This window comes from Novosphingobium sp. 18050 (assembly GCF_902706195.1).
Classification (GTDB): Bacteria; Pseudomonadota; Alphaproteobacteria; order Sphingomonadales; family Sphingomonadaceae; genus Novosphingobium.
The window spans coordinates 274649-332319 of sequence record NZ_CACSJO010000002.1; the positions used below are offsets into that span (position 1 = coordinate 274649).

47 protein-coding genes (2 of these 47 running past the window's edge) are annotated in these 57671 nt (G+C 66.7%); 21 read left to right on the top strand and 26 right to left on the bottom strand.

Going from position 1 to position 57671, the window contains the following annotated elements; all coding sequences use genetic code 11:
• A protein-coding gene (locus tag GVL61_RS03830) for an ABC transporter substrate-binding protein (RefSeq protein ID WP_159977148.1) crosses the window boundary here: on the top strand, nucleotides 1-23 show its 3' end. Its footprint begins 913 nt before the window's first position; the window shows 23 of its 936 coding nt (coding positions 914-936); its start codon lies off the left edge, out of view; its stop codon occupies nucleotides 21-23.
• 123 nt (nucleotides 24-146) lie between these two features.
• Complete coding sequence (locus tag GVL61_RS03835) at nucleotides 147-2690, top strand: TonB-dependent siderophore receptor (RefSeq protein ID WP_159977150.1); 2544 nt, start codon at nucleotides 147-149, stop codon at nucleotides 2688-2690.
• A gap of 4 nt (nucleotides 2691-2694) precedes the next feature.
• Here the strand turns inward: GVL61_RS03835 and GVL61_RS03840 are convergent, their stop codons facing one another.
• Complete coding sequence (locus tag GVL61_RS03840) at nucleotides 2695-3591, bottom strand: nucleotidyltransferase family protein (RefSeq protein WP_159977152.1); 897 nt, start codon at nucleotides 3589-3591, stop codon at nucleotides 2695-2697.
• A gap of 164 nt (nucleotides 3592-3755) precedes the next feature.
• Here GVL61_RS03840 and GVL61_RS03845 point away from each other — a divergent pair, with 164 nt between their 5' ends.
• From GVL61_RS03845 to GVL61_RS03855, 3 genes are all read left to right on the top strand, one after another.
• A complete protein-coding gene (locus GVL61_RS03845; protein WP_159977154.1) occupies nucleotides 3756-5723 on the top strand; it encodes an OPT family oligopeptide transporter in 1968 nt (655 codons plus the stop codon).
• Nucleotides 5724-5786: 63 nt separating this feature from the next.
• Entirely contained in the window at nucleotides 5787-7421 is a 1635-nt protein-coding gene (locus GVL61_RS03850) for an NAD(P)/FAD-dependent oxidoreductase (protein ID WP_159977156.1), read from the top strand.
• A gap of 8 nt (nucleotides 7422-7429) precedes the next feature.
• The gene (locus GVL61_RS03855; RefSeq protein ID WP_159977329.1) at nucleotides 7430-8617 is read left to right on the top strand and encodes an NAD(P)/FAD-dependent oxidoreductase; all 1188 of its coding nucleotides are present in this window, start codon (nucleotides 7430-7432) and stop codon (nucleotides 8615-8617) included.
• A gap of 67 nt (nucleotides 8618-8684) precedes the next feature.
• Here the strand turns inward: GVL61_RS03855 and msrA are convergent, their stop codons facing one another.
• The 5 genes from msrA to GVL61_RS03880 all read right to left on the bottom strand — a co-directional run bounded on the left by msrA (nucleotide 8685) and on the right by GVL61_RS03880 (nucleotide 15484).
• Nucleotides 8685-9353: a peptide-methionine (S)-S-oxide reductase MsrA gene (msrA, locus tag GVL61_RS03860; protein ID WP_159977158.1), complete on the bottom strand. Its 669-nt coding sequence runs from the start codon at nucleotides 9351-9353 to the stop codon at nucleotides 8685-8687.
• 76 nt (nucleotides 9354-9429) lie between these two features.
• Complete coding sequence (locus GVL61_RS03865; protein ID WP_159977160.1) at nucleotides 9430-11190, bottom strand: hypothetical protein; 1761 nt, start codon at nucleotides 11188-11190, stop codon at nucleotides 9430-9432.
• 28 nt (nucleotides 11191-11218) lie between these two features.
• On the bottom strand, nucleotides 11219-12925 hold the full coding sequence (locus GVL61_RS03870) for an Hsp70 family protein (RefSeq protein ID WP_159977162.1): 1707 nt from the start codon (nucleotides 12923-12925) through the stop codon (nucleotides 11219-11221).
• Nucleotides 12926-13042: 117 nt separating this feature from the next.
• Nucleotides 13043-14110 carry a LacI family DNA-binding transcriptional regulator gene (locus GVL61_RS03875; protein WP_159977164.1) on the bottom strand — a complete coding sequence of 356 codons (1068 nt, stop codon included), beginning with the start codon at nucleotides 14108-14110 and terminating at the stop codon, nucleotides 13043-13045.
• Between the two features lie 45 nt (nucleotides 14111-14155).
• Nucleotides 14156-15484, bottom strand: coding sequence for an MFS transporter (locus GVL61_RS03880; protein WP_159977166.1), 1329 nt, complete (start codon nucleotides 15482-15484; stop codon nucleotides 14156-14158).
• A 230-nt stretch (nucleotides 15485-15714) separates the two neighbouring features.
• On the opposite strand from GVL61_RS03880, the gene GVL61_RS03885 reads away from it, so the two are divergent.
• From GVL61_RS03885 to GVL61_RS03895, 3 genes are all read left to right on the top strand, one after another.
• The gene (locus GVL61_RS03885) at nucleotides 15715-16872 is read left to right on the top strand and encodes a glycoside hydrolase family 68 protein (RefSeq protein WP_159977168.1); all 1158 of its coding nucleotides are present in this window, start codon (nucleotides 15715-15717) and stop codon (nucleotides 16870-16872) included.
• A gap of 19 nt (nucleotides 16873-16891) precedes the next feature.
• Nucleotides 16892-17812 carry an ROK family protein gene (locus GVL61_RS03890; RefSeq protein WP_159977170.1) on the top strand — a complete coding sequence of 307 codons (921 nt, stop codon included), beginning with the start codon at nucleotides 16892-16894 and terminating at the stop codon, nucleotides 17810-17812.
• Nucleotides 17813-18123: 311 nt separating this feature from the next.
• Nucleotides 18124-22929, top strand: coding sequence for an NAD-glutamate dehydrogenase domain-containing protein (locus tag GVL61_RS03895; RefSeq protein WP_159977172.1), 4806 nt, complete (start codon nucleotides 18124-18126; stop codon nucleotides 22927-22929).
• Nucleotides 22930-22977: 48 nt separating this feature from the next.
• On the opposite strand, the gene GVL61_RS03900 is transcribed toward GVL61_RS03895, so the two are convergent.
• Nucleotides 22978-23439, bottom strand: coding sequence for an Lrp/AsnC family transcriptional regulator (locus tag GVL61_RS03900; protein WP_159977174.1), 462 nt, complete (start codon nucleotides 23437-23439; stop codon nucleotides 22978-22980).
• Between the two features lie 107 nt (nucleotides 23440-23546).
• Between GVL61_RS03900 and phhA the strand changes: the two genes are divergently transcribed.
• The 4 genes from phhA to maiA all read left to right on the top strand — a co-directional run bounded on the left by phhA (nucleotide 23547) and on the right by maiA (nucleotide 26842).
• Complete coding sequence (phhA, locus tag GVL61_RS03905) at nucleotides 23547-24404, top strand: phenylalanine 4-monooxygenase (RefSeq protein WP_159977176.1); 858 nt, start codon at nucleotides 23547-23549, stop codon at nucleotides 24402-24404.
• Nucleotides 24401-25498, top strand: a complete 1098-nt coding sequence (gene hppD, locus GVL61_RS03910; protein WP_159977178.1) for a 4-hydroxyphenylpyruvate dioxygenase — start codon at nucleotides 24401-24403, stop codon at nucleotides 25496-25498. The genes phhA and hppD overlap by 4 nt, the downstream gene beginning before the upstream one ends.
• A 133-nt stretch (nucleotides 25499-25631) precedes the next feature.
• On the top strand, nucleotides 25632-26186 hold the full coding sequence (locus tag GVL61_RS03915; RefSeq protein ID WP_235037520.1) for a VOC family protein: 555 nt from the start codon (nucleotides 25632-25634) through the stop codon (nucleotides 26184-26186).
• Nucleotides 26187-26191: 5 nt separating this feature from the next.
• The gene (maiA, locus tag GVL61_RS03920; protein ID WP_159977182.1) at nucleotides 26192-26842 is read left to right on the top strand and encodes a maleylacetoacetate isomerase; all 651 of its coding nucleotides are present in this window, start codon (nucleotides 26192-26194) and stop codon (nucleotides 26840-26842) included.
• A gap of 9 nt (nucleotides 26843-26851) precedes the next feature.
• Here the strand turns inward: maiA and GVL61_RS03925 are convergent, their stop codons facing one another.
• The 6 genes from GVL61_RS03925 to GVL61_RS03950 form a co-directional block, all read right to left on the bottom strand.
• Nucleotides 26852-27553: an HAD family phosphatase gene (locus GVL61_RS03925; protein ID WP_159977184.1), complete on the bottom strand. Its 702-nt coding sequence runs from the start codon at nucleotides 27551-27553 to the stop codon at nucleotides 26852-26854.
• A gap of 104 nt (nucleotides 27554-27657) precedes the next feature.
• Entirely contained in the window at nucleotides 27658-28920 is a 1263-nt protein-coding gene (locus GVL61_RS03930) for an N-succinylarginine dihydrolase (protein WP_159977185.1), read from the bottom strand.
• Nucleotides 28921-28930: 10 nt separating this feature from the next.
• Nucleotides 28931-29944 (bottom strand): arginine N-succinyltransferase, encoded by a 1014-nt coding sequence (locus tag GVL61_RS03935; protein WP_159977186.1) that lies wholly within the window; start codon nucleotides 29942-29944, stop codon nucleotides 28931-28933.
• Complete coding sequence (locus GVL61_RS03940) at nucleotides 29941-31146, bottom strand: hydrolase (RefSeq protein WP_159977187.1); 1206 nt, start codon at nucleotides 31144-31146, stop codon at nucleotides 29941-29943. The genes GVL61_RS03935 and GVL61_RS03940 overlap by 4 nt, the downstream gene beginning before the upstream one ends.
• The gene (gene astD, locus GVL61_RS03945; RefSeq protein WP_159977189.1) at nucleotides 31143-32570 is read right to left on the bottom strand and encodes a succinylglutamate-semialdehyde dehydrogenase; all 1428 of its coding nucleotides are present in this window, start codon (nucleotides 32568-32570) and stop codon (nucleotides 31143-31145) included. The genes GVL61_RS03940 and astD overlap by 4 nt, the downstream gene beginning before the upstream one ends.
• 2 nt (nucleotides 32571-32572) lie before the next feature.
• The gene (locus tag GVL61_RS03950; RefSeq protein WP_159977191.1) at nucleotides 32573-33604 is read right to left on the bottom strand and encodes a DUF1338 family protein; all 1032 of its coding nucleotides are present in this window, start codon (nucleotides 33602-33604) and stop codon (nucleotides 32573-32575) included.
• 219 nt (nucleotides 33605-33823) lie between these two features.
• Here GVL61_RS03950 and GVL61_RS03955 point away from each other — a divergent pair, with 219 nt between their 5' ends.
• Both GVL61_RS03955 and GVL61_RS03960 read left to right on the top strand, forming a co-directional pair.
• Entirely contained in the window at nucleotides 33824-34633 is an 810-nt protein-coding gene (locus tag GVL61_RS03955) for an NAD(P)-dependent oxidoreductase (protein WP_159977193.1), read from the top strand.
• A gap of 65 nt (nucleotides 34634-34698) precedes the next feature.
• Nucleotides 34699-35748, top strand: a complete 1050-nt coding sequence (locus tag GVL61_RS03960) for a nitronate monooxygenase family protein (RefSeq protein ID WP_159977195.1) — start codon at nucleotides 34699-34701, stop codon at nucleotides 35746-35748.
• Between the two features lie 39 nt (nucleotides 35749-35787).
• Here GVL61_RS03960 and GVL61_RS03965 read toward each other — a convergent pair whose 3' ends face one another.
• The 5 genes from GVL61_RS03965 to zwf form a co-directional block, all read right to left on the bottom strand.
• The gene (locus tag GVL61_RS03965; protein ID WP_159977197.1) at nucleotides 35788-38595 is read right to left on the bottom strand and encodes a phosphoenolpyruvate carboxylase; all 2808 of its coding nucleotides are present in this window, start codon (nucleotides 38593-38595) and stop codon (nucleotides 35788-35790) included.
• Nucleotides 38595-39221, bottom strand: coding sequence for a bifunctional 4-hydroxy-2-oxoglutarate aldolase/2-dehydro-3-deoxy-phosphogluconate aldolase (eda, locus tag GVL61_RS03970; RefSeq protein WP_159977199.1), 627 nt, complete (start codon nucleotides 39219-39221; stop codon nucleotides 38595-38597). Before eda ends, GVL61_RS03965 begins: the two co-directional genes overlap by 1 nt.
• Nucleotides 39218-40192, bottom strand: coding sequence for a glucokinase (gene glk / locus GVL61_RS03975; RefSeq protein ID WP_159977201.1), 975 nt, complete (start codon nucleotides 40190-40192; stop codon nucleotides 39218-39220). The genes eda and glk overlap by 4 nt, the downstream gene beginning before the upstream one ends.
• Nucleotides 40193-40212: 20 nt before the next feature.
• On the bottom strand, nucleotides 40213-42039 hold the full coding sequence (edd, locus tag GVL61_RS03980; protein ID WP_159977203.1) for a phosphogluconate dehydratase: 1827 nt from the start codon (nucleotides 42037-42039) through the stop codon (nucleotides 40213-40215).
• Nucleotides 42040-42159: 120 nt separating this feature from the next.
• Complete coding sequence (gene zwf / locus GVL61_RS03985) at nucleotides 42160-43602, bottom strand: glucose-6-phosphate dehydrogenase (protein ID WP_159977205.1); 1443 nt, start codon at nucleotides 43600-43602, stop codon at nucleotides 42160-42162.
• Nucleotides 43603-43924: 322 nt separating this feature from the next.
• On the opposite strand from zwf, the gene GVL61_RS03990 reads away from it, so the two are divergent.
• Entirely contained in the window at nucleotides 43925-44914 is a 990-nt protein-coding gene (locus GVL61_RS03990; protein WP_159977207.1) for a cell wall metabolism sensor histidine kinase WalK, read from the top strand.
• 72 nt (nucleotides 44915-44986) lie between these two features.
• Here GVL61_RS03990 and GVL61_RS03995 read toward each other — a convergent pair whose 3' ends face one another.
• The 5 genes from GVL61_RS03995 to GVL61_RS04015 all read right to left on the bottom strand — a co-directional run bounded on the left by GVL61_RS03995 (nucleotide 44987) and on the right by GVL61_RS04015 (nucleotide 49506).
• The gene (locus GVL61_RS03995; protein ID WP_159977209.1) at nucleotides 44987-45625 is read right to left on the bottom strand and encodes a class I SAM-dependent methyltransferase; all 639 of its coding nucleotides are present in this window, start codon (nucleotides 45623-45625) and stop codon (nucleotides 44987-44989) included.
• A gap of 119 nt (nucleotides 45626-45744) precedes the next feature.
• Complete coding sequence (gene arsC, locus GVL61_RS04000) at nucleotides 45745-46089, bottom strand: arsenate reductase (glutaredoxin) (protein WP_159977211.1); 345 nt, start codon at nucleotides 46087-46089, stop codon at nucleotides 45745-45747.
• Nucleotides 46090-46100: 11 nt separating this feature from the next.
• On the bottom strand, nucleotides 46101-46634 hold the full coding sequence (locus tag GVL61_RS04005; RefSeq protein ID WP_159977213.1) for a (2Fe-2S)-binding protein: 534 nt from the start codon (nucleotides 46632-46634) through the stop codon (nucleotides 46101-46103).
• Nucleotides 46635-46680: 46 nt separating this feature from the next.
• Nucleotides 46681-48714: a TonB-dependent receptor gene (locus GVL61_RS04010; RefSeq protein ID WP_159977215.1), complete on the bottom strand. Its 2034-nt coding sequence runs from the start codon at nucleotides 48712-48714 to the stop codon at nucleotides 46681-46683.
• 84 nt (nucleotides 48715-48798) lie between these two features.
• Complete coding sequence (locus GVL61_RS04015) at nucleotides 48799-49506, bottom strand: fumarylacetoacetate hydrolase family protein (protein WP_159977217.1); 708 nt, start codon at nucleotides 49504-49506, stop codon at nucleotides 48799-48801.
• 98 nt (nucleotides 49507-49604) lie between these two features.
• On the opposite strand from GVL61_RS04015, the gene GVL61_RS04020 reads away from it, so the two are divergent.
• Nucleotides 49605-50174 carry a YqgE/AlgH family protein gene (locus GVL61_RS04020; protein ID WP_200844837.1) on the top strand — a complete coding sequence of 190 codons (570 nt, stop codon included), beginning with the start codon at nucleotides 49605-49607 and terminating at the stop codon, nucleotides 50172-50174.
• A gap of 57 nt (nucleotides 50175-50231) precedes the next feature.
• Here the strand turns inward: GVL61_RS04020 and GVL61_RS04025 are convergent, their stop codons facing one another.
• The 3 genes from GVL61_RS04025 to hemC are packed head-to-tail and all read right to left on the bottom strand — an operon-like array spanning nucleotide 50232 to nucleotide 52844.
• On the bottom strand, nucleotides 50232-51137 hold the full coding sequence (locus GVL61_RS04025; protein WP_159977221.1) for a hypothetical protein: 906 nt from the start codon (nucleotides 51135-51137) through the stop codon (nucleotides 50232-50234).
• Nucleotides 51138-51144: 7 nt separating this feature from the next.
• Nucleotides 51145-51855 carry a uroporphyrinogen-III synthase gene (locus GVL61_RS04030; protein ID WP_159977223.1) on the bottom strand — a complete coding sequence of 237 codons (711 nt, stop codon included), beginning with the start codon at nucleotides 51853-51855 and terminating at the stop codon, nucleotides 51145-51147.
• 23 nt (nucleotides 51856-51878) lie between these two features.
• Nucleotides 51879-52844: a hydroxymethylbilane synthase gene (gene hemC / locus GVL61_RS04035; protein WP_159977225.1), complete on the bottom strand. Its 966-nt coding sequence runs from the start codon at nucleotides 52842-52844 to the stop codon at nucleotides 51879-51881.
• A 44-nt stretch (nucleotides 52845-52888) separates the two neighbouring features.
• Between hemC and tsaD the strand changes: the two genes are divergently transcribed.
• The 5 genes from tsaD to GVL61_RS04060 form a co-directional block, all read left to right on the top strand.
• Entirely contained in the window at nucleotides 52889-53923 is a 1035-nt protein-coding gene (tsaD, locus tag GVL61_RS04040; RefSeq protein WP_159977227.1) for a tRNA (adenosine(37)-N6)-threonylcarbamoyltransferase complex transferase subunit TsaD, read from the top strand.
• Nucleotides 53920-54921 (top strand): NAD(P)H-dependent glycerol-3-phosphate dehydrogenase, encoded by a 1002-nt coding sequence (locus tag GVL61_RS04045; protein ID WP_159977229.1) that lies wholly within the window; start codon nucleotides 53920-53922, stop codon nucleotides 54919-54921. Before tsaD ends, GVL61_RS04045 begins: the two co-directional genes overlap by 4 nt.
• Before the next feature lie 26 nt (nucleotides 54922-54947).
• Nucleotides 54948-56456: a lipopolysaccharide biosynthesis protein gene (locus GVL61_RS04050; protein WP_159977331.1), complete on the top strand. Its 1509-nt coding sequence runs from the start codon at nucleotides 54948-54950 to the stop codon at nucleotides 56454-56456.
• 53 nt (nucleotides 56457-56509) lie between these two features.
• Entirely contained in the window at nucleotides 56510-57232 is a 723-nt protein-coding gene (locus GVL61_RS04055) for an OmpA family protein (protein ID WP_159977231.1), read from the top strand.
• Nucleotides 57233-57384: 152 nt separating this feature from the next.
• On the top strand, nucleotides 57385-57671 hold the beginning of the coding sequence (locus GVL61_RS04060) for a hypothetical protein (RefSeq protein WP_200844839.1). The gene runs 325 nt beyond the window's last position; the window shows 287 of its 612 coding nt (coding positions 1-287); the start codon lies at nucleotides 57385-57387; the stop codon falls past the right edge of the window.

The following is a 57671-nucleotide window of genomic DNA, read 5'->3' on the forward strand; positions in this document are numbered from 1 at the left end:
ATGCCTTCGCGCTAAGCGTCTAGACGCAGGTGACGGGAAGTTCTGGCTCAAGAAAAACTTGAGAGACGATAAGGGATATCAATTTCTACTAAATTGGTAGACATGTCATTGAGGCCGGATTCACTCCATAAAACCGGGGGCCTTTGGTGAAAGTTTTCAAGTTTTTCGCGCTGACCACGAGCGTTTCCCTGATCCCCTTCTGCACAGTCCATGCGGAGGAAGCGGGCAGGGCCGTACCGCTGCTCGCCGCCAATGCGGCGACGGAGGCGGCCGACGCGGACGGCGGCGCCATCATCGTCACCGGCGCGCGTGGACAGGCGCAGCGATCGGTGGCGGACAGCCCGGTCCCGGTCGACGTGATCGGCCCGGCAGAACTGAAATCGACAGGGCGCACCGGCCTCAAGGAAATCCTGGGCAACATCATTCCTTCGCTCACCATGCCCGCGCTGGGCGGCGGCGGCACGTCGGCAAGCGTGCGGCCCATCTCGATCCGGGGGCTTTCGGGTGACTACGTGCTGGTCCTCGTCAACGGCAAGCGACGGCATACGACTTCGCTGATCAACAACCTCTCTCGCATCTCCGGCGGCTCGACCCCGGTGGACATCGACCTCATCCCCACCAGCGGCGTGGGGCACATCGAAGTCCTGCGCGACGGTGCGGCCGCGCAATATGGCTCGGACGCGATCTCGGGCGTCATCAACATCATCCTCGACGATACCGCGCGTGGCGGCGACCTCTCGCTCACCGGAGGGCAGCAATATGCGGGCGGGGGCGAATTGGTGCAGCTTTCCGGCTCCTACGGCGCCCCCTTGGGCGACGGCGGCTTCCTGCGCCTTTCGCTGGAGGCCAAGTACCACGACCGCGCCAAGTCGGCGGCCGAGGCAATCCCTTATCTCTACCCGCTGGTGAACGGCCAGCCCGACCCGCGCGAGGCCGGCGCCGACCATGTGATCGCCGGGGGCTATGGCCGCTCCAATCGCGACAAGATCGTCAACACCGGCTACAATGCAAAGCTGCCGCTGGGCGAGAATACCACGCTCTATTCGTTCTCGACGGTAAGCTACCGCGATATCAAGGACGCGCGCGGCGCTTCGGTTGCCGCTGCCACCGGCTATGGCGGGCAGGCCAACACTCAGGGCGCTTCGGTGTTGCCGCAGATATACCCCGGCGGCTTCCAGGCCTATCGCCGCATTCGCGAGTGGGACTATCAGGCCGCCTTCGGCATCCGCTCGCAGCTGGCCGGATGGGATGTCGACCTGTCGACCAGTTATGGACAGGACAACGTCAGGCTGGGCGCGGAGAACACGCTCAACCCGTCGCTCGGGCCGAACAGCCCGACCAGCTTCTTCATGGGCCGCCAGAAGCAGGACCTGTGGGTCAACAACCTCGATGTCAGTCACGAATATGAGGTAGGGTTCGCCAAGCCGCTCAACCTGGCCTTCGGTGTCGAACATCGCTGGGAGCGCTTCCAGAACATCGCGGGCGAGCCGGACAGCTACCGCGACGGCGGCTATAGCATCCCGGCTGACGGCACGCCGTTCGGGCTGCTTTACGGAGGGCGTTCGCCTTCGCCGGGCCTCGTCTCCTTCACCGGCACCTCCCCGGCGGACGAAACCAGCCTTAGCCGCAACAATCTCGCCGCCTACGTCGATCTGTCGACGGACGTGACGCGCGGCTGGTTCGTCGGCCTCGCGGGCCGCTTCGAGCATTATTCCGACAGCGCCGGCAATACATTCAGCGCTAAGGCATCGACCCGCGTCGAACTGGCGCCGGGCCTTGCCCTGCGCGGCGGCGTCAACACGGGCTTTCGCGCGCCGTCTCTGGCGCAGACGGGGTTCTCCACCACACAGAACACCGTCACCGTCATCGGTGACGAACGCGTGCTGACGGTCTCGAAGTTCCTGCCGGTCAACAGCGCCGCGGCGCTGGCGCTGGGGGCAAAGCCCTTGAAGCCGGAGAAGTCGCTCAACTTCACCGCAGGCATTACCTATGAAAGCGGGCCACTGCGCCTGACCATCGACGCTTACCAGATCCGCATTGACGACCGTATCGTGAAAACCGAATTTCTCGGCACCGCGTCCAACGGCGGCGCGGCGATCAAGGCGATCCTGGAAGACAACGGCGTCGAGGACGTGGACAGCGCGCAGTTCTTCACCAACGCCATCGATACCCGCACGCGCGGCGTGGACGTAGTGGGCGAATATACGCTCGATACCGCGTCCGTCGGCACCTTCCGGCTGAGCGCGGCATACAGCTACAACAAGACGAAGATCCTCAGCGTCATCGACAACCCTTCTGAGCTGAGCAGCCTCAACGTTACCCTGTTCGGCCGCCAGGCACGGCGCGACCTTGTTGCCGCGACGCCGCGCAGCAAAGTGGTGCTGACCAGCAACTGGTCGTCCGGGCCGGTGAAGGTGCTGGCGCGCGCCACACGCTACGGAGGCTATACGGAGTCCAGCAACGTCGCCGCCTCCGACCGTTCGTTCGGGGCCAAGTGGATCGCCGATGCCGAGATCGGCTATCAGCTGACCTCGGCGCTGGACCTTGCGGTGGGCGCCAACAACCTGTTCGACAGCTATCCCGAGAAGAGCGGCGCCATCGCTTTCGACGGCTCTGGCCAATACGGCAGCTTCGCGCCCTTCGGGCTCAACGGCGGGTTCTATTATGCGCGGGTGGGGGTGAAGTTCTAAACGTTTAGCCCAGGGCCCGCCACGTCTCCGCAGGCTTGTTCGGGGCCGCGCCGGCCAGTCCGGCGCGCGCTTCCAGGAGCCGTTCGGCCAGCGCATGGGTGTTCACGTCGTCGACGTCGAGCGCCTGGGATCCGTCCTCCAGCACCACTGGCGTGATACGCAGGCCCAGCCGGGTGGAAACGCGGGCCATGGCATCGGCGAGTGTCACCGCCCGCAGTCGCAGCAGCACCAGATTGACGAAACCGAAGGCGCGCATCACCCGCCAGGCATTGCCCGCGAACTGCCCGCCGCCGCGAAACACCTGTGCGGCGGCCAGCGCCGCCGGTCCGGCCACGGCATAGAGGTTGCAGCTGGCATAGGCGTCGTCGGCGAATTCGTGGAACAGCAGCGCGTCGTCCGGGTTGGCGCTGCGCACGGTTTCGCGCGTGGCCATGGCGACGGCGACCTCTGCCCCGCCGGTAGCGCCAAGCGCTTCGATCATGGCGTCGATCGATCCGGCGGAAAGCAGGGCATGGTCGGCTGTGGTGATGAGCAGCGGGCCGTCCCAGCCTTGCGCTGCCGCCTGAACGCTGTCGACGATGTTCTCGCGCGCTTCCACCAGCTTGACGATGCCGCGGCCGGGAAGCTGCGAAAGCACGTCGAACAGGCCGTCGAACGCCTCGCGCTCTACCGATACGGCCAGGCTTTCGACTGCGGGATGGAGCGCGGCGATCTGCAATACGTGGGCCACCAGCGGGCGTCCGGCCAGTGGGATCAGGCAGCGGTGCGACATGCCGAAAGCCTGCGCGAGCGGGTCGGCGCCGGCTTTTCCGCCGGCGAGCACGATCACCCGCAGCGGCGCTGCGCCGCTTAATGCACCCGCCGGGTTCGACCCCGACACAGATCGCGTCGATTTGTCCATGGTCGGCCCTTATCCGGGCGGGATGTGACGGGGGCGTGAAACAGGCGAAACCTTTTTGCGGTGCAGGCAAAAAACGCGCTGTGCCGCTCGTGCGATTTGCGCTGTCGCGATCCTTGCCGCCATGCCAAGAACGCCGGCAAGTTTAGACAGGCAGGCAGGACACGATGGCAGGCGAAACGGTACAGGCACAGGCAGGGGCACGCTCCGCCAGGGAGCTGACTTTCCGCGCCGTCGTGCTGGGCGGATTGATTACGCTGCTGTTCACCGCCGCCAACGTCTATCTGGGCCTCAAGGTCGGGCTGACGTTCGCCACCTCGATCCCGGCTGCGGTGATCTCGATGGCGATCCTGCGCGGTTTCCGCGATTCGACGATCTGGGAGAACAATATCGTCCAGACCGTCGCCAGCGCGGCGGGCACTCTGGCGGCGATCATCTTCGTGCTGCCGGGGCTTGTCATGATCGGTTGGTGGCAGGGCTTCCCCTACTGGACCACCGCCGCGATCACCGGCACCGGCGGCATCCTGGGCGTGCTGTTCTCGGTGCCGCTGCGCCGGGCGCTGGTGGTCGATACACCGCTGCCCTATCCCGAAGGCCACGCCGCCGCCGAAGTGCTGCGGATCGGTTCCGGCTCACGTGAAGGGGCCGAGGAAAGCGCCAAGGGGCTGTCGGTGCTGATCTGGAATTCGCTGGCCTCGGTGGGCTTTGCGATCCTGACCCAGACCCGCCTTGTAGCGGGCGAGGCTGCCGTGTGGTTCCGCGCCGGTTCGGGCGCGACCGGCATTTCGGGCGGGCTTTCGTTCGCGCTGCTGGGCGTCGGGCATCTGGTCGGCCTCTCGGTGGGCATGGCGATGTTTCTTGGCCTTGCCATCGGCTGGTGGGTGCTGCTGCCGATCCTGACCGCGCAGAACCCGCAAGCCGGCGACGTCGCAGCGTGGGCCGGGAGCGTCTTCTCCGCCGACGTGCGCTTCTTCGGCGCGGGCGTGATCGGGGTTGCCGCAGTGTGGACCCTGCTGCGCATCGCTGGGCCGGTGGTGGGCGGCATCCGTTCCGCCATGGCCGCCAGCCGCGCCCGCCATTCGGGCGAGGCGCTGGCGCTTGAGGAGCGCGACCTGCCGATCTCGGCGGTGTTCTTCGGTTCGCTTGCGATGCTGGTGCCGATCGCGATCCTGCTGTGGAGCGTCATAGTCGGCGGCCCGCTGGAAGGCAGCGAAGTGGCGCTGATCGCGGGCGCGGTGGTGTTCATCGTCGTCTTCGGGCTGATGATCGCGGCGGTCTGCGGCTACATGGCGGGGCTGATCGGGGCATCGAACTCGCCGGTTTCGGGCATCGGCATTCTCTCCGTCGTCGCGGCATCGCTGATGCTGGTGGGCCTTTTCGGCCGCGAGCAGGGCGCTGCGACCACCGAGGCGCTGGTCGCTTATGCGCTGATCGTCACCGGCGTGGTCTTTGGCGTAGCGACGATCTCGAACGACAACCTGCAGGACCTCAAGACCGGCCAGCTCGTCGGCGCAACGCCGTGGAAACAGCAGGTCGCGCTGGTGATCGGTGTGATCTTCGGTTCGCTGGTGATCCCGCCGGTGCTGGACCTGCTCAACACCGCCTTCGGTTTCGCCGGGATGCCGGGCGCCGGACCCAACGCGCTGCCCGCCCCGCAGGCCGCGCTGATATCCTCGCTGGCCAAGGGCGTGCTGGGCGGCGATCTCAACTGGACGATGATCGGCTGGGGCGCTGCGGCCGGGGTGGTCTTCGTGATTCTCGACGAAGTGCTGGGCGCGCTTGGCAAGCTGCGCCTGCCGCCGCTGGGCGTGGGCATCGGCATTTACCTGCCGATGGCCGCGATCCTGCCGGTGGTCATCGGATCGGTGCTGGGCCATTTCTACGAAAGCTGGGCCGGGCGCCGCAAAGACCCGGAATTCGCGCTGCGCATGGGCGTCCTCACGGCAACGGGCCTGATCGTGGGCGAGAGCCTGTGGGGCGTCACTTTCGCCGGGATCGTCGCTGCATCGGGCAGCGACGCTCCGCTGGCGCTGGTGGGCGAGGGCTTCGAAGTTCCGGCGCTGGTGGGCGGCACCGCGCTGTTCTTTGTGCTGACGGCGCTGCTCTACCGCCGGACCTGCAAGCTGGCGGGTTAGGGCAGCGCGCGCGCCTGCAAGCGGTGATGGCGCTGGGCGGCATGAATGTATAAAGGCGCTGCGATGCTTCGCCTGACCGATCTTGCCCTGCCCCTCGACCACACCCCCGCCGACCTCGACGCGGCAGTAGTCGCCCGCTTGGAAATAGCGCCCGCCGACCTCGAACGGGTGACCGTGGTGCGCCGGGGCAACGATGCGCGGCGAAAGAACGCGATCAAGCTGATCTACTCGCTCGACGTCGAGGTGCGCGATGAGGCCGACGTGCTCGCCCGCTTTGCCGGTGACCAGCACGTGCGGACGACGCCCGACACTGCTTATAAATTCGTCACCCGCGCGCCGCAGGGTTATGCGGGCCCGCGTCCGGTGGTGATCGGGGCGGGGCCGTGCGGCCTTCTTGCGGCGCTGGTGCTGGCGCAGATGGGCCTCAGGCCGATCATCATCGAGCGCGGCAAGGCCGTGCGTGAGCGGACCCAGGATACCTGGGGCCTGTGGCGCCGGTCGCAGCTGAACCCGGAAAGCAACGTCCAGTTCGGTGAGGGCGGGGCAGGCACTTTCTCCGACGGCAAGCTCTACAGCCGCATCAAGGATTCGCGTCATCTGGGCCGCAAGGTCCTGACCGAATTCGTCAAGGCCGGCGCGCCCGACGACATCCTGACCGAGGCGCACCCGCATATCGGCACCTTCCGCCTCGTCACCATGGTGATGTCGATGCGCGAGACGATCGAAGCGCTGGGCGGCGAATACCGCTTCAGCACCCGCGTCGACGACTTCGCCATCGAGGAAGATGCGGACGGCGGCCGCTACCTCAAGGGCCTGCACCTGTCGGACGGCACGTTTCTGGAAACCGGCCACGTCATCATGGCGGTGGGCCACTCCGCGCGCGATACGTTCGAGGTGCTTCACGAACGCGGCGTCCATGTCGAGGCCAAGCCCTTCGCCATCGGCGTGCGCATCGAGCATCCGCAAAGCTGGATCGACAAGGCGCGCTTCGGCCCCTGCGCCGGCAATCCGATCCTTGGCGCGGCGTCTTACGCGACCTCGTATCAGGCCGGTAACGGACGCACCGTCTATTCCTTCTGCATGTGTCCGGGCGGGCGCGTGGTGGCATCGTCCAGCGAGGAAGGCGGCGTCGTCACCAACGGCATGAGCCAGTATTCGCGCGCCGAATTCAACGCCAACTCCGGCCTCGTCGTCGACATCACGCCCGAGCGCGATTTCCCCGGGCACCCGCTGGCGGGCATTGCCCTGCAGCGCAAGTTCGAGAAGCTGGCCTTCACGGCCGGAGGTTCCACCTACAAGGCGCCGGGCCAGAAACTGGGCGATTTCCTTGCAGGCCGCGCTTCCACGCAGCTGGGCGATGTGACCCCCAGCTATCAGCCGGGCGTCCACCTCACCGACCTTGCGCAGTGCCTGCCGGACTATGTGGTCGAGGCGATCCGCGAAGCGCTGCCAGTGTTCGGCCGGCAGGTGCCGGGTTACGATCACCCCGACGTCATCATGACCGGGGTGGAGACGCGCACGTCCTCGCCGGTGCGCTTCACCCGCGGCCGCGATTTCCAGAGCCTCAACACGCGCGGGCTTTACCCGGCGGGCGAAGGCGCGGGCTATGCCGGGGGCATCCTTTCCGCCGCCGTCGACGGTATCCGCGTAGCCGAGGCGCTGGCGCTCGACCTCGTGCCAGTAGAGGCAGCCGCGTGACCTCTGCCATGAACGAATACGACGCCATCATCCTGGGTGCGGGCGCCGCCGGCCTGTTCTGCGCGGCCACCGCCGGCCAGCGCGGCAAGCGGGTGCTTCTGCTCGACCATGCCGACCAGCCGGGCAAGAAGATCCTCATTTCCGGCGGCGGGCGGTGCAATTTCACCAACCTGCACACCGCGCCCGACCGCTATCTGGCGAGCAATCCGCACTTCGCGAAGTCCGCGCTCAGCCGCTACACTCCGGCGGATTTCCTGGCGCTGATCGAGGCTTACGACATCTCCTGGCATGAAAAAACGCTGGGCCAGCTGTTCTGCGACGGTTCTGCAAAGCAGATCGTCGCGATGCTGCTGGAGGAATGCGCCAAGGGCGATGTCACCGTCCACTGCGGCGATGTGGTCGGCGGTGTCGAACATACCGATGGGCGCTACCGGGTCGATTACGGCCAGCACAGTGCGAGCGCTCCGGCGCTGGTGATCGCCACCGGCGGCCCGTCGATCCCCAAGATGGGCGCGACGGCCTTCGCCTATGATCTTGCGCGTCAGTTCGGGCTCAAGGTGGTGCAGCCGCGCCCGGCGCTGGTGCCGCTGACCCTGCCGGGCGAGGAAGCGCTGTTCCGCGACCTGTCAGGCGTTTCCACCGAAATCGTCGTGCGGTGCGGCCCCGGTGCGGCAAAGGCACCCGCGTTTCGCGAGGCGGCACTGTTCACTCACCGCGGGCTTTCCGGCCCTTCGATCCTGCAGATTTCCAGCTACTGGAAGCGCGGCGATACCGTTACCGCCCAGTTCGTGCCGGACCGGCCCGAGGGTTGGCTGAAAGCCGTGAAGCGCGAGCGGCCTCGGCTTTCCTTCCGCAAGGCAATGGGCGATGGCCTGCCCGAACGGCTGGCCGATGCCCTGTGCGAACGGCTGGGCATCGAGGGGGAGATCGGCAATCTTTCCGACAAGGCTTTGAGCGCGGCCGAGGCGCGGCTGGCGCGCTGGCCGTTCATCCCGGATGGGTCGGAAGGGTTTGCGAAAGCCGAAGTCACCGCTGGCGGCATCGACACCGCCGAGCTTTCATCAAAAACGATGGAAGCGCGCAAAAGCCCGGGGCTCTATGCGATAGGCGAGGCGGTGGACGTTACCGGCTGGCTGGGCGGCTACAATTTCCAGTGGGCCTGGGCGAGCGCCCGGGCAGCCGGACTGTCGATCTGATCCCTGTCCGTCATTGCGGGCGTCGCGACGCGCCGCTTGCAATGACAGCGCTCAATGGCGCGGGACATTACCGATACAGCGCTGGCCAGGTCGTGCGCAGTGCCGCCAGCTTGGGCGCGTCGTAGCGGCGGATGTAGCTGTTATCGGGATTCCTGCGCAGGAAATCCTGATGATAGCTTTCCGCCGGATAGAAGGCGCCCGTCTCGATCTTCGTGGCGATTGGCTTGGGGAAGGCCTGCGCCTTGCCGAGCGCGGCGATGTAGCTGGTAGCGACCTCGCGCTGGGCGGGGTTTTGCGGGAAGATCGCCGAGCGGTAGCTGGGGCCGACATCAGGGAACTGGCGGTTAAGCTGCGTCGGATCGTGGCCGACTGAGAAGAACACCTTGAGCAGGGTGCCGTAGCTTACCTGCGTCGGATCGTAGACTACGCGCACGGCTTCGGCATGGCCGGTCTTTTCGGTGGAGACGGCGCGGTAATTCGCATCGGATTTCCCGCCCCCGGCATAGCCCGCCGTTACGGACTTCACACCGCGAACATGTTCGAACAGGCCCTCGATGCCCCAGAAACAGCCACCTGCCAGCACGGCGACCTGATCGCCCTTGATCCCGGCTTTCTCGGCGGGGGGGGCAGGGAAGGCGGCGGCATTTGCAGGGGTGTCGGGCCAGGTGGCTACGGCGGCCGCGCCAAGGCACAGGGCGGCGGTCAGGGCGACAAGCGGTAAGGGTCGGATCGGCATGAGGCACTCTCCAGTTTTCCACTATATGAGTAGGGGTGTACCGGAGCGTGGATGAGTGAAGCGTGAACGCCCGCGCCTAAAGCGTTTGCAGTATCGCCTGTCGTCCTTCACCCTTCCAGTCGAGCGTGGCCTCCAGCAGTGCCACCGTGGCGGCGCAGCGGTGGGCGTCGCTGCTCTTTCCCTGCATGGCGAGGCCGACTTCCTGCTTGCTCAGCTTCGTCGCGGCGATCACCTCGGCCACCAGTACGCCCGGAACACTGGCCGAGGAACCTTCGAGCTTGTCGGGCACCTTGAGTAGCCCGCGCGATGCAAGACTGGCGTAGAAAGCGCGTTCGGTCCCGCGCACTTCGAGAGGGACCAGCGTGGTCGGCGGGGGGGAAGCGGAGGTCATCATTATGTGGCAGGCGAGGATGCTGTCGGCCTGCGCGGCCTTGAGAAGGGCGAGGCGCAGACGCATCGTCGTCTCGAAATCCTCGCCGTCGAGATGGCGGCCGACGAGGTAGGCCCGCCCCCGGACGATGTCGAGGCCCCGCTTCATGCTGGCGGTGAGGTCCGCCTTGCCATCCGGCGTGAATTGGGCGCTGTCGGCCAGCTTGGCCGCGAGTTCGGGCTGATGCTGGCGCAGCCATTCGGCGTCATGGGGTAGCCCGAAGACGTCGGCGACCGTCGCGGCGAGGGCCTGCGCGCGCGCATCGGGTCCGCTGCCCCTGGAATCACCAAGACTGACCAGGAAGCCGAGGATGATCAGTCCGGCCAGGACGATCGTTCCGGTTACCCAGCTATTGCCGCTTTCCCACGAGGTAATGCGCTGTGCGTCGAGCCGTTCCTCCAGCTCCGGAAAATGCTTGCGAATGCCGGCGAGCAATCCGCGCACATCGGCCCCGTTGGCGCGCAGGTGGCGCAGCGGACCGGCTTTGCCGGGGCGGGCCAGTTCGGCCCAGGCCTTGTGATAGCGGTGGTCCTTTTGCTGGACCTTGCGTTCGAAGCGGTAGCCGCGAAGGCGCGCGCCAAGGTATTCGATGGCAGGGCGCGCGTCGATCTTGCCCCATTCGCGCTCCCATTCGAAGGCGGCGGCGGCATCTTCCAGCAAAGGCGCACTACGAGGCCAGGCATTGGCCAACAGTCCCGCGAGCCAGGTTTCCACCTCGCCCTGTCGGCTGATGTCGGACATGTGGACGGTTTCGAGGACCTCGGCCAGCAGCGTTCGGGCGCGGGCTTCCTCGTCGTCATCCATCGGGGAAAGGTCGGGGGCATCGACGTCCAGCATCGTAGCGAGCAGGGTGAAGGGGGACTGTTCCGACTTCTGCCCCACCGCCGCCGCGTTCTCGAAGCCGTCGAGCAGGGGTACGGCGAAAGGATAAGCACCGCCCGGCGCGGGAGCCTCCCGGTTGGCGGTTTGGCTGGATGCGGCAGGTTCAGGCGATACACGGCCCAGCAGTTCGTCGCCCTGCGGTTCGGCGGGGCGGGCCGAGAGTGCGGGGTCTGCCTGCCATTCACCGGCAAGCGTTGGGGCGCCGTGCGGCCATTGCGGTGCCAGCGGCTCCGGTGTTGCAACAGATTCGGGCAGGTCCTGCTGTGCTTGAGGGGCCACCGTTTCAGGGACTGGCTGCCAGTCGTGCTCAAGGTCTGGCTCCGCCGCCTGCTCCGTACCCGGCGGCGGCATCGTCCTGGCCAGGCGCAGCGCAGCGTCGCGGGCACTTCGCAGCTGGGCGTAGCCTTCGACATCGCTGTCGAGGTCCATCGCCTTGATACGGGCGGCATAGGCGCTGCGCACGGCCCTGGCATCGCTGGTCGCCGCTATGCCCAGCAGCGCCCATGGGAAGCCCCGACTGCTCATAAGCCCGCCTTCACCTTTCGCCGCGCTGTCACAGCGGGCTGGAGGTGTCGATTTCACCCAGATGGCCGGCGAGGAAGTCGCGGGCATCGGCGATGCGGCGCGGGTCCTGGGTGTCGAGCGCGCCGGCGAACTGGGTGATCCAGTGCCCGATCATCTGGCGCATCTCGCCGATGTGATCCTCATAGGCGCGTTCGGCGCGGGCCATCAGGGCGGCGTTGCCGGCCTCCTCGCGCGGGTGGAACTTGAGCTTTGCAAGCGCGGCGCGGCGCTTTTCGATGTCCCTGGTGCCGGGCCGATCCTCCTCGTCGACGATGATGAGGTTGTGGTTTTTGCCGCTCAGCGGAACGAACACGTCGACTTCCAGCAGGCCGGAACTGTCGTAGGAGAAGCGCACTTCCGCGCTCACCTCGCCAGCAGGGCGCGGCGGCACGGGGACGGCAATCTGGCCCAGTTTGACGTTGCCCGAAACCTCGCGCGCCTCGCCCTGGTAGATGCCGAATTCGATCTGCTTCTGCCCGTCGCCCATGGTCGAATAGCTGCTGACGCGGCTGACCGGGACCGGGGTGTTGCGCTCGATGATGGGAGAGAACAATCCGCGCTGGAGCCCGCCGTAACGATCGTTCTCCGCCACTTCGATGCCCAGGGTGAAGGGGCATACGTCGGTGATGCGGATTTCCTCGAGCGCCGCGTCGCGGCCCACCAGTCCGGCCTGGATCGAGGCGCCCAGTGCCACCGCATGATCGGGATGGACCGAGGAATTGGGGAAGCGGCCGAACAGGCGGGTGATCGCCTTGCGCACCACCGGCATACGCGTGGCGCCGCCGACGAGGACCACGTCGGACAGTTCTGCCGCCTCAATGGCGCAGTCGCGCAGGGCGCGCACCACGGGATCGCGCAGGCGGCGGATCAGCGGTTCGCAGGCGGTTTCGAACTCCGCTTCGGTGACGATGGCGGAAAGGCGCGTTTCGCCGATGGTCAGCGCGAATTTGGCCTCGCTGGCGCTGCTCAGCGCGCGGCGGCAGGTTTCGGCGGCGCGCTTGAGCAGGGCTTCGCGGCGCTCGTCCGGCACGCTGGCCAGCAGGCCTTCGGGATCAACGCGGGGCTTGGCGAAAGCGGCCAGTACCTCGTCGAAATCGTCGCCGCCCAGCCGGTTGTCGCCGGCCGAGGCGCGGACCTCGACGATGCCGTCGAACATCTCGACCACGGATACGTCGAAGGTGCCGCCGCCCAGGTCGAAAACGAGGAAAGGCTCGCGGTCGCCCTTGTCCTTCAGCCCGAAGGCGAGGGCTGCGGCGGTAGGCTCGTTGATGAGGCGGCGCACCGAAAGGCCTGCGAGTTCACCCGCGCGCCGTGTGGCCTTGCGCTGGCGATCGTTGAAATAGGCTGGGACGGTGATGACCGCCTCGGTCGGCTTCTCGCCGGTTAGCGCCTCGACGTCGCGGGCGAGGGCGCCCAGGACGATGGCCGAGAGATCCTCCGGCTTGTATTCCTTGCCGGCAAGGCACGCGGTGCGCTGGGTGCCGATCATGCGCTTGAAACTGGTAGCGGTGTCCTGCGGGTGGACGGCCATGCGGTCCAGCGCCGGGGTGCCGACCCAGGCCTGCCCGTCCTTTGCGATGCTCACCGCAGAAGGGGTGAGCAGTTCGCCCAGCGCGTTGGGGACCAGCCGGGCCTCGCCGTCCTGCCAGATGGCGACGGCGCTGTTGGTCGTGCCGAGGTCGATCCCGATCAGCATCCGGGGCCACCCATTATGTTCAGAACCACACGCTTCCTCAGATTGCACCGGGACTTGAGCGTGTGACTAGCGGCATCGCGGGTGGGGGGTAAAGGGCGAAATCCTTTGGCCGGGTGTTTACCGCAGCGTGGTGCGGCGCCGGATCAGCGTGGGCGCCATCGCCAAGCTGGACGTATCCTCGCCCTCGATCCGGCTTTTCAGCTTTTCCACCATGACCCGCGCGCCGTCCCCGATCTCCTGCCGGATCGTGGTGAGCGGGGGCATGGTCTGCGCGGCCAGTGGCAAGTCGTCGAAGCCGACAATCTGGGTGTCATCGGGCACGGCTCGGCCTGTTTCATAGAGGACGCGTAGCGCCGACATGGCGATCAGGTCCGAGGCGCAGACGATCCCGTCGTAATCGAGGTCCGGCATGGCCAGCGCGGCCTTGATCTGCGGACCCATCTCGGCATTGGCGAGAGCGACGGGGATATGGGTGAGCGGCAGGCCCGCTGCCTGAGCGGCGGCGGCCGCGCCGCGGTGTCGCATCTCGATCTCGATCCCGGTGGTGTCACCCAGGAAGGCCAGGCGGCGTGCGCCCGATGCGATCAGATGCTCGGCGCTCAGGCGGCCGCCGTGTTCGTTGTCAGTGCCGACAACGCAGTGGACCTGCCCCTCGCGGTGGTTGCCCCAGACGACCAGCGGGCGATAATTGGCGGCGACCCGGTCGATGATCTTGGACTGGTCGGACTGACCGATCACCAGAACGCCGTCGACCATGCCCGATCCGGTGATGCGCTCAAGCCAGTCGGTCGTGCCGTCGGGGATGGCGCGGCTGAGCATGAGGTCGTAGCCGCTGTCGGTCAGCTGATCGGCAAGATGGCCGAGCAGGGTGAGGAAGAACGGATCGGAAATACTCTGGCGTTTTTCGTGGCCCAAGGGGATCACCACGCCGATGACGCCCGTACGCCGCGAGCGCAGCTTGCTGGCCATCTGGTTGGGGCGGAAGCCATATTGCCGGGCCAGAGCCTGGATGCGTTCGCGCGTTTCGGTGTTTACGAGCGATTTGCCTGCAAGAGCGCGTGAAACCGTACCGGCGGAAACCCCGGCAACGCGCGCGAGGTCGGCAAGTGTACGTACCTCTATTTGGGGCGCGGATGTGTCCGTACCGTTGTCTTCCCCGTTGCTCTTGCCCGACCCTGCCACCATGGGCGGAGCCTTATCACCACGATTGCGTTGCCGGAAGTAACTTGTTCAGTTAGCAACCGAGTTTCGGTTCGGCGGCCCGCCAGCGCTGACGAAACGCGTCGCCGCTGCACCCAGCAACATGAGCAATCCGGCGAGGATCAGTGCATTGCCTGCGTCTCCGCCCAGGAGCGGCGTGTAGATCAGCGGCATCGTCAGGTTCTCCAGCAGCATCGGGATCACGATGAACATGTTGAAGATGCCCATGTAGATGCCGTTGCGCGCCGGTGGGATCGAATCGGCGAGCATCACGTAAGTATTGCCCATCATGCCTGCCCAGCCCAGGCCGATCCCCACCATCAAGAGGGCCAGAACCGGGAACGAGGCGGTAAAGGGAACCGCGATCATCGCGGTGCCCGATGCGGCGAGGCAGGCGACGTGGACCGCGCGCGCGCCCAGCCGCCGCACGATGGGGATCAGCGTCAGCGCGCAGACGAAGGCAACGGCGTTGTAGATCGCCCCCAGTTGCTGCCCGGTCAGCACTGCATTGCGGAAGTTTTCGGATGCGGTGTCGACACTGCCGTAAAGCGAGCGCGAGAGGGCGAAGGCGATGTACTGCCAGTAGACCATCATCGCGTACCACTGGCAGAGCATGGCCAGGGCCAATTGGCGCATCGGGCGCGGCATCTCGGCGATGGCGGCGCGGATTTCCTCCAGCGTGGTCCGGACGGTGAGGGGCCGCGCGGCGATGACGGCGCGTTCGTCCGGGCTCAGCGGCAATTCTGGCACGCGCAGCACCGAATAGAGGATAGTCGAGATGGACAGGACCGCGCCGATCAGGAAGGCCAGTCGCACGATCTCCGGAATGCCGCTGGGTCCGAGGAGGTGGCGGTCGACGATGCCGGTAAGCAGTGAGGGTGCAAGGTAGGATGCGGTATGGGCAAGGCCGGTGAATGCGCTTTGGGTCAGGAACCCGACCGAGCGCTGATGCGGCAGGAGGCGGTCGGCGACATAAGCTCGGTAAGGCTCCATGGTCACATTGTTGCCCGCGTCCAAGACCCACAGCAGGCTCGCCGCCATCCATAGCGCCGAGGAATGGGGCATCGCGAAAAGCGCGGCCGAGCACAGCAGGGCGCCGACCAGAAAATAAGGCGTGCGGCGTCCGAGCGGGGACAGCGTGCGATCGCTCATCGCGCCGACCAAAGGCTGGACCAGCAGGCCGGTCACCGGGCCTGCGAGCCAGAGCAAGGGGATCAGCGCCTCGCTCGCGCCGAGATAGGCATAGATCGGTCCCATGTTCGCCTGCTGCAGCCCAAAACTGAACTGCAGGCCGAAGAAGCCGACGTTCATCTCGATGATGCGAATTAGCGAAAGGTGCGGCCTGGTGCCGGTCGACATTCGAAGCCCCTTTCGATTGTGCGGCCGGATGGGCCCTATAGGCAAAGCAAAGGCCCGCACAGGGACGAATGAATAAGAATCGATTGCAGGCCGTAAGGCCGCGGAAATGCCCTGAGTGCATTTACTTAAGAGGCGCTGCAGATACGGTAATTTACGGTGCATGGTGACTATGCGGCGATTGTCTGATTTTCATTTACAATGAATTACAATCGATTGTACGACGCGTGCCGATGACGCCTCCCGACGCCCTTTCCGAATCTCCCGTCACCTTGAAATGGACTGTTCAGGACCTGAACGGCCTTGCTGCCCACACGCTGCCCCATGCCCCGGTTCTGGGAATCGCTGACGTGCAGCGCGTTGCACCCGATCTCGATGTCTGGGATGCCTGGCCGCTGGCTTGCGGCAAGGGCATGCCGGTGCGCTGGCGCGGGGGAGAACTGTGGTTCGCGCTGGCCGCCCCGGCTTTCGACGATCCCGAGGCGCGGCACGGCGCCGCACGCATCCATCATTTCCACCGTATCGACGGGCGCTTCATCCATATCGGAGCGACATTCCCCGAACGTTTCACGCCCGGCAGTCGCGAGTGGTCCGGCTCGGCGCGCTACGAGGAGGGGAAGGTCACACTCTACTTTACGTCCGCCGGCATACGTGGCGAGTCGGAGCCGACGTTCCAGCAGCGCCTCTTTGCGGCGACGACGCGGCTTCTCGACGACGGGGAGAATGGCGCTGTCTTCGCAACGTGGTCGGAGCCGGTGGAACTGACTGTCCCGGTCGATCTGATCTACATGAGCCGTCACGATGCGACCGGGCAGGTCGGCGAGATCAAGGCCTTTCGTGACCCGGCGACCTGGCGCACGCCCCAAGGCGACGAATACGTTCTGTTCACCGCGTCTTCTGCCCTGCAACTGGGGCGCTATAACGGCGTCATCGGCTGCGCCCGGCGCGCGATAGGCGATACCGGCGAGTTCGAGAAACTGCGGCCGCTGATCGATGCATCGGGCGTCAACAACGAACTGGAGCGGCCTCATGTCGTTGCGTATGGCGGGCGGCTCTACCTGTTCTGGTCGACCCAGGCCAAGGTCTTCGCGCCCGGCATCGCGGCCCCGACCGGCCTCTACGGCGCCGTCGCCGACCGGATCGAGGGACCATGGCAATTGCTTAACGGGCACGGACTGGTCTTCGCCAATCCGGTTGCCGAGCCGTTCCAGGCCTATAGCTGGTGGGTCCTGCCCGACCTTTCTGTGACCAGCTTCGTGGACTACTGGGGCATAGATGACGCCGAAGCGGAGCGGAAACCGGAGGGCAGGTCGCACTTCGGTGGAACTTTCGCGCCGTTCCTGCAGTTGCGTCTGCACGGTACTAGCGCCATGCTGAAAAGCGGGCGCTGAAACGACGGGTCAGGCGAACATGCACAAGCTTGCGGGTATCGAACTGGGCGGCACCAAGACGGTGGTCGTACTCGGCCAGCCCGGCCGGATCGACGAACGTCTGGAATTTCCTACCACCGAACCGACCGAGACGCTGGAGCGCGCCATCGATGCGATCCGTAGCTGGCGTGACGACAAGCCGGTCGACGCCGTGGGCATTGCCAGCTTCGGCCCTCTGCGCGTCTCTCATGAGGCATCGGATCATGGCTTCATGCTCGATACCCCAAAGCCCGGCTGGAGCGGGGCGGCCGTGGCCGGGCCTGTCGCTGCAGCGCTTGCCTGTCCGGTCGGTCTTGATACCGACGTCAACGGCGCCGCGCTGGCCGAGCACCGCTTCGGTGCTGCACGCAACTGCGAGAGCATGGTCTATCTCACCATCGGCACCGGCCTTGGCGGCGGCGTGCTGATCTCAGGCGAACCGGCGCACGGATTGCTACACCCCGAGATCGGCCATGTGCGCCTGCGGCGCGTTCCCGGCGACGTGTTCGAGGGCGCCTGTGCCTTCCACGGCGACTGCATGGAGGGACTCGTCAGCGGTCCTGCGCTTGCGGCCCGCCTGGGCACGCATCCGTCGCGCGTTGCGGCGGACGATCCGGCCTGGGAAACGGTCGCACAGGACCTTGCCGAACTATTTGCGATGCTCGTACTTACGGTGTCTCCGCAACGTATCGTCGTGGGTGGAGGGGTTGCCGGCAAGCAGCCGCATCTCCTGCCGATGGCCATCGCCCGCATGCCCGCGCTGCTTGGTGGGTATTTGCGCGACTGCACGCGTGAGAAGCTGGCGGGCATGGTCACGCCGCCGCTTCTGGGCGATGATGCAGGTCCGATGGGCGCGCTGATTCTGGCGGCCCGCGCGCTGGAAGATCGTCGGGCCGCGGCGAGGGCGCTGGCAGGCGTCTGACCATGTTCCCCACGGTCATCTGAAACAACTTGCGCACTATTGAACTAATATTGCGCGACGCGGGAATTGTGTTACAGCCTTGGCCGATTCATCGTGCTCGTGCCCGACCCTTCGGGTCGCACCACCCGGGCCGCAGTACGGTTGTCATGATCTTCCCCGATGGCTGGGTGAATTCCTTTGCCTGATGGGTGGAGTATCGCTCCAACCGGCCTATATGGTCAAAATGCTGCAGTACCCGGCACAGGATCGGGCCCGACATAGAAGCGGGATCGACCACCAAGGCCTAAAAATCTAGGATCGCGGAGAAAGCAATGAGCGCAGGCGAACTGACCGTTTCGGGCAAGACCCGGGCTGCTGCCGACAAGGCTGGCACGAAAAAGCAGGGCGCCAAGGCGGCCGCCACTGCTCGTAAACCCTCCGAATTGCACGATGCGATCGTCGAAGAAGTGCGCGGTGCGCTGCTTCCCGGCGACGGCCCCGACGATTCTGCGCCCGACGGCTCACCCGAGGGGGGCGGCTGGATCGACGAGGCCGCACGGTTCCTGCTGGCGGCGGCGGCACAGCGCAATGTCGGTCAGCCGGTGATCGAGCTTGCCTCCGCAAGCGAGGAGCGGCGCCTGCTGCGCATCGCGCTGGTCAACGACGACATGCCTTTCCTGGTCGATTCGGTTGCCGCGGCGATTGCCGAGGCGGGCCTCGTGATTGATCGCCTCGTCCACCCGGTGGTGCCGGTGCTGCGCGATGCCAAGGGTAAGCTGACCGGCCTGCCGGGCGATCCGGCGGAAGCGACGGGCCGCGAATCGATGATCTACGTCGAGACCGCGCGCATCGATGCCCGCCAACGCCGCGAATTGCTGCGCTCGCTGGAAACCACGCTGGCCGACGTGCGCGCGGCCGTGGCCGACTGGCCGCAGATGGTCGAGACGATGCTTGCCGATGCCGAGCGGATCGACAAGGCTGGGACCGACAAGGAAGGCGCGGAATTGCTGCGCTGGTTCGCCGGCGGGATGCTGACCCAGCTTGGCCACGTCACCCGCACGCGGGACGGGGCGCGTTCGGATCGCCTTGGCGTATGCCGGATCGACGATGAGGATGTCCTTTCCGACATCAGCTACACCCGTGCTTTCGAGGCTTTCGACGCCGCACTGGCACAGGGTAGCATTCATGCGCCGATGGCGATCAAGGCGAACCGCATCGCTACCGTGCACCGCCGCGTGCCGATCGACCTGTTCCTGGTGCCGGTGATCGAAGAGGGCAAGGTTACCGCGCTTTCCGTCCATGTCGGCATGTGGACCAGCGCCGCGCTGGCCGCCACGCCGGACCGGGTGCCGCGCCTTCGCGGACAGCTGGCAGCCTTCTCGCAGCGTCTCGAACTCGATCCGACCGGGCACACCGGCAAGGCCCTGGCCCATGCACTGACCAGCCTGCCGCATGATCTGGTCATGGGACTGGGCGAGGCGGACGTCGAACGCCTGGCAATGACGATGACGGGCCTTGTAGACCGTCCGCGGCCGCGCCTGCTGATCACCCGCTCGCCGCTGATGCGCCATGTCTTCGCTTTCGTGTGGCTGCCGCGCGACATGCTCTCCACCCAGATGCAGCGCCGCATCCAGGGAATGATCGAGGAGGCCGCACAGGCCCCCACGCTCGACTGGAGCCTGCAGGTCGAAGCCGGCAATCTGGCCATGCTGCGCTACACCCTCGACGTGCGCGAGGGGAACCACGAGCCGTCCGAAGCCGATCTCGACCATGCCCTCCAGGTCATCCTGCGCGGCTGGACCGAGGCCGTCGAAGCAGCGCTGGCGCCCTCGTTGGAGCCGGGCCGCGCGGCTGCGGTCGCCGGGCGTTATGCCGAAGCCTTCCCGATGGGCTATCGCAGCGACTACGGCCCGGCCGAGGCGGCGATCGACATTGCCCACTTGCGCCGCATTTCCGTGAGCGAGGCTGCCGGCGGCAACCGCGACGTGCGCCTCCACGCGCGGGATGACGATGGGGCCGGCCAGTTGCGCCTCAAGATCTATCAGTCCGAAGGCAGCCTGCCGCTGTCCGATGCGGTGCCGGCGCTGGAAAACTTCGGTTTCCGCGTGCTGGGCGAAGTGCCCACCGCGCTCGACAAGGGCAAGCTGGGTACGATCCACGACTTCACGCTGGAACTGCAGGGCGGCCGCCCGGTGCATGAAGTTCTCGAACTGGCACCGATGATCGAAGACGCGCTGCGCGCCGTGCTCAACGGAGGCGGCGAGAACGACGCCTTCAACCGGCTCGTGCCCGGCCTCGGTTTGAACAGCATCGAGGCCAACTGGCTGCGCGCCTGGTATCGCTATTTGCGTCAGGCGGCCATGCACTTCGGCATCCCCACCGTTGTCGACGCGCTTCAGGGCGCGCCGGCGGTGACGCGCGGGATCGTCGACCTTTTCGTGGCGATCCATGAACCTGCCTTCGGCGGCGATCGCGTTCTTGCCCGCAAGGATGCCGAGGAAGCGATCCGCACCGGGCTCGCCGCCGTCGGCGCCATCAACGACGACCGTTTGCTGCGCGCCTTCCGCGACATCGTGCTGGCCATGCTGCGCACAAATGCCTTTGCTGCGGCGGGCCATGTCGCGCTGGCCTTCAAGTTCGATTCCGCACTTGTTCCCGGCCTGCCCAAGCCCGTGCCGTGGCGCGAGATCTTCGTCTATTCGCAGCGCGTCGAGGGCATCCACCTGCGCGCCGGACCCATCGCGCGCGGCGGGCTGCGGTGGTCCGACCGACGCGACGATTTCCGCGTCGAAATCCTTGGCCTGATGAAGGCGCAGCGCGTCAAGAACGCGGTCATCGTGCCGACCGGCGCCAAGGGCGGCTTTTATCCCAAGCTGCTGCCCGATCCCTCTCGCGACCGCGCCGCATGGGCCGCCGAGGGGCAGGGCTCCTACGAGGTTTTCGTCGACACCCTGCTGTCGATCACCGACAACATCGTGGCTGATAAGGTGGTCCATCCCGAAGGCGTGACCGTCCTCGACGGCGAGGACCCGTACTTCGTGGTCGCCGCCGACAAGGGCACGGCGAAGTTCTCCGACGTTGCCAACGGCATAGCCGAGGGCCGCGACTTCTGGCTCGACGATGCTTTCGCGAGCGGCGGCTCCAATGGCTACGATCACAAGGCCATGGGCATCACCGCCAAGGGCGCCTGGCTTTCGGTGCGGCGCCACTTCCTGGAAATGGGCGTGGACGTGCAGGCCGATCCGGTCCGCGTCGTCGGTTGCGGTGACATGTCGGGCGACGTGTTCGGCAACGGCATGCTGCTGTCCAGGTCGCTGAAGCTGGTTGCTGCGTTTGACCACCGTCACATCTTCCTCGATCCCGATCCCGATGCGGCGAAAAGCTGGGAGGAACGCCAGCGCCTGTTCGACCTGCCGGTTTCCAGCTGGAACGATTATGACAAGGCGCTGATCTCGAAGGGAGGCGGGGTATTCCCGCGCAGCCTCAAGTCCATCCCGCTGAGCGAAGAAGCCCGCGCCGTGCTGGGCATCGGTGCGAGCGAGATCGACCCCGATTCGCTGATCACCGCGATCCTGTGTTCGCCGGTTGACCTGTTGTGGTTCGGCGGCATCGGTACGTATGTGAAAGCTTCCGCCGAAAACAACGTGCAGGTGGGCGATCCCACCAACGACGGCCTGCGCGTCAGCGGCAACGAACTGCGCGTCAAGGTCGTGGGCGAAGGTGCCAATCTGGGTGTGACCCAGGCCGGGCGCATCGAATTCGCCGATCGCGGTGGGCGCATCAACGCCGACTTCATCGACAATTCGGCCGGGGTCGACTGCTCGGACAACGAGGTCAACATCAAGATCGCGCTGGCCGCTGCCAAGCGCGCAGGCAAGCTGTCCGAGCCGCAGCGCGTTGAACTGCTGCGTTCGATGACCGACGAAGTCGGCGCGCTGGTGCTGGAGGACAACCGCCTTCAGGCGCTGGCCCTCTCGATCGCACAGCGCGGCGGAGCGCAAGTCATGCCTTCGCATATCCGCCTGATTGAAACGATGGAGGAGGGCGGCCACCTTGACCGCCGCACCGAAGGGCTGGCCGACAACGATGTGTTGGCGCGCCGCGCGCAGGACGGGCGCGGGCTGACCCGCCCCGAACTGGCGGTGCTGCTGTCCAGCGGCAAGCTGGTGCTGCAGGCCGCGATCGAGGGCAGCGACCTCCCCGCCGATCCTACCCTGTCGGACATGCTGATCGCCACCTTCCCGCAGGCCATGCAGAAGAAGTACGCGCGCTTCATCAAGGGCCACCGCCTGGCGAACGAGATCATCGCCACCAAGCTGGCCAACCGTATCGTCAACCGCCTTGGCATCGTCACCCCGTTCGAACTGGCCGAGGAAGAAGGCGCCACCCTCGCGCAGATCGCTGCTGCCTTCGCGCTGGCGGAACAGTTGTTCGGGCTGGACGCGCTGTGGGAGCAGCTTGAAATCGCCCCCATGGCGGAGACTGCACGTGTGGCGCTGTTCGAAATGGTGGCCAACGCGGCGCGCGGTCATATGGCCGACCTGCTGCGCGCAGGCGCGGGCCGGGTCGCTCCGTCCGAACTGGCGGCGCGTCTGGAGAAGGGCATCGCCGCCCTCTCCACCGACACCGTCGAACTGCTGGGTGAGCGTACGCTGGCACATTCGCGCAAGCTGCGTGCAGGCCTTACCGATCTCGGTGCGCCTGAGGAGGTGGCCGCGCAAGTGGCGAACCTGTTCGACCTCGACGGCGCCGTGGGCATCGCCGCACTGGCGAGCGAGACGGGCATTGCCCCGCGCAAGCTGGTCACCGCCTTCACCCGTATCGGCGCGGGGCTGGGCCTTGACTGGGCGCAGGCGAGCGCTGCGATGATGAGCCCGTCGGATCCGTGGGAGCGCCTGCTGGTGGCGGGCCTTGCGCGCGATTTCCAGCAGATGCGCCTCGACTTCCTGCGCACCATCGCGCGGACCAAGGCGGGTAAGAGCGATCCGCTCGCCGCCACCGAGGAATGGGGCCGCGACCATCTGGGCGCGCTCGAAAACTTCCGTGCGATCGTGCACCGGGCGGAGAATTCAGTGGCGGTCAGTCCGGCCATGCTCGCGCAGATCGCCAGCCAGGCGCGCAACCTGCTGGCACGTTAAACAGACCCTGCCCCCTCCTCCGGTGAGGAGGGGGCTACCCTGCGCCGCTCAATCCAGCGGCACGGGCTGCGTTTCCTTAACCGTTTCCAGCACGATGATCGACTTCACATCGCGCACCCCCGGAATGCGCAGCAGCGTGCGCAGCGTAATCTGCGAAAGATGCTCCACGTTGCGCGCGATCACCCGCACCAGATAATCCATGTCGCCGGTCACCGCGTGGCAGGCGATGACGTGGGGGTTCTCGGCGATGGCCTGCTCGAACCGGGCGATGTTCTCGTCGATGTGGGCGTTGAGGTTTATGAGGACATAGGCTTCCAGCTCGAAGCCCAGCTTGCGCGGGTCCAGCACCGGAGCATAGCCGCGGATCACGCCTTCGTCTTCCAGCCGCTTGATCCTGCGGCTGACCGGGGTTGCCGATAGCGCCGCACGCTCGGCCACTTGCGCTACCGGCATGCGCGCATCTTCACGCAGGGCAGCGATGATCTTGCGGTCGAATTCGTCCAGCTGCACGGATCGCCTCCAGAATGGTATTAGCTTGGTGGATTCCACCAATACCATGCTTCCAGCTCTGCACAATCGCAGGGAACTGAAGCCGGGGCTGTAGTATTGTCCTTTTCATGAAGAAGCCCTGCACCCAGACATCAAGCAGTGGCCTTCGAGGAGAGTACGAAGGCGCGGCCGACGATTACACCGTCGGGCAGGATTGGCACGCCTACACCCCGCAAATGCACGAACGCTGGCGCCGCCTGTTCGCGCGCCAGTCCGCGCTGGTGGAAACCCACGCCTGCGCCGCGTTCCGCGAAGGACTGGCGCGGCTGGACTGCGCGCAGGGCATTCCCCGTTTCGAGGACGCCAATGTCATTCTGGGTGCCGCCACGGGCTGGCAGCTTGTCACGGTTCCGGGCTTCATCCCGGACGCGGTCTTCTTCGATCATCTGGCCCACCGCCGCTTCCCGGTAACCCGCTGGCTGCGCGAGGAACATGAGCTGGACTACCTTGTTGAGCCCGACGTGTTCCACGATTTCTTCGGACACGTGCCGATGCTGCTCAACCCGGCGATCGCCGATTTCCTTGAGCTTTACGGCAAGGCCGGCGCGCGGGCGATGGAGATGGACGCGCTGGACATGCTGGCGCGTATCTACTGGTACACCATCGAATTCGGCCTCGTGCGTGAAGAGGGCGGCCTGAAGGTCTTCGGCGCCGGCATCATCTCGTCCTCGGGCGAAACGCGCTTTTCGATCGAGGACGCAGGCGTCCTGCGCCTGCCGTTCGACGCCGTGCGGGTGATGCGTACCGGCTACATGATCGATAGCTTCCAGAAGACCTACTTCGTCCTCGAAAGCCTGCCGCAGCTGATCGAGGCGCTGGTGCATCTCGATTTCGGCCCCGTCTACGAAACATGGCGCGCCCACGCGCCGCTGCCCGCCGGCACAGCGCTGCCGGGCGAGACCCCCATCGCTGGAGAACCCGCATGACCGACCTGTTCGACAACCCCATCGGCCTGGACGGCTTCGAATTTGTAGAGTTCTCCGCGCCCGAAAAGGGCCTGCTGGAACCCGTGTTTACCGCGATGGGCTTCACCAAGATCGCTCGCCATCGTTCCAAGGACGTTGAACTGTGGCGGCAGGGCGCGATCAACTTCATCACGAATTACGAGCCGCATAGCCCCGCATGGTATTTCAGCCGCGAACATGGCCCCTCGGCCTGCGGCATGGGCTTTCGCGTAACCGATGCGCGCGCCGCCTACGCCGAACTGCTCGCCCGCTCGGCCGAGCCGGTGATGGTCGGAACCGGGCCGATGGAACTGCACCTTCCCGGCATTCGCGGCATCGGCAATTCGATCATTTACCTGATCGACCGCTATGAAAAGGACGGCAACGGCGCCCTGTCGATCTACGACATCGATTTCGAATACCTGCCCGGCGTCGACCGACACCCCGTGGGCGCGGGGTTTGCCGAGATCGATCACCTGACGCACAACGTCTACGGCGGGCGCATGGCCTACTGGGCGGACTTCTACGAGAAACTCTTCAACTTCCGCGAGATCCGCTACTTCGACATCAAGGGCGAGTATACGGGCCTCACCAGCAAGGCGCTGACCGCGCCCGACGGCAAGATCCGCATCCCGCTCAATGAGGAAAAGGACGGCGGCAAGGGCCAGATCGACGAATTCCTGCGCGCCTTCAATGGCGAGGGCATCCAGCATATCGCGCTGATCTGCGACGATCTCGTCGCCGCATGGGACCGCCTCAAGGCTCTGGGCGTGCCGTTCATGACCGCGCCGCCGGAAACCTACTACGAGATGCTGGCCGAACGCCTCCCCGGCCACGGCGAGCCGGTCGACGAACTGAAGGCGCGCGGCATTCTGCTCGACGGCACCGTCGAAGACGGCCGCCCGCGCCTGCTGCTCCAGATATTCGCCGAGGCGCGGGTGGGGCCGGTGTTCTTCGAATTCATCCAGCGCAAGGGCGACGACGGCTTCGGCAACGGCAATTTCAAAGCCCTGTTCGAAAGCATGGAGCGTGACCAGGTTCGGCGCGGCGTACTGAAGGTGGAGCCGGCGGAGTGACCGCAAGGTCGGGTCCGGCGATGATTTAGACCGGCGCGTCACAAAGGGGGTTGCTACCTACCCCCTGAGCCGCTCATGCTGAGTTTGTCGAAGCACGAGCGGCGCCAGGCGCCCCGGCACGACGGGAGAGAAGATGATGCAACAAGCTCCAAACCTGGGCGGCATCCACCATGTGGCCTATCGCTGCCGTGATGCGAAGGAGACGGTCACGTTCTATCGCGATGTAATGGGCATGGATTTCATGCTCGCCATCGCCGAGGATACGGTGCCCTCCACCGGCGCGCCTGACCCGTACATGCACGTCTTCCTCGACTGCGGCGGCGGCAACGTGCTGGCCTTTTTCGAATTGCCGGGTGCCCCCGAAATGGGCCGCGACGAGGCGACCCCGGCCTGGGTCCAGCATATCGCCTTCAAGGTGGAAAGCGAAGCGGACCTGCTCGCCGCCAAGGCCCGCGCCGAGGCGGCCGGACTGGAAGTCATCGGACCCACGCATCACGGCGTGTTCAAGTCGGTCTACTTTTTCGATCCCAACGGCCACCGGCTGGAACTGGCCTGGCAGTTCGGCACGGCGGACCAGATGGCCAGCCTCAAGGCGGTGGCGCTCGACATGCTCGATGAATGGGCGGTGACCCGGAAGGCCCCGCGCCACGCCGCCTGGCTCCACGAAAAGATCGCGGCGGAAAGCTGAGTGCGATGGGCGCGCCGCTCCGCCTCCATGGCTATCATCGCAGTTCCACCAGCTACCGGGTGCGCATTGCCCTGAACCTCAAACGGCTGGGCTATGACATCGTGCCGGTGAACCTGCTGGCCCGCGAACAGCGCAGCGAACCGTTCCGCGCTCGCAATCCCTTCGCGGGAGTGCCGACGCTGGAGGCGGACGGCGTGGTGATGGCCCAGTCGATGGCGATCCTCGAATGGCTGGACGAGCGCTTTCCCGAGCGGCCGCTGCTGCCCGCCGGCATCGCCGACCGGTTTGCCGCCCGGGAACTGGCGATGGGAATCGCCACTGAATTGCACGCTCCGCTGAACGGGCCAGTGCTTGAATACCTCAAGCTGGACCTCGGGCATGCTCAGGCGGAAGTCGACATCTGGTATTGGCACTGGCTGGAAAAGACCCTGACCGCCGTGGAAGCACGTCTGGCGCAGCGCCGGACTGGTGATTTCCTGTTCGATGCACCGGGCTATTTCGAATGCGTGTTGGTCCCGCAGCTATACAACGCGCGCCGTTTCGCGTTCGACCTTGCGGCTTACCCGCATGTGACGCGGATTGAGGCAGCGTGTCTGATGGACCCGGCGTTCGTTGCCGCTCACCCGGATAATCAGCCTGATTCTCCTGCGGGATGATCCCGAGTTTCAGCTCTTGGTAGGGGCCAGCAGCAGGTCGCGCAGGGCTGAGAGGCTGGGCAGGATTTCCGCAGCCACCAGTATCTGCTCTTCGGTCGCGGGCAGCATGTCGGGCACCATGACGGTAGCGATCCCGGCAGCGGTGGACGACCGCACTCCGGCGTAACTATCCTCTACTGCCACGCAATTACCGGGATCGATGCCCAGCAGCCGTGCCGTCAGCAGGTAAGGTTCAGGGTGAGGCTTGGCGTTGGTAACGTCGCTGCGGGTGACCACAACGTCGAAATAATGCAGCAGCCCAGCCTTTTCGAGCCGCTCCTGCGCCTTTCCGCCCATTGTGGAGGTGCATAGTGCCAGCGGCACGCCGGCATCACGGAAATGGTCGAGGATGGCCCGCGCACCGGGACGCAGCGGCAGTCCGGCATCAATGGCGGCTTCGAACAATACATCGGAATCGGCATAGAACTGGGCCAGCGGGAAGTGCGGGCCGAGTCTTTCGGCCAGCATGATCTCGTTCGCATCTCTGCTGACGCCGATCATGGCTTCCAGAACGTCCCCCGGCACAGGCGATCCAAGCGCGGCCCCGGTCTCTTCGAAGGCGCGGTGCTGGGCGGCTTCGGTTGCAAGCAGGGTGCCGTCCATATCGAAGATGACAGCACGGATTGGATCGGGAAGCGCGGACGAACGGGCGGGACGAGGTAAAGTGGCCATGGTCTCAATATGAAGACTGTTTGTGGAGGGACCATTGCAAAAAGATGCATGGCGGTCCGGTTTTGCGCATTTTGCGGGAATTGCCGCTTGGTTCGAGCCTTGGCTCAGAACGACGCTCGGTCTAGCTCCGATAAGCCCAGTTCGGCGCAAAGGGCTGCCCGCGCTTCAAGGCAGGCGCGCCAGAGGGCGGGGTCGGACAGGTCCTCCACGGCGATTCGTTCGGGCCAGAGGCGCGCGACCAGGCCCTCGATGCGGTCCAGCTTTCCCGGCGTGGCGATGAAGCGCGGGTTGACCGCGTCCGGGTCTGCCACCACGCGCAGGCGCAGGCAGGCGGGGCCGCCGCCGTTGGCCATGCTTTCGCGTAGGTCATGGACAAAGAGGTGGCGGATCGGACCGTTTCCGGCGACGTGCGCTTCCAGCCATTGCCAAACCGCGGGCGTTTCGCGTGCTTCGCCGGGCAGCACCAGCGCCATTTCGCCGGACGGCAGCGTCACCAGTTGCGCGTTGAACAGGTAGGAACTGATCGCATCGGCCAGGCTGACCGCAGCGGCGGGGACTTCGACGATCTCGATCTCGGGCAGCTTTTCGCGAAGCTGCGTATAGAGCGCCTCGCGGTCGGCGAAGGCGAGTTCGTGGGTGAAAAGCACGCGCTCGTTGGCGACGGCGACCACGTCGTTGTGGAAGGCGCCGGCGGCGATGGCCTCGTCCGACTGGCGCGCGAAGACGGTGCGTTCGGGGGTGAGGCGGTGGATGCGGGCGACCGCCTCGCTGGCCTCGCGGTGCTGGCGCGCGGGGAAAGGGCCGCCAGCCACGCCGTAGACGAAGACCTCGACGCCCGGCGAGGCATGTCCGGCACAAAGGCGCATGTGGTTGGCAGCGCCCTCGTCTCCGAAGGGCGGCGGGACCGGGGCGTGGACGGCGAAGTGCTCGGAGTTTGCGAAGGCGATTTGCAGCTGCGCCAGCGTCTCGCGCCATTCGTGGCTGCGGTGGGGCATCGTGGCGAGATTGGCGACCGTCAGGTGGCAGCGCCCGTCCGCGCTATCCGGCGCGGGTGAGACGGTAGCGGCATTGGCTGCCCACATCGACGAGGCTGACAGGGCATTGGCGCGCAGGGTGGGGCTGGCATCCTCCACCGTCGTGCCGAGCAGGTTCAGCCATGCCTCGTCCGGGCGACGCTGGGGCAGGAAAAGGCCCTGCGGCAGCCCGCGCTCCAGATTGGCACGCATCTTGGCGAGGCCCTGCAAGGCCGCCGCGCGGGGCGCCGAGACTTTGCCGAAGTTCTTCGCCGAGGCGAGATTGCCAAGGCTCAAGCCGGCGTAGTTGTGGCTGGGGCCGACGATGCCGTCGAAGTTGATTTCGGTGAGCATGACGTCTCTTTCAGGCCGGTGCGTAAGTGATCGTATCGCCCGGACCGACGCCGAGCAGGGCGGCGGCATCCTCGTCCAGCGTCATGCCGTCTTCCGTGATCTGGCCAAGGCAGGCGCGGAAATCGGCCAGTCGTCCCGTCGCGATCAGGTGCGTGGCCTCGCCTCGGCTGGCCGGGCCAATCGCGCCGATCGACGCCGTTCGCGCGGCTTGCACCGTGCGGATCTGGTCGGTGCGGGCGATCATGGTCGGGCCGCCGTCGAAGATGTCGACGTAGTTCTGGAAGGCAAAGCCCTCGCTCTCCAGCATCCGCATCGCGGGTCGGCCGGAGTAGTGCGGCTGACCCATCACCTGCCGCGCGCCTTCGGAAAGCAGCGCGGTATAAATGGGGTGCTTGGGCATCAGGTCGGCGATGAACTGGTTGCCGTGGGTGCCGTTGAACTCGTCCGCATCGCGAAAGCTCATGTCGAAGAAGCGGCCCGCAAGGCCGTCCCAGAACGGAGAGTTTCCGGCATCGTCGATGGCGCCGCGCAGTTCGGCGAGAGTCATGTCGCCGAAGCGGTCGCGGTGGGCGGCGATGAACAGATAGCGGCTGCGTGCCAGCAGCTTGCCCACGCCTGCCGAGCGTTCGGTGGCGTCGAGGTATAACCCGCCGACTTCGCTGGCGCCGTCGAGATCGGTGCACAGGGTGAGCATCTCGGCGCGGAAGGTGCGGTCCAGTTCTTTGGAATGCTGGGTGATGCGGCCGATGCGGTAGGAGTAGAACGGCAGTTCGGTGCCGACCTGAGAAAACGCCTGACAGGTGCCGCGCACTTTGCCGTCAGCCGTGTCTTCGAGGATGAAAACGAACAGGTCGTTGGCGATCTGGCCGTCGTCGCGCGCGAAGCTTCTGGCGGCACGCTCCAGCTTTGCCTGAAGAGTGGGCCGGTCGGGCGGCAGGTTGGTGAAGCCGCCGCCGGTGCCCTTGGCCATGCGGTAGAGCGATTCGAGATCCCGTTCCTGAGCGGTTCTGAGCAGGAAGGTCATGCTGCAGGCACCCCGTAACGGTCGAGGCGGTGCATCACCAGTGCGGTCAGGCGAGCGCGGGCATCGAGCGAACTGGCGATCATGAACTCCTGCGGCGAATGGATGGAGCCGCCCAGCGCGCCCATCGTGTCGAGGACGGGAACACCGCAGGCGGCGATGTTGTTGCCGTCACACACGCCGCCGGTATCCTGCCAGCGCATCGGCTGGCCGAGATCGGTGGCGGCTTTGCTGACGAGGCCGAACAGCGCTTCGGTACGCGGCGTGATCGGCTTGGGTGGGCGTGAGACATGGCCGTGGATCTGGATCTGCACCTCATGCGCGGCGCTGACTGCGGCCACCGCCTCGTCGATCAGGGCGCGGGCGATTTCGGCAAGTTCGGGCGTGCGGGGGCGCAGGTTGAAGTGCAGGATCGCGAGGTCCGGCACGGTATTGTTGGGCGCGCCGCCCTCGATCCGGGCGAGGTTGATCGACAGCCCCTCGCGCACCCCGGCGGCGAGGCGCATCGCTAGGTCGCTGGCGGCGACAAGGGCGTTGCGGCCGTCCTGCGGGTTACGTCCGGCGTGCGCGGAGCGGCCGGTGACGACAGCCGAATAGTTGCCCGATCCGGGGCGGGCGCGGGCCATGGAGCCGTCGGGCAGGGCGGGTTCGTAGGTCAGCGCCGCAAGCTTGCCCTGCGCCAACTGCGCGATCAGCGCGGCGGAGGACAGCGAGCCGGTTTCCTCGTCGCTGTTGATGAGGACATCGTAGCCGAGCGTTGGCGCGGCCTGTTCGTAGGCGGCAAGCCCGGCCAGCATCAGCGAGAGACCGCCTTTCATGTCCGCGGTGCCGGGGCCGTTCAGGGTGTCTTCGTCCGCCCAGACGCAGGTCTGGAAGGGGTGCTCGCGCGAATAGACGGTGTCCATGTGGCCGGTCAGGATTACCCGGCGTTCTGCAGCGGGGCGGACCGAGAGGACAAGGTGGCGGCCGTGGCCGACTTCGTGAAGCTGGCCCCTGCCGTCGACCTTTTCGACCGGGGCGGCATCAACCAGTCGCACTTCGCCCGGAAGCTGTGCGAAGGCGTCGGCAAGATATCCGGCCATCGCGGCGAGGCCGTCCAGATTGCCGGTGCCGCTGTTGATCGACGCCCATTCCAGCGTGCGCGAGAGGATGGGCGCCCGCTCTACCGGCGCGATGAGGCCCTGTTCTTCGCTGGTGAGGCTCATTCGCGCAATTTTCCTGCAAGGGCGCCGCTATTGCCGCTGGTATCCGCCGCTTCGAAACTGGCAACCGGATAGGCGCAGTAATCGGCGGCGTAGTAGGCGCTGGGGCGGTGGTTGCCGCTTTCGCCCAGGCCGCCGAAGGGCATCGAACCGGCGGCGCCCGTGGTTGGACGGTTGCGGTTGACCACTCCGGCGCGGCCCTCGACGAGGAAGCGCTGCCACAGCGCATCGTCGGCGCTGATGAGGCCGGCGGAGAGGCCGAAGCGGGTATTGTTGGCGGCTTCGATGGCGGCGTCGAAGTCCGGCACACGGCTGACCTGCAGGACGGGGGCGAAGATTTCCTCGTCGGGGACGAAGGTGCCGGTGACGTCCAGCATGGCGGGGCTCACGAAGGCGCCCGAGCGGCCCTTCACCCCGTTCAGCGGCCGGATGACTTTCGCGCCGCGCTCGACCAGTCCGGCGAAACGCGCCTTTGCGACTTCGGCGGCGGCATCGGAGATCAGCGGGCCAATCCACGGTTCGGGCGTTTCGTTCCAGGCTCCGATGACGATGCGGTCAGCGAGCTGGGCAACGGCGTCCACCAGCGCGGTGCCGAAGGCGTTGTCGGGCACGATCAGCCGCCGGGCGCAGGAACAGCGCTGGCCGGTGGTGATGAAGCCCGACTGGACGACGACCGATGCGGCCTCTTCCACGTCCTCAGAATCCCATGCGATCAAGGGGTTGTTGCCGCCCAGTTCGAGGGCGAGGATTACGTCGGGCCGGTCTGCGAAGATACGCCGGAAGTGTGCGCCCGCGCCTGCCGAGCCGGTGAACAGCAAGCCGTCGATGTGCCCGGAAACCAGCGCTTCGCCCGTTTCGCGCGCGCCCTGAATGCACTGAAATACCCCTGCGGGTACATTGGCGTCCTCCAGAGCCTCCTTCCAGCACTCGGCCATTGCCGCGCCGGTTGCGGGGGTCATCTCGGAGGGCTTGAACACCACCGTGTTGCCCGCGATCAGGGCGGGGACGATGTGGCCGTTAGGAAGATGGCCGGGGAAGTTGAACGGACCCAGCACCGCCATCACCCCGTGCGGGCGGTGGCGCAGCACGGCCTGTCCGAAGGGCATGGCGTTTTGCTTGTCACCGGCGCGCTCCGCCTGAGCGGCGATCGACAGGCCGACCTTACCGATCATCGAGGCGACTTCACTGCGGGTTTCCCACAGCGGCTTGCCGGTTTCGCGCGCGATGATTTGCGCGATGGCGTCCTTGCGGGCCTCCAGCGCGGCCTTGTAGCGTTCTGCCACTGCGACCCGCGCGGATACCGGCAGGGCGGCCCAGGCGGGGAAGGCCTTGCGCGCGCGCAGGAGAGCGGCGGAGACGGCTTCCGGTCCGGCGGTCTCGCCTTCCCACACCGTTTCACCGGTGGCGGGATCGAAGGACTGCAGCATGGTTACGCGCTCCTCGTCACGGCGAAGATGCCGGTGGCGTTGCCGCTGTCGAAGGTGAGGTCGAGCTTGCCGGTTTCGGGGTCGATATCGCGGGTGATGAATTCGTAGAACGAGCCGGGCACGTCCAGCGATGTCTCAACGCCATCGGCCAGCCGGAAGGGCCGGGTTACCTTATCGGCCAGGATCGCGGTCTGGCGCACGCGGCCATTGCGGGAGATTTCTACGGCGGGCTTGAGGGGGTAGCCGGCGGCTTTCAGTTCCTCGGAATGGGCCTGCACGTCGGTAACGCGGGTGGTCGCGTGGTTGAAGGCATTGCCCTCGGTGGCGATCCAGGCGCCCTCCTTGCTGTGTTCGAGCAGGGTCTGGTAATCCTCCAGCGCGGGGGCGGGATGCTGGCGGGCGAAGGCGGCCAGCGCGCCCTTCAGGATCGTGATGCCGTCCGCGATGGTGCAGTCGCTATGCCGCCCGATCGCATTGAGCGCGAGCCATTCCGCTTCGCCGAGCGGGTCGCCAGATGCGCCGAAAATCTTCGCGGCTGCGTCCTGGGCAGGCTGGGGCAACCGGTCGATGTGCAGTTCGGACACGAAGAACTGCGGAACCGTCTCGGGCAGGTCGGTCTGCACGAAGGCGCGGCCGGTCATGGTCAGCGCGGGCAGCGGGTAAAGGCCGCGCACTTCGTAGCCCAAAGGCGCGAGGAAGCGCAGGAATGCCTCATGGCCCGAAGGCAGGGCGCCGGTCTCTCCGGCGATGGTGCGCAGGGCGCCGTGGTCGAAGACGATGGCCTCGCCCTTGTCGCGCATTTCGCCGACATAGCGCGCGGCGGTCGGCACCCGGTCCAGCAGGTTCAGGAACAGCGCCGCGTTGAGCGCCATGGCGACTTGCGCACGGCTTGCGCGGTCATTCGATCCAGCGAGCGCAGGGTCGATTTCCAGCGTGTCCAGCACCCATGCGGCGCGTTCCTCGCCGACGATGGGGGCGAGCAGGTCGCGGAGCGTTTGCAGGTCTTGCGCGGCGGTGCGCGAGGCTAGGGCCATGCCATCCTCGTTGTAAAATTATTGCGTCGTAGCGAAACATAGGAAAGCGGGCCGCCGAAGTCCATCGTAGTGATTGAGGTGATGAAACCCGGCGAAAATCGGCTGGAAATGCCGGATTTCGTCCCGGCGTGCCGCCCCGACGATGGTGGGCGGAGGGATGCTGGACAGTGGCTGCGGCGCGCGCTCTGCTTGGAAAAACGGGGACGAGGAGAGACGCATATGACCGGCATCCGCACAGGCTTCATCGGCATCGGCAGTCAGGGCGCGCCGATGGCGTACCGGATGCTGGCGCAGTTCCCGCTGACCGTCTGGGCGCGGAGGCCCGAAGCGGCGGAAGGGTTTGCGCAAAAGGGCGCCGGGGTTGCCGCCAGCGTCGAGGAACTGGGCGCCGGCTGCGATCATGTGGGGCTTTGCGTGGTCAACGATGCGGATGTGCTCGATATCTGCGCCCGGCTGGTCCCCGCGATGAAGCCGGGCAGTCTGCTCGCTCTTCACTCCACGGTTCTGCCGCAGACGGCCGATGCCGTGGAGGGGCTTTGTTCACGCCGGGGCATCGCGATGGTCGATGCGCCGGTCAGCGGCGGCGCGCCCGGTGCAGAGGCGGGGACCATGACGGTGATGTGCGGCGGCTCGCGCGCAGCTTTCGAGCAGGCGCGCCCCGTGTTCGAGAGCTTCGGCAAGCTGATAGTCTTACTCGGCCCGGCGGGCGCAGGGCAGAAGGCCAAGATCGTCAACAACGCGCTGATGGCCGCGAACATGGGGCTGGCGCAGGCGGCCCTGCAGGCGGGAGAGGCGCTGGGCGTGGAGCGAGGGGCACTGGCGGAGCTGGTGAATGCCAGTTCGGGGCGCAGCTTCGGCTTTGAGGTCTATGCCCGCATTCCCGAGCCGCGCGCGTTTGAACATGGAGCAAGGATGCTGCTCAAGGACACCGATTTGCTGGCCGCGATCCTGCCGGGCTCCCCCGATACCGCGATCCTGGAAACTTCGGCCAAATCGTTCCTGCTGCAGGCGTCGGGCGGAGCAGACTGAACTCTTCCCGTTCGCTGCCGCGCGCCTATATCGCATCGGGATGCCATACCGAACGAGAGGACGCGATGACTTTCCTTGAGCGGCTCGACCTGAGTATTCCGCTGATCCAGGCGCCGATGGCGGGCACCAGCACACCTGAAATGGCGGCGCAGGTTTCAAACGCCGGTGCGCTGGGCTCGATCGCGGTGGGGGCGACCGATGCTGCCGGCGCGCGCGAGATGATCGCCGAGGTGCGGGCGCGCACGGCCAGGCCGTTCAACGTCAACCTGTTCGTCCATGCCGCGCCCGTTGCCGACGCCGGGCGCGAGGCGGCGTGGAGCGAATGGCTGCGTCCGCTCTTCGCCGAATTCGGGGCGGAGCCGCCGGCGCAGCTGCGATCAATCTATCGCAGCCTGCTGGAGGACCACGAGATGCTCTCCCTGCTGGTGGGGGAGGCGCCGCCGGTCGTCAGCTTCCACTTCGGCCTGCCCTCGGGCGAGGCGATCCGGGCGTTGCGCGAGCGGGGCGTGGTGCTGCTGGCAAGCGCGACCAGTCTTGACGAGGCGCGCGCTGCCGCAGCGGCGGGGATCGACGTGGTTGTCGCGCAGGGCATCGAGGCGGGTGGTCACCGGGGCATGTTCGATCCTGCAGGCCCTGACGCGCAGTTGGGCACCATGGCGTTGACCCGGCTTCTGGTGCGCGAGGGTTTGCTGCCGGTGGTCGCGGCGGGCGGGATCATGGACGGGGCGGGGATTGCCGCTGCGCTCGATCTTGGCGCGGTGGCGGCGCAGATGGGGACCGCCTTTGTCGGCTGCCCGGAGTCCGCTGCGGATGATGCCTACCGCGCCGCGCTGGCGGGGGCGGGGGCCTATCATACAACGCTGACGCCGCTCATTTCAGGGCGCCCGGCTCGGGCGCTGGCTAACCGGTTTACCGCTCTGGCCGGAAACCCGCCGCTTCCCGACTATCCGATCGCCTATGACGCCGGGAAGGCCCTCAACGCCGCCGCCAAGGCGCGCGGTGAGTATGGGTTCGGGGCGCAGTGGGCCGGGCAGGGGGCGCCGCTGGCGCGGGCGATGCCGGCGGCGCAGTTGGTTGAGGTCTTGCGTCAAGAACTCGCGATGTACCGCAAGTAGGCTCCCCTCCCCGAGACTGGCTCGGAGAGGGGCTTTGCCTCATCCGTGGGCGCCGAACTCGTTCGCCAGCGCCGTCGTGATGCGCAGGCTCAGCGCATGGGAGCGGGCGATCGGGTCGATGTAATCCTGATGGATGCCGGCATAGCCCGTGGCGCTGGAATCGGGGTAGTCACTGGGCGCTTCCACCGCGAAATCGCTGATCGAGGGGAAGTGGACCGGGAAGGCGCGGCGCAGCTGGGCCAGGCCGTCCTCGACGCGCAGGGTGAAGAACATCTCCAGCACGTCGTCGCGGCTGATGTCGTTGGCGCGGCTGAAGGCCGGGACCATTACCGCCCGCAGGAACATGTGCTGGAACAGCGCGATCCTCAAGGAATGCAGCACGCCGAGGCTGCGGCGGGTATGCTCGCGGTCCTTGAGCGGGGCTTCGTCGGGGATCAGGTCCAGCAGGCGGTGCAGTTTCAGCGCATCGACGCGCAGGCGCGAGGCGAGGCGGCGGTAGACGCCGGTGCGGTCGTCCTTGGTCAGATATTCGGCCAGCTTGAGGCAGGCGTCGGAAATCTGCTGCTCGTCGCCGCGATAGGGGCGGCTGGCCCAGTAGGCGGAGTTGAACAGTTCGCCGTAAGCCGACACGGTCTTGATCGAGGCGAGCGCATTGGCCGCTCGCGCCAGACGCACGATCTGCCGACCGCGCGCGCTGTCACGCAGCAGCCCGGCGATTTCCTCGCGGTTACCGTCCGCCGCCGTGCCGATGCCGGCAATCACGTTCACTGGATAGCCGAGCTGCTGCAGGATCGCATTGTGCGGGATCGCGCGAATCTGGCGCAGGCTCATCGTGCGGTCCGAGGCGAGGTCGGACTGGCGGCGGGCCTTGCGGCTGCCGGTGTCGTTCAGCAAACCCAGCCCGAACGCCGTGATGGCACGGCTATAGGTACTCGATTCCAGATGCTCGTGCTGGATGCTGCGGATTGCCCGGTAGAAGTCGAGGCTGAGGTCGGTGCGGCGATAGAACGGGTCGGTCGGCGCGCCCACGTCCGCGGCCCACAACGGCCTCTCGGTCATGCGAGTGAGGGTGGCGAGCGCCAGTTCATCCGAGCCGAACCAGAGGTAGCCGTCGCCGCCCTGGAACGAGACTTCGGGTTCCAGCCGGATCGATGCGCGCAGGAAGCGGCGGCGCGCCCAGGGGGACATCTGCCAGTCGAACCGGTCGTCGATGGACGAGGGGTGGCAGCCCCGGCCCATCGATTCGCCACCGGTGTTGAAGATCAGCGCGCAGACGTCGGACAGGCCGTTGGCGGCCATGGCTTCGGCAAGGCGCCCCTGCAGACGCTCGATCGCCAGAGCGGCGGGAACCTGTCCAACGAAGCGGCCGGCGTCGGAGAAGCCGGTCTGGATCGCCACGCGGCCGCGCTTGCGGGCGTAGTCGCGGTAGGCTGGTTCTGCCAGCACCGCATCGAGGAAGCGGCCGCCGTGTTCCAGTGCGGTTTCAGTCTCGAACAGAGGCGAGACGTCGACCTTGTCGTCGATCCCGAACATGCGCGCGAAATAGAGCGCGGCGAGGACAGTGGTGGGTTCCTCGCACTCGGCCACCAGCATGCGGATGGGCGAATCGGCGTCGATGTGGCCGAGGATCTGCGCCATCGCCAGGAACTGGCGCACGGCGGTGCTGTTCTCGATCGCCAGCGCGGCGAAATTCGAGGTGAGCGGCTTCACTTCGGCCAGCAGTTCGCGCATCCGCACCAGAGCGGCTTGGCTGGCAAGGCTGAGCTTGCCGTCAGGGTCGATGCGGCGGCGGATCGCGTTCTGCAGCTGCGAGGCGTTCACGCGGAAATGGATCCAGCCCATGCCAAGGCCGTCGCCGCGCATCGCGGCGGCGGCGACGAGGAGCGTGCGGGCCTGATCGTGGTCGGCGTGGCGGGCGTCTTCCTCTAGCCGGGTGATGACCGGTTCAAGGCTGACGATCTTGTCCGGGTGCGCGGCGGTCAGGCCATTGGCGGCGGCGGAAAGGGCTTCCGGGTCGCTCAGGTCCCGGGCGAAGGCGGCGGCCATCTGCGCGGTGTGTTCTTGCGCGCGGGCAAGCTGCGCGGCCAATTCGGGCGCGGCCTTTTCGAGGGCGGCGGCGTAGCCGGCAAGGCGCTCGGCCTTTTCCTCGAGCCGGTAGCGGATCGAAGTCGACCACGAGATATCGGTGCGGCCGTCCATGTCGTAGCCGACCCAATGGGCGAAGCGCACTGGCATCGGGTTCAGGCCCTTCCAGCGCTTGGGCCAGCGGGCGGCGGCGATGTCGAGCAGGTGGCCGGTGATGCGGTCGCGGGCCTTCTGGCCGCGTGCGATGGCGGCCATCGCGGCGGTATGCTCGCTATCGAGAGTGATCGTATCGCGCGCCGGGGATGCGGCGCAGACCGAGGCCTCGCTGAAATCGCCGGTCGATGCCGAATGCGCGACCGATTCGGTCTGCGCGGCGTTCAGCAGGAAGGTTGGGTGGGCGGTGAAGACGACATGTGCGGCCGGGCGTTGCCAGCGCACCGCGAAGGCGCTGAAATCGTCGTCCTGCGCGATCTTCGCGGCGGCTTCATCGAGAAGCTTGTCGTTTTCGGCAATCGGTACGGTTTCGAGAATACGGTCGAGCCGGGCGGCACGGGCGCGCAGCCCCTCGCAATCCATCTCGGCGACGAGCGCCTCGATATGGTCGAGGGACATTTCGCCGTTTTCTAGAGCCCGCGACAGTTCCAGGCCAAGCTGGAACACGGGATTGAAAAGCGGCGTCTGCGCGGTGAGCTTGTGTAGCTCCTTGAGGCGCGCGTCGAGTTGATCGACGGTGCGCAGTTCCAGTTTGCCCGGCGCGCCCATCAGCGTGCGAGCCCGGCAGCGACGCGGGCGGCGGCTTCGATCTTGGCCGCATCCGGTTTGCCCTTGGGCACCATCCAGCTGCCGCCGACGCAGAGCACAGCGTCGAGGGCGAGCCATTCGGCCGCGTTCTCGGGCGTGACGCCGCCGGTGGGGCAGAACTTCGCGGCGAATAGCGGGGCGGAGATCGCCTTCAGCGCGGGCGGGCCGCCTGCGGCCATCGCCGGGAAGAACTTCAGGCGATTGAAGCCCATTTCCAGCGCCAGCATCACGTCGCTGGCATTGGCGGTGCCGGGGAGGAAGGGGACGCCTGCGTCAAGCGCGGCCTGGCCCAGCGTGGGGGTGAGGCCGGGCGAGACGATGAATTCCGCGCCCGCGTCGAGCGAGCGGGCAAGGTCGTCCGGGGTCAGCACGGTGCCGGCGCCGACCATGGCGCCAGGAACCTGCTTCATGATGCGGATCGCCTCGATCGCGCATTCGGTGCGCAGGGTCACTTCCAGCGCGGGCAGGCCGCCGGCGACGAGCGCCTCGGCGATCGGCAGGGCGTGTTCGATGTCCTCGATCACCAGCACCGGGATCACGGGGGCAAGGCGCATGACCTTTTCGACGGCAGCAGACATAGTGGTCATGACAGGTGTTCCCTTGCAAAGGCTGCCGCTGCGCCGAACAGGCCGGGCTGCGGATGAGTGATGAGCTTGACGGGCAGGGTGGCCATCAGGCCGGCGAAGCGGCCCTTGGCGCGGAAGCGTTCGGCGAAACCGGACGACTGGATGGTATCGCGGATACGGTATCCCAAGCCCCCTGCGATGACGACGCCGCCGGCGCCGTGCGCGAGGGCATAGTCACCCGCTGCCGCGCCAAGCGCAAGGCAGAACCGGTCTACTGCGGCAACGGCCATGCTGTCCTCGCCGCTTGCGGCGGCAGTCCAGATTTCCACGTCGGTCTTCTCGTGGACGGCCTTGTGCTCCATCGCCGCCAGCGTGGCGTAGATGTCGACGATGGCCGGGCCGGAGACGACGCGCTCCACCGAGACGCGGTTGTGGCGTTTGCGCAAGCGGGCGAGGATCGCGTCCTCGATCAGGTCGAGCGGGGCATAGTCGATATGGCCGCCCTCGGTCGCCTGGACGTGGTAGCCGCTTTTGCCGTCCTTCCACAGGTGCGCCACGCCAAGGCCGGTGCCGGGGCCGAGGATGCTGAGCGTTCCGGTGGTCGGCAGCGGTCCTTCGGGGCCGGTGAGGTGCAGGAAATCATCCTCGTGCGCGCAGGCGACGGCGTGGGCCACGGCGGCGAAGTCGTTGATGATGGTCTGGCGCGTGGGGCCAAGCATCTCCTGGATCTTGGCGGGGCGCAGGATCCAGGGGTTGTTGGTGAACTTGATGACCTCGTTGCCCACCGGGCCCGCGACCGACATGGCGACGGCATCGGGCAGGGTGCCTCCGTTCATGTCGCGGAACGCCTGCCAGGCAAGCTGGAAGCTGCCGTGGTCCTTGGTGTGCAGCGTGGCCGGTTCGCCCAGGGTGATGGCGCCGTCATTGGCAATGGTGGCAAGCGCGAAGCGCGCGTGGGTGCCTCCGATGTCGACGGTCACCAATTCGGTCATTTTCCGCTCCGTATTGTCACTCACAGCCCGGCCAGCTCCAGCATCGAGGAGCCGCCTTGCTCGGCGCCGCCCGCGTTCATGCGGAACATCGCGAAGAGTTCGCGGCCCATGCCCACTGCCGGGGGCGGGGTCGGCGCAGGCTCGCGCGCGGACAGGTCCGCCGTGGTCGACAGCGTGCCGTCTTCGGCGCAAAGGCGCACGATGTCGCCGTCCTGCAGGTAGGCCAGCGGGCCGCCGCCTAGCGCTTCCGGGGTAACGTGGATCGCGGCGGGAACCTTGCCCGATGCGCCGGACATGCGCCCGTCGGTGACCAGCGCCACCTTGAAGCCCTTGTCCTGAAGCACGCCCAGCGGCGGGGTCAGCTTGTGCAGTTCGGGCATGCCGTTGGCGCGCGGACCCTGGAAGCGCACGACCACGATCACGTCGCGGTCAAGCTCGCCCGCCTTGAACGCCTGCGAGACGCCTTCCTGCGTATCGAACACCCGGCAGGGTGCCTCGATGGTCCAGCGTTCCGCATCCACGGCGCTGGTCTTGAACGTGCCGCGGCCCAGGTTGCCCTGCACCAGACGCATGCCGCCATCGGGCAGGAAGGGGTTGGAGACCGGACGGACCATCGTGTCGTCGGTGGTCTCGGGGATGGGAATCCAGCTCAGCTTGTCGCCGCGCATCACCGGTTCGCTGGCGTAGGCGGCCATGCCGCCTTCCGCCACGGTCAGTACGTCGCCGTGGGCAAGGCCCGCGCCCAGCAGTTCGCGGATCACCCAGCCGATGCCGCCGGCCGCCTGGAAGTGGTTCACGTCGCCCGAACCGTTGGGATAGACGCGGGTGATGAGCGGCACCACCGAGGATAGTTCGTCGAAGTCCTCCCAGTCGATCAGGATCCCGCCGGCGCGCGCCATGGCGGGCAGGTGGATCGCGTGGTTGGTCGATCCGCCGGTCGCCAGCAGGCCGGCGATGGCGTTGACGATCGCCTTCTCGTCGACGACCTTGGCCATCGGGCGATAGTCCTCGCCCTTGCGGGTCATGGCCGCCAGACGGTGCGTGGCCTCACGCGTCAGCGCCTGGCGCAGCGGCGTATTGGGCTGGACGAAGGCGGATGCGGGCACGTGCAGGCCCATCAGTTCCATCATCATCTGGTTGGAATTGGCGGTGCCGTAGAAAGTGCAGGTGCCGGCGGAGTGGTAGCTGGCGCTTTCACTGGCGAGCAGTTCCTCGCGGCCGACCTTGCCCTCTGCGTAAAGCTGGCGGGTCTTCTGCTTTTCCTTGTTGGAAATGCCGCTGGGCATGGGGCCGGCGGGCACGAAGATCGCCGGCAGGTGGCCGAAGCGCATCGCGCCGATGAACAGGCCGGGCACGATCTTGTCGCAGATGCCCAGCAGCGCGGTGCCGTCGAACATCGCGTGGCTGAGGCCGATCGCGGTCGACAGGGCGATGGTGTCGCGGCTGAACAGCGACAGTTCCATGCCGTCGAACCCCTGCGTCACGCCGTCGCACATGGCGGGCACGCCGCCGGCGACCTGCGCGGTGGCGCCAACTTCGCGGGCGAACAGCTTCATCTGGTCGGGGTAGCGGCCATAGGGCTGATGGGCGCTGAGCATGTCGTTGTAGGCGGTGATGATACCGAGGTTGATCGACTTGCCCGCCGAGATCGTGGCCTTGTCCTCACCCGAGGCGGCAAAGCCGTGCGCGAGGTTGGAGCACGACAGGAAGCTGCGGTCGGAATGGTTGTCCGCCTCGCGCTCGACCATGTCGAGGTAGCGCTGGCGGCTCGGGCGGGAACGCTCGATGACGCGCTGGGTCACGCGCTCGACCACCGGATTCAGGCCCGCCGGGTTGAGGTTGCTCATGGGTTCACTCCTGGTCTTTTGCGCGGCCCGGCTGATCCGTGCGGCCCCGTGTCCCTTGCAAACACGAGGCACGCATCAGCGGCCGATCTCAATTCGAAAGCATGATGCCTTTAAGGCAGCTTACTCGTGCCATGTGACGCCATTGCGCTCGGCGAGCGCGATGGCGGCCGAGGGGCCCCAGCTTCCGGATGTGTAAGTCTTGGGCGTCTGCTGCTGTTCCTCCCAGCCGGCCCGGATCGCGTCGATCCACTCCCACTGAGCCTCTACTTCGTCGCGGCGGACGAACAGCGTCTGGTCGCCTTCGATCAGGTCGAGCAGCAGGCGCTCGTAGGCGATGCGCCGCTGCGGCCCGGCGAAAGCGTCGGGCGTGGTGATCGCCAGCGGCACCGAGCGCAGGCCGTAACCATTGCGATCGAGTCCAGGAACCTTGGCCATCAGCGAGAGCGTGATGTTCTCTTCCGGCTGGAGTCCGATGACGAGCCGGTTGGGCACCGTGCGGGCGCCCCGACCCGTGAAGATCGAGTGCGGCACGTCCTTGAACTGCACGACGATCTCCGTCGTGCGCTTGGGCATGCGCTTGCCGGTGCGCAGGTAGAAGGGCACGCCCTGCCAGCGCCAGTTGTCGATATGGGCCTTGATCGCCACGAAAGTCTCGGTGTCCGATTCCTTGCCGAGTTCGTCGTCGTAGCCGGGCACGGCCTGGCCGCCGATGGCGCCCGCGCGGTACTGGCCGGTGACGGTTTCCGCCACGTCGACCTTGCGCAGGGAGCGCAGAACCTTGACCTTTTCGTCCCGCACGTTGGTGGCGTCATACGAAACCGGCGGCTCCATCGCGACGAGCGCGAGGAGCTGGAGCATGTGGTTCTGCACCATGTCACGCAGCGCGCCCGAATCGTCATAGTAGCCCACGCGCGATTCGAGGCCGACGGTTTCGGACACGGTGATCTGCACATGGTCGATATGCGCGGCATTCCACAGCGGCTCGAACATCAGGTTGGCGAAGCGCAGCGCCAGCAGGTTCTGGACGGTTTCCTTGCCGAGGTAATGGTCGATCCGGTAAATCCGGTCCTCGGGGAATGCGTGGTGGACTGCGTCGTTGATGACCTTGCTGGAGGCAAGGTCGATGCCGAGCGGCTTTTCCAGGCCGATACGCACGTTGGGACCGGCCAGACCGCTCTTTTCGAGACCATGGATGGTCGCCTCGAACAGGCTGGGCGCGGTCGACAGGAAGATCGACAGGCCGTTTTCGGGGGTGCCGACCTTTTCGGCCAATGCGTGGAAGCCGTCCATGTCGTTGGCGTCGAGCGACTGGTAGCTCAGCCGGTTGAGGAACTGGGCGATACCCCCGCGCCGGTTGGCGGGAAGGAACTGTTCGAGCGCTTCACGTGCGAAATTGCGAAAGCCCAGGTCGTCCATGTCGGACCGGGCGGTGCCGATGATCTCGATGTGCGAACCCAGAAGACCTTCCGCGTCGAGCGCGCAAAGCGAAGGGAGCAGCATCCTGCGGGAGAGATCGCCTGTGGCGCCGAAGAGGAGCAGGCGATCGGAAGTGAATTGTGTCACGGATACCTTTCCACCGAACGGTTGCGCTCCTCCTCGCTCCCGTGATGAACCAATGTCTGGTTGCCTGGCCTTACGCCCGTTCATCGACGTATGGGCCACGCAGATGCAGCATAGCCACGCCATCTGCGAAGCGCTAGCCCGCTTCGGGTGGCGAAAGCATGTTTTCCAAACTCACTACCAGCCGGACAGCCACGAAAATGTCATTTCCCGAACGTTTGAATACGAATGTTGCAACAAGAATGTAGTGAAACCATGTCACGCGCGCTGGATCGGCTTGCAAATTCGTCGCATGGCTGATCTGAACCACCGGAGAGATACGCGCATGAGCATCGAGGGCGTCCACCTCCTCGAACACCTCCAGACCCCGGCGATGATGGTATCGCGCGGTCAGGTTCGCTTCGCCAACAGCGCAGCGAAGGCGCTGCTGGGCGTGCACATCGTCGGCCAGGATGTGCGAATCGCCATACGCGAACCGCGCGCGGTTGCCGCGATTCTCAGCGAGAACGGCGGGTCGGCGAAGGTCAAAGGCCTTTCTACCGGCGGGTCGGTGTGGGAGGTCGACTGCAAGGTCGCCGGTCCGCACGAACGGATCGTCAGTCTCTACGATCTGTCGGAACGGGTCAGTGTCGCCAAGTCGCACGCCGATTTCGTCGCCAATGCCAGCCATGAACTGCGCACGCCGCTGGCCAACGTCATCGGCTATGTCGAAACGTTGATGAACCCCAAGGCAGGCGGCGATGAGGCCCTGCGCGGGCGGTTCCTAGGCACTATTCGCCATGAAGCACAGCGGATGCAGGCGTTGATCTCGGATCTCATGTCGCTCTCGCGCATAGAGGCGCTGAAGCACGAGGCGCCGCACGACAGCATCGACATGGTCGCCCTGGCCCACGAGGTCGCCGGTGAGTTTCGCGACGGTACGCAGGTCTCGGTGCGGGCCAACTGCGCTGCTGCGGTGATCGCGGGCGATCGGGGGCAGATGTCGCAGGTGCTGCGCAATCTCATCGACAATTCGCGCAAATATGCCCGCCCCGGCGGCCCCGTCGAGGTGTCGGTCGAGGCGGCAAGCACGGGCTGGGTGCTTGTTTCCGTGCGCGACGAGGGCGAGGGCATAAAGCCCGAGCATCTGCCGCGCGTGACCGAGCGTTTCTATCGCGCCGATACCAGCCGCAGCCGTGCGGCCGGTGGTACGGGGCTGGGCCTGTCGATCGTCAAGCACATCGTCGAGCGGCACCGCGGCCGCTTCGACATCGAGAGCCGCCCCGCCGTGGGCACGACGGCCTCATTGATGCTGCCGCTCAAGCCGGCTGAGTAACCGGCCCTTGCGTGCCGGGCTATGTTTGCGATGAAGAAGTGGAGTTGACGAAGGAGCGCCGGAAAAAGCGGCTCAGCCTTCGTCTTCGTCCTTCCAGCCCCACCACATGAAGCAGGGCGGCACGTTGATCGGTTCGATCGCATCGTCGATGCGCTTGAAGTGCTTGGCCATGTAGCTCTTTGCCTTGGGGCGGAACTGATAGACCAGGAATGCGCCGCCCTTGCGGATCACGCGGTAGGTGGCGGCGGCAATCGCCGGGGCCACGCCATCGGGCAGGGTCGAGAACGGCAGGCCGGACAACACGTAGTCCGCCTTTTCATGCCCGTGCGCCCGCACGATATCTTCTACGTCAGCGGCCGAGCCGAGCACCGCGACGAAGCGGCTGTCGCGGATCGTGCGGCGCAGGTAGTCGATGAAAAGCGGGTTGGTGTCGATCACCAGCAACATGCCGTCGCGCGGCAGCTTGTCGAGCACCGGCTGGCAGAACGTGCCCACGCCCGGTCCGTACTCGACGAAGAGCTTGCAACTGGCCCAGTCGACCCGCGACAGCATGCGATTGATGGTGAAGCGCGACGACGGGATGATCGAGCCGACCATCACCGGATTGCGCAGGAAGCCTTCGAGGAACACACCCCATGGCCCCATGCCTTGCTTGATCTTGCGTTTGATTCGCTGGGGCAGCGCCTCTCGGGCAAGCTCTGTACTGGTCATGCTGAGGAACGCTCTCGCAAGGTTATGATGTCATGAATGTGCCATGCGGTGGCAGATTGTCCGCGCCATTGCAAGGCGATGGGCGCCTTGGATGAGACGGGATGATAGGAAAACTCCCTTCAGAGAATCTCGTGGACGATGTCTTGGGGCCGGCACAGGCGTACGCCCTTGTCGGTTTCCACCAGCGGGCGTTCGATCAGCGCGGGCTGGGCGGCCATGGCATCCAGCACGGTCTTGTCGTCGGCGTCCGGCAGGCCGCGTTCGGCCGCATCGGTGCCGCGCATGCGCAGGCCCTGCTGCGGGGTGATCCCGGCGTCGCGGTAGAGCTGGTCGAGCTTTTCAGCGCTCGGCGGGGTTTTGAGATACTCGACCACGGTGACATTCACGCCGGGCGTTTCGTTGAGAATAGCCAGCGTCTTGCGCGAAGTGCCGCAGGCGGGGTTGTGCCAGATGGTGGCATTCATAGGGGTACTCCTTAGCGTTTCAGGGCGGGAACCGCGCGGGCCGCATCTTCGGGGGCTATGCCGGGGGCAGGCGCGGCGCTGATCGTGTCCTCGCGGCGGGCGACGGCGGCAGCGCGCTGCACCGCTCCCACCAGCCGCGCATAGACGCCGCAGCGGCACAGGTTGGGGATCGCGGCCTTGATCTCGGCTTCGCTGGGGCTGGCGTTGTGGGCCAGCAGGGCGGCGGCGCTCATGACGATGCCCGGGGTACAAAACCCGCACTGGATCGCCTGCTCGGCCACCATCGCCTGCTGCACCGGATGCGAGCGGTCATGCGAGAGGCCCTCGATGGTGACGACGAAGCGGCCCTCGCACTCGGCCAGGGTGATCAGGCAGGAACGCAGTGCAGCACCGTCGACCATGACAGTACAGGCGCCGCAATCGCCCACGCCGCAGCCGTATTTGGTGCCGGTGAGGTTGGCCGCGTCGCGCAGCGCCCAGAGCAGCGGCGTGCGCGGGTCCATCGCGAATTCGACCGGGCGGTCGTTCACGGTGAGCCGGGTCATGATTGGCTGGCCTTGGGCATGTTCGGCCGGTGCCTCAGCCGACGCTCTAGCGCAAGCCCACCTTGATCCCCGCCCACAGCGTGCGCGGTGCGCCCAGGTCGATTGAGCCTCCCTGATTGCGGGTGACGATGGTCTCGTCTGTCAGGTTCTCGCCGCGCAGCACCAGCGAGACGAAGCGGGTGACGGGCACCTGCGCGAACAGGTCCAGCGTGGTCGCGGCGGGCAGGACGTCGGTTTCGAGGTCGTCCTCGAACTGCGCGCCGGTGCGCCGCACGGTAGCGGCAAGGCGCCAGCCATCGCGCGGCGCCCATGCTACGGTGCCGCTGGCGGCGAGCTTGGGCACCTGTGCCGGGCGAAGACCGTCTAGCGCGCTTTGCACCCCGCTCGCCTCGACCTTGGCGTCGGTCCAGGAAAGCGAGCCGGAGAGGTCGACGCGGCCCAGCTTGAGGTCGGCGCTGGCCTCCACCCCGCGCGCCCGGATGGCGTCGACGTTCTGGCGCTCGCGAATCGTGGGGCTGAGGGTGACGTTGGCGACGGCGTCCTTCAGGCGGTTGTCGAAAGCGGTCACCGAGACCGACAGGGCTTGCGAAGGATGGAAGTCCACGCCCGCCTCATAGCCGCGCAGGCGCTCGGGCTTGAGGTTGGCATTGGCCTGAGTGGTTACCGGGAACACCACGAAGGGCCGGTACAGTTCATTGAGCGTCGGCAGGCGCAGGCCCGAATAGGCGGCGGCGCGCAGGGATAAGGCGGGCGCGATGTTCCACACGATCCCGCCGCGCGCATTGCCGCTCCAGCCGTCGCGGTCGGCAAAGCGGGTGTCGCGGTTGACCGCGCCGCTGGCGCTCAATTCGCGGTAGAAGCCGTCGCGGATGGTCCAGCGGTCGGCCCGCGCGCCGGCGGTGACCACGAACTGGCCGAGCGTCCAGTCGTCCTCAATATAGAGGCCGAGGTCCGACTGCTTGCCGCCCGCGCGGCGGAACGCGGTCGCAAGGCCGGTCACGGCGTTATAGGGCAGTTCGACCAGGTGGCCGCTCGACAGTTTGATGTCGGCGCCCAGCCGCAGGACATGGGCCTCGCCCACCGGCGGGCGCAGTTCGGCCTTGCCGCCTATCGCCAGCGTCGGCGTTTTCTTCTGGTCGAGGGTCTTTTTGTAGTTGGTCGAGCTGATGACCACGTTCGAAAAATCCTGCGCCTGGACAAAGCCGAGCACGTCGAACTGCCAGTCTCCCCGTCCGACGAAGCGCAGCGATCCCTGCTGGCCGGAGGAGGTCGAATCGGCACCCTTGAAGCGCAGCGTGCGCTGGTCGTCGTAGACGAGGCCGGATGCCTGCACTTCGACCGTATCGCTGAGCGGTGCGACCGCGCGCAGCGAGCCGGACAGGCTTTCATAGGCGGCGCGGGCGGATGCGGCGACGCGCTGGTCCCTGGGCGTAGTCCAGAAGCCCTGGCCCCGGTCCCATTGCACCGAGGCGACGACGAAGCCTTCGCCAAGGCGCGGGGCGATGGTGAGCGCGCCTTGCGTCTCGCCCCGATCGTCGACCAGCGCGGAGCCTTGCAGCGGGCCGATCTGGTCCGGGCCGGCGCTTTCCATCTCTATCGTCCCCGAAACCGCGCCGGTGCCGAACGCGCCCATGCCGCCGCCGCGCGTCACCCGCACCGAGCCGAGCCGGTCGGGGGCGAGCGCGCTCAGCGGAATATAACCGAAGAACGGATTGGCCACCGGCACGCCGTCGAGCAGCACCTGCGCCCGGCTGGAGGCATTGCCGCCCAGTGCGCGCAGGGTGACGCCTTGGTTGGACGGATTCGAGGCGCGGCTGTCGGCCCGGCGGAACTGCTGGAACCCCGCGACTGAGGCCAGCACGTCCTCGATCCGGCCCGAGGCGCTGGAGGCGAGCTTGTCGCGCGCTATGGTCTGCACGTCATAGGCGGGGGTGGCGGGGCCTTCGCGCAGGCCCCGGCCGGTCACGACGATGGGGGCCTTTGGTTCGCCTGCATCGTCCTCGGCGCGGGCCGGGGCCGCAGCGAGGAGGGAGACGAGGGTGAGGAGCGGGAGAGCCGCAAGCCGCCGGTTCGCAATCATGTGATTGTCTTAAGCCAACGCCTGCCGCTGGCAAGGCGCGGCAGGCGTTGGCCAAGGGTACAATCGGAGCGGCGATCTGTCGCCCTACTCCGCTGCGCCGATCTCCAGCCGCACGGGCGTAAGGCCGTCGATGGTGCCTTCCAGCACGTCGCCGGAGGCAACCGCGCCCACGCCGGCCGGGGTGCCGGTGTAGATCAGGTCGCCGGGTTCGAGGTGGTAGAGGCGCGAGAGGTCGGCGATCAGTTCCGGGATCGACCAGATCATGTCGGACAGGGTGCCGTCCTGCTTGGTGGCGCCGTTCTGGGCGAGGGTGATGCGCTGGCCGGCGACCGCGCCGAGCTGGTCGGCCGGGGTGATCGCCGCCATCACCGCGCCGTTCTCGAAGTCTTTGCCGGTGTCCCAGGGGTAGCCCTTGGCCTTGGCGGCGTTCTGCAGGTCGCGCCGGGTCATGTCGAGACCGCACGCGTAGCCGTAAACCGCCGCCATCGCGTTTTCAGGCGCGACGCGGAAGGCAGGCGCGCCGATGGCGACGACCAGTTCCATCTCGTAGTGGCAGTTCGCGGTGCCGGGCGGATAGGCGATCGTCTCACCGGAAAGGCACAGCGCGGCGGGGGCCTTGTTGAACCAGATCGGCGCTTCGCGGTCGACGGCATTGCCCAGTTCAAGCGCGTGGGCGGCATAGTTGCGCCCCACGCAGAATATCCGACGCACGGGATAGCGGGCCTCGACGCCGGGGATGGGGCCAAGGACAGGAACTGTGGGAACGGCGGGCAGGTCGAACAGCAGGGTCACGGCGGGCAGTCTCCTTTTGCGGGGGACATAGGACGCCCGGAGGCATCGTCAAAGCGCTCTCTCTTGTTGGGCTTGCCGTGCCGGGCTCCTGGCTTAGAATGCGGGGCGTGACAGCTGAACAGTACCTATCGGGACGTATCCTTCTCGCCATGCCCGGCATGTTCGATCCGCGATTCGAACGGTCGGTCAACGTGATGTGCGTCCACGACGAGAACGGCGCGCTGGGCATCGGCATCGGCCATGTCCGACAGGGCGTGCGCTTCCACGACGTGCTGGAGGAACTGGGTATCGACCCCGGCGTCTCGCCCAATCGCGAGGTCATGAACGGCGGCCCGGTAGAACCGGGGCGCGGGTTCATCCTTCATTCCACCGATTGGGGCGGCACCGATACGATCGCGGTGGAACCGATTTGCGCGCTATCTGCCTCGATGGACGTGCTGCGCGCCATTGCCGAAGGGCGCGGCCCTTCACAGTGGATCATGGCGCTGGGTTATGCGGGCTGGGGCGCAGGACAGCTGGAAGGCGAAATGCGCCACCACGGCTGGTACGCCGCCGAAGGGCATCGCGAAGTCCTTTTCCAGACCCCGCCCGAAGGCCGCTGGATGGCGACATGGCGGGCGGAAGGTATCGACCCGGCCTTGCTTTCGAACGAGACCGGGCGGGCTTGAGCTGCCGGAGGGGCGGAGAACCGTTACCCCGAACAGGTTTCCGGGGTAACGCGCCTTTTATTCCACCACCGCTTCCGTAGGTTCGCCCATCGGCGCGGTCGGCGCCAGGGGGCTGGGTTGGTCGACCGACTGGCCGGCACCGTCCTGAAGCCGCGCGGGCTCCAGCATCGCGGTCGTTTCCAGCAGGTCCAGCGCCTTCTGCGTGGCCTCGAAGCGGCGCGCGTCGGCAATCCAGGTGTCGGCGGCGTCGGCACCGGGGAGGCGCTCTACTTCGCCGATGGCATTGTCGATGCGGCGGGCGGTAAGCATCACGCGGGCGCGGTCGATCCGTGCCGCCGGGCTGGCCAGGGCGCCCGAATCGCGGCGCACCACGAACAACGAAGTTACCTCATGCCGGGCACGGTCCCACAGGCTTTCGTCGCTTTGCGTGACGGTCAATTCGGGCGAGAGTGCTTCGAGGCGCGCCGCAAGGCCGTCAATGGTGACGGGATTGCGGGCGAAATCGATCACCGTCTGCACCGCGCGCGGCTGGGCGTTCATAAAGCGCAGGCGTAGCTGGTCGGCGACATGACCCAGCGGCTCACCGCGATCGACCATGCGCCGCGCGGCGAAGGCGATCAGCAGGCCTTCCGCGCGTCCGGCATTGCCGGCGGCGGCGTGGGTCTGGACGTCGAGGCGCGAAAGGCGATCCTCCAGCATGGCAAGCCGGCCCTCGACTGTGCCGATCGCGCTCATCTGCGCTTCGGTGGACGGCGGCGGCGCGACAGGCTGCGCCGCAGTGATCGGCGCCTGGGGAGGCTGCGGTATCAGCGTTGCAAGATAGCCGCGCGTCGCCAGCCAGGCGACCAGCGCGGCGCCGAGTACGAAGGCGATCAGCGCGACGAACAGGGTCGGCCCCGCCGACCGGGTTCGTGGCGGCGGGGCAGAAACTGGTGGAGTGAGGGGTGCGGAAATGTCCTGCATCAAGCCCTTAATTTGGCAAATGGTGTCCCGAGGCGGCTTCTTGGCACATCCGTGCGGCCAAGGCCAGCAGAGCGGCATCGTCGGGACTTTCGGCGCATTGGAGGTCGGCCCAGCCTGTCCCCGCCCGAGCCGAGACGCGCGGGCCGATGGCGGCGAGGCGGATGTGCGCGCGCGCGATCCCGGCTTCGTCGCAAAGCGTCGAGAGATGCGCGGCGGCCTCTCCCGAATGGAGCAGGGCCAGGGCGGGGCGGGTCAGCAGCGCGCCCATGCCGTCTGGCAGGGGCCGGGGTTCGCTTGCGTAGACTTCGCGTGTGATGATCTCGGCGCCTTTCGGGGTCGCCAGCTCGATCCGCTCGCGCCCGGCGAGGCGCAGCAGGCGGCGATGGGCGGGGTCGAGCGCGGATAGCATGTTCTGGAGGCCGCCCTTGCCGGTGGCGATCACGTCCAGCCCGAATTCGCGTGCAGCCCGCGCAGTGGTTTCGCCCACGGCATAAGCGGGAAGGCCGCGATAGGCGGTCAGCGCCGTGCCGCCGTGGCGCAGGGCATTGGCGCTGCCCAGCAGCAGGGCGTCCACCTCGGCGCGGGGGACGGGCTCCCATGGCAGCGCGCGAATTTCAAACAGTGAGAAGACATGGGCGGTCATGCCCGCCGCCCGCGCAGCCGCGAGCGTGGTCGAGGCGCCGGGTTCAGGGCGCAGGATCAGGATGGGGAGAGGCATGGCACGCTCTGCCTCCGCGCGGCTCATTGTTCCGGGGCCGGCGCTCCGGCGAAGTGCGCGGCGATCGCGGGCACCGCGCGGGCGAGCAGGTCTGCGGCGAGGTCCAGCGGGCCTCGCCTATCGTCTGCCGGGAAGCGGGTCTCGCCGGTGACATGTTCGGCGCCGTCCGGGCTGTATAGCGCGGCGCGCATGACGATGTCGGTGCCTTCGCACCGGGTCAGCACCGCGATCGGGCTGTGGCAGCTGCCGCCAAGTCCCGCCAGCAAGGCGCGCTCGGCCAGAACCTGCGCGCGGCTTGGTGCGTGGTCTACCGCGGTGAGCAAGGCGCGTGTCCCCTCGTCGTCGGCGCGGCACTCTATCATGATCGCGGCTTGTGCGGGGGCGGGGAGCCAGTCCTCGGCGTCAAGGGGGTGGCCAGTGCCGGTCTCGCCCAACCGGTTCAGCCCGGCGGCGGCGAGGAATGTGGCGTCGGCTTCTCCTGCCGCCAGCTTGGCGAGGCGGGTTGCTACATTGCCCCGGAAAGTGACCACGCGGCAGTCCGGCCGGGCGTGGAGAAGCTGCGCGGCGCGGCGCGGCGCGCTGGTGCCGATCACGGCGCCTTGCGGCAATGCGGCGATGGAGGCGGCGCCGACCAGCACGTCGCGCACGTCCTCGCGCGGCAGGATGGCGCCGATGGTGAAGGCGTCCGGGCGGATCGTCTCGACGTCCTTGGCGGAGTGCACGGCGAAGTCGATTTCACCCGTCGCCAGCCAGGCGTCCAGTTCTTTTGTCCACAGGGCCTTGCCCCCGATCTCGGCCAGAGCGCGGTCCTGGATGCGATCGCCGCTGGCGGTGACGGCAACGATCTCTATATGCGCGGGATCGATGTCGTGGGCACGGGCAAGCAGGGCCTGCGCTTCATGCGCCTGCGCCATGGCAAGGGGCGATCGACGTGTACCGAGGCGAAAGCGCCTCTCAGGAATGGAATCTTGGTGTTTATCTTCGGTCATCGGTCGCTTGTGCTACCCGGCAATGTCGTTCAGGGGAAGCTAGGATGAGCATAGTTCTCGGCATCGAATCTTCTTGCGACGAGACCGCCGCGGCGCTGGTTACCAGTGAACGGGTCATCCTTGCCCAGCGCATCGCCTCGCAGGACGAGGTGCATAGCCCTTACGGCGGCGTTGTCCCCGAGATTGCTGCACGCGCCCATGCCGAGCGTCTTGCCCCCCTGATTGCCGCGACTCTGGCCGATGCCGGGATGACGCTGGATGATGTGGACGCCATCGCTGCCACTGCCGGGCCGGGCCTGATCGGCGGCGTGATGGTCGGCCTGGTCACCGCCAAGGCGCTGGCGATGGCGAGCGAGAAGCCGCTGATCGCGGTGAATCACCTCGAAGGCCACGCCCTGTCGCCGCGCCTTGCCGACGCGGCGCTCGAATATCCCTATCTGCTGCTGCTCGTCTCGGGCGGTCACTGCCAGATTCTGCTGGTAGAGGACGTAGGTAAGTTCCGCCGCCTCGCCACCACCATCGACGATGCGCTGGGCGAGGCATTCGACAAGTCCGCCAAGGTGCTGGGGCTGGGCTATCCCGGCGGTCCGGCGCTGGAACGGCTGGCGCTTCAGGGCGATGCGAAGAAAGTCAGCCTGCCCCGGCCACTGAAGGGTTCGAAAGAACCGCACTTCTCGTTCGCCGGGCTCAAGAGCGCGGTGTTGCGGGCCAAGCAGTCGGGCGAGCATAGCGATGCGGACATCGCCGCTTCGTTCCAGCAGGCCGCGATTGACTGCCTCCTCGACCGTTCGCGGCGTGCTCTTGCCAATGTCGGTCCGCTCAACGCGCTGGTCGTCGCTGGCGGGGTTGCCGCCAACAAGGCGATTCGTGCCGCGCTCGAAGGGCTTGCCGCACAGCATGGTCTGCCATTCATCGCGCCGCCACTTGCGCTCTGTACCGACAACGCGGCGATGATCGCCTGGGCCGGGCTGGAGCGACTTGCGCGCGGACAGTCCGATCCGCTCGACGTGGCGGCCCGCCCGCGCTGGCCACTGGACCCTGAGGCCGAAACAGTTCGCGGTGCGGGAGTAAAGGCATGAGTGCTGCACGAATTGGCGTCATCGGCGCAGGTGCCTGGGGCACCGCACTGGCGCAGGCGCTTGCCAGCGATGGCAGTGAAGTCCTGCTCTGGGCGCGCGAACCGGAACTCGTCTCCGCGATCAACGCCGAACACCGCAACGCGCTTTACCTTCCGAGTGCCGTGCTGGCGGCGAAGGTGCGCGCCACCAACGATCTTGCCGATTTAGCCGCTCTGCCTGCGCTGCTGGTGGTCGTGCCAGCCCAGTTCCTGGCGTCCGTCATTGCCGGACTGCCGGAAGGTGATCGCGACCTCGTCCTATGCGCCAAGGGTATCGAGGCGGGCACCGGACGGCTCATGAACGATGTCGCCGCGCAGGCTTGTGCGGCAGAGCGGCTGGCGGTCCTGTCCGGGCCGACGTTCGCGCATGAAGTTGCCGCGGGGCTGCCTACCGCAGTCACACTCGCCTGTGCTGGCGGGCGCGATCAGTGGGAGCGGCTGTCCCCGCTGATAGCGCGGCCCATGCTGCGACCCTATTATTCCGACGATGTCACCGGCGCCGAGATCGGCGGGGCAGTGAAGAACGTCCTCGCCATCGCCTGCGGCGTGGTCGAAGGTCTGAACCTCGGCCAGAACGCCCGCGCGGCGCTGATTGCGCGCGGTTATGCCGAGATGCTGCGCTTCGGGCTTGCGCGCGGTGCGCGGGCGGAGACGCTGTCGGGACTGTGCGGGCTGGGCGACCTTGTCCTCACCTGCTCGTCCACCTCCAGCCGCAATTTCTCGCTCGGCCTTGCACTGGGGCAGGGGCTGACCGCCGCCGAGGCGTTGTCGGGCAAGAACAGCGTCGCCGAGGGTGCCGCCACCGCGCCGATTTTGGCGGACCTTGCCCGCCGTGACGGTATCCAGATGCCGATCGTTGATGCCGTGGCGCGTCTGCTCAGCGGCGCGGCGCCGGCCAGTGAAGTCGTCAGCGACCTGCTCGCCCGCCCGCTGCGCGCTGAACAGGAGCCCGCTCTTTGAGCGACACGCCGACCCCCAGTACTGTCATTTCCAGAGCCGAAGCGACCCGCGAGGAACGCCAGCAACAGGATATCGCCGCGCTCGCCAAAGGTGGACGTACGAACCTGTTCGGCTTCTTTCTGCGCCTTGCCGCGCGCATTCCCTTCCTGTTCATCGCAGGGCGTGCCGCTGCCTATGGCCCGGCCGCGCTGGGCCGTTTCGCCTCGGCGCTGGTCCTGATCGAACTCACCTCAATGCTCTGCACCATGGGCGAGAAGCGCGGCCTCGCGCAGCGCCTGTCGCAGACCGAAGGGCAGGTTCACCCCGCCAACGTCATTGCTGATGGTTCTATCATCGCGGCGATCTCCAGCGTTTCGGCGGCCGCGTTCTTCTGGTTCGTGCCGGGACTGCTGTTTCCCGGCGGTCACTATACCTGGATCGACCGGCTTATGGTCCTCGCCCTGCCGGCGATGACGATGACCGAGATCTGGCTGGCGGCGCTGGCATACCGGCTGCGGGTGACGCCCACCGTCTGGTCGCGCGCCATCGTCGAGCCGTGGACGATCTCGATCATGGCCGGCGCGATGATCTGGCTGGCGCCCGAAAGCGGGCTGTCGATCGCCTATATCGCCTCGATCTACGCCGCGGCGTTCACTGCGTTCATCCCCTTCTTTCGCGAATACGGCGTACCGCGCGGCTGGCGCCCGAAACTGCGCGGCATGCGCAAGCTGGCACTGCATTCGCTGCCTATTGCGCTGGCGGATGCTATCGAATGGGGCACCCGCCGCGTCGACATCTTCCTGCTGGGCTTCCTCGCCCCACCGGCGGCGGTCGGCATCTATTACGCGGCGCAGCAGGTGGCCAGCCTGCCGCAGAAGCTGAAAACCAGTTTCGAGCCGGTGCTCGGGCCGGTCATCACCCGCAACCTCAAAGAGCGCGACTATGGCGCCATCGCCCGGCAGGTGTGCCAGGTGGGCTTCTGGATCACCGCGTCGCAGGCCGGCATTGCGCTGGCGCTGGGCATTCCGGGGGCAGGGGTCATGGGCCTCGTGGGCCGCGAATTCGTGGGCGGCACCGGGGCGCTGGCATTCCTGCTCGCCGCCGAAGTAGTCGCTGCCACTGCCGTCGTCAGCGAGGCGGCGCTGGTCTACGTGGCGCGGGTACGCAACTTGTGGGTCTCGCTCGCCACGATCAGTTTGCAGGCCGTGTTGACGCTGGGCGGCATCCTGCTGATGCAGCGGCTGGGTTACAACTCGCTGTTCCAGGCGGCGGCGGCTGCCATCGCTCTGATGGTCGCACTGGGGATCGCCTCGATCGTCAAGTCGGTGATGCTCTCGCGCATTCTGGGCGAACCGATCAACAACTGGCGCTGGGCGCTGGTCTGGGCGGCTGCTCCGGCGGTCGTCATCGGGTATCTCACCCACCGGTTCCTGCCTGAATGGGCGGCCTTGGCGCTGGGTATCCCGGCGATCCTGGGCTCGTATTTCCTGGTTATCTGGAAAAAGGCGTTCGGGCCGGAAGACCGCAAGCTGTTCCAGAAGACCAAGCCCGCGTAAAACCTTGATCGCGCGGGCTGACAGGCTGGCCGCAAGGCTCTAGGCTGACACCCATGAATCCACGCCGCGCTTCCATGATCGTCGTCGGAGCGGCCCTGTGCGTCGTCCTGTCCTTTGCGACGATGCGTGCACGGGGCGGCATCTTCATTGGCGATCTCAGGCAGCAGGCTGCCGCCGCACGCGATGTCGCAGGCGGCAAGGGCGTGACGCTGGCCTTCCGCGACCGCTACGGGTGGCTGACACGCCACCCGGTCCTGTCAGGCGGCAAGGGGCTGGATGCCGCCACCCGCAGCCGTGTCGCCGCCGCCATCGCCGCAGTGCCTGGTATCGGCGGGGTGAGCTGGGCGAACGAGGGCGATGCGCGCGCGTCCTTGGTGCACTGTCAGGACGATGTCGAGCGGATCCTCGAAACCCGTACCATCCGTTTCGGTGAGGCCAGCACGCGGCTCGATCCGGCCAGTGACAACCTGCTCGACGAAGTAACCCGCGCGCTGCGCCCCTGTGCGGGCAGCATTATCGCGGTTACCGGGCATACCGATGCAGGCGGTAATCCCAAGGTCAATGTTGCCCTCTCGCAAGCACGGGCTGAGGCGGTTCGCTCGGCATTGATTTCGCGTGGAATTCCGGGTGACGGCCTGCGCGCCGTGGGCGTGGGCGCGGCCAAGCCGGTGGAGGGCCTCGACCCCCGCGATCCCGCCAATCGCCGTATCGAATTCTCGGTGCTTTTCACCGCGCCGGTCAAGCCGACCCCGATCGACACGCCGGGACCGGAATGAGGGCGCCCGAATGAGCACTGCAAAGACTAGGAAAGGACCCCGCCTTGCCGCTATGGCTTGAGATGGCCGTTTCGGTGCTGCTGACCTACGGGATCGGCTTCGGCATCGGTTGGCTTGTGTGGAACCGGAAAGGGTAAATCGTCGTGTTGCAAATGATCGAAGCGAACTGGCTGATCTTCATCGCCGCGCTGCTGGTCGGCATCGTCGTTGCGTATTGGGTCTTCGTGCACGGCTCGAAGCCGGCGCGACGCGAGCGACGTCCCGACGTACTGGATGAAGGCGCTGCACCTGCGCAGCGTAATCAGGCGCTGATCGACGCGCCGCCCGCCGCGCAGTTTCATCTCGACCCGCCTGCAATGGCAGGGGTGATGGCCGGTATCGGCGAAGTGATCGCTGTCGCCGCGCAGGAAGAGGCCGACGAAGCGCGCAGCCACCGCGA

Coding starts and splice junctions, on each gene's coding strand:
- GVL61_RS03840 (WP_159977152.1), bottom strand. CDS start 3,591: ATGGACAAATCGACGCGATCTGTGTCGGGGTCGAACCCGGCGGGTGCA.
- GVL61_RS03845 (WP_159977154.1), top strand. CDS start 3,756: ATGGCAGGCGAAACGGTACAGGCACAGGCAGGGGCACGCTCCGCCAGG.
- GVL61_RS03850 (WP_159977156.1), top strand. CDS start 5,787: ATGCTTCGCCTGACCGATCTTGCCCTGCCCCTCGACCACACCCCCGCC.
- GVL61_RS03855 (WP_159977329.1), top strand. CDS start 7,430: ATGAACGAATACGACGCCATCATCCTGGGTGCGGGCGCCGCCGGCCTG.
- msrA (WP_159977158.1), bottom strand. CDS start 9,353: ATGCCGATCCGACCCTTACCGCTTGTCGCCCTGACCGCCGCCCTGTGC.
- GVL61_RS03865 (WP_159977160.1), bottom strand. CDS start 11,190: ATGAGCAGTCGGGGCTTCCCATGGGCGCTGCTGGGCATAGCGGCGACC.
- GVL61_RS03870 (WP_159977162.1), bottom strand. CDS start 12,925: ATGCTGATCGGGATCGACCTCGGCACGACCAACAGCGCCGTCGCCATC.
- GVL61_RS03875 (WP_159977164.1), bottom strand. CDS start 14,110: ATGGTGGCAGGGTCGGGCAAGAGCAACGGGGAAGACAACGGTACGGAC.
- GVL61_RS03880 (WP_159977166.1), bottom strand. CDS start 15,484: ATGTCGACCGGCACCAGGCCGCACCTTTCGCTAATTCGCATCATCGAG.
- GVL61_RS03885 (WP_159977168.1), top strand. CDS start 15,715: ATGACGCCTCCCGACGCCCTTTCCGAATCTCCCGTCACCTTGAAATGG.
- GVL61_RS03890 (WP_159977170.1), top strand. CDS start 16,892: ATGCACAAGCTTGCGGGTATCGAACTGGGCGGCACCAAGACGGTGGTC.
- GVL61_RS03895 (WP_159977172.1), top strand. CDS start 18,124: ATGAGCGCAGGCGAACTGACCGTTTCGGGCAAGACCCGGGCTGCTGCC.
- phhA (WP_159977176.1), top strand. CDS start 23,547: ATGAAGAAGCCCTGCACCCAGACATCAAGCAGTGGCCTTCGAGGAGAG.
- hppD (WP_159977178.1), top strand. CDS start 24,401: ATGACCGACCTGTTCGACAACCCCATCGGCCTGGACGGCTTCGAATTT.
- GVL61_RS03915 (WP_235037520.1), top strand. CDS start 25,632: ATGATGCAACAAGCTCCAAACCTGGGCGGCATCCACCATGTGGCCTAT.
- maiA (WP_159977182.1), top strand. CDS start 26,192: ATGGGCGCGCCGCTCCGCCTCCATGGCTATCATCGCAGTTCCACCAGC.
- GVL61_RS03925 (WP_159977184.1), bottom strand. CDS start 27,553: ATGGCCACTTTACCTCGTCCCGCCCGTTCGTCCGCGCTTCCCGATCCA.
- GVL61_RS03930 (WP_159977185.1), bottom strand. CDS start 28,920: ATGCTCACCGAAATCAACTTCGACGGCATCGTCGGCCCCAGCCACAAC.
- GVL61_RS03935 (WP_159977186.1), bottom strand. CDS start 29,944: ATGACCTTCCTGCTCAGAACCGCTCAGGAACGGGATCTCGAATCGCTC.
- GVL61_RS03940 (WP_159977187.1), bottom strand. CDS start 31,146: ATGAGCCTCACCAGCGAAGAACAGGGCCTCATCGCGCCGGTAGAGCGG.
- astD (WP_159977189.1), bottom strand. CDS start 32,570: ATGCTGCAGTCCTTCGATCCCGCCACCGGTGAAACGGTGTGGGAAGGC.
- GVL61_RS03950 (WP_159977191.1), bottom strand. CDS start 33,604: ATGGCCCTAGCCTCGCGCACCGCCGCGCAAGACCTGCAAACGCTCCGC.
- GVL61_RS03955 (WP_159977193.1), top strand. CDS start 33,824: ATGACCGGCATCCGCACAGGCTTCATCGGCATCGGCAGTCAGGGCGCG.
- GVL61_RS03960 (WP_159977195.1), top strand. CDS start 34,699: ATGACTTTCCTTGAGCGGCTCGACCTGAGTATTCCGCTGATCCAGGCG.
- GVL61_RS03965 (WP_159977197.1), bottom strand. CDS start 38,595: ATGGGCGCGCCGGGCAAACTGGAACTGCGCACCGTCGATCAACTCGAC.
- eda (WP_159977199.1), bottom strand. CDS start 39,221: ATGACCACTATGTCTGCTGCCGTCGAAAAGGTCATGCGCCTTGCCCCC.
- glk (WP_159977201.1), bottom strand. CDS start 40,192: ATGACCGAATTGGTGACCGTCGACATCGGAGGCACCCACGCGCGCTTC.
- edd (WP_159977203.1), bottom strand. CDS start 42,039: ATGAGCAACCTCAACCCGGCGGGCCTGAATCCGGTGGTCGAGCGCGTG.
- GVL61_RS03990 (WP_159977207.1), top strand. CDS start 43,925: ATGAGCATCGAGGGCGTCCACCTCCTCGAACACCTCCAGACCCCGGCG.
- GVL61_RS03995 (WP_159977209.1), bottom strand. CDS start 45,625: ATGACCAGTACAGAGCTTGCCCGAGAGGCGCTGCCCCAGCGAATCAAA.
- arsC (WP_159977211.1), bottom strand. CDS start 46,089: ATGAATGCCACCATCTGGCACAACCCCGCCTGCGGCACTTCGCGCAAG.
- GVL61_RS04005 (WP_159977213.1), bottom strand. CDS start 46,634: ATGACCCGGCTCACCGTGAACGACCGCCCGGTCGAATTCGCGATGGAC.
- GVL61_RS04010 (WP_159977215.1), bottom strand. CDS start 48,714: ATGATTGCGAACCGGCGGCTTGCGGCTCTCCCGCTCCTCACCCTCGTC.
- GVL61_RS04020 (WP_200844837.1), top strand. CDS start 49,605: ATGCGGGGCGTGACAGCTGAACAGTACCTATCGGGACGTATCCTTCTC.
- GVL61_RS04025 (WP_159977221.1), bottom strand. CDS start 51,137: ATGCAGGACATTTCCGCACCCCTCACTCCACCAGTTTCTGCCCCGCCG.
- GVL61_RS04030 (WP_159977223.1), bottom strand. CDS start 51,855: ATGCCTCTCCCCATCCTGATCCTGCGCCCTGAACCCGGCGCCTCGACC.
- hemC (WP_159977225.1), bottom strand. CDS start 52,844: ATGACCGAAGATAAACACCAAGATTCCATTCCTGAGAGGCGCTTTCGC.
- tsaD (WP_159977227.1), top strand. CDS start 52,889: ATGAGCATAGTTCTCGGCATCGAATCTTCTTGCGACGAGACCGCCGCG.
- GVL61_RS04045 (WP_159977229.1), top strand. CDS start 53,920: ATGAGTGCTGCACGAATTGGCGTCATCGGCGCAGGTGCCTGGGGCACC.
- GVL61_RS04055 (WP_159977231.1), top strand. CDS start 56,510: ATGAATCCACGCCGCGCTTCCATGATCGTCGTCGGAGCGGCCCTGTGC.